General features: G+C 69.3%; 51 protein-coding genes (2 of these 51 cut by a window edge). 12 read left to right on the top strand and 39 right to left on the bottom strand.

Going from position 1 to position 55,238, the window contains the following annotated elements; genetic code table 11:
• A protein-coding gene (locus FMP39_RS09445) for a hypothetical protein (RefSeq protein WP_090489416.1) crosses the window boundary here: on the bottom strand, positions 1-644 show its 5' portion. Its footprint begins 22 nt before the window's first position; 644 of the gene's 666 nt are visible here — the first part of the coding sequence; it begins with the start codon at positions 642-644; its stop codon lies off the left edge, out of view.
• Positions 645-749: 105 nt separating this feature from the next.
• Here FMP39_RS09445 and FMP39_RS09440 point away from each other — a divergent pair, with 105 nt between their 5' ends.
• Positions 750-1,406: an MBL fold metallo-hydrolase gene (locus FMP39_RS09440; protein ID WP_090489414.1), complete on the top strand. Its 657-nt coding sequence runs from the start codon at positions 750-752 to the stop codon at positions 1,404-1,406.
• A 162-nt stretch (positions 1,407-1,568) separates the two neighbouring features.
• Positions 1,569-2,849: a hypothetical protein gene (locus FMP39_RS09435; protein ID WP_141589615.1), complete on the top strand. Its 1,281-nt coding sequence runs from the start codon at positions 1,569-1,571 to the stop codon at positions 2,847-2,849.
• Between the two features lie 101 nt (positions 2,850-2,950).
• Here the strand turns inward: FMP39_RS09435 and FMP39_RS09430 are convergent, their stop codons facing one another.
• From FMP39_RS09430 to FMP39_RS09405, 5 genes are all read right to left on the bottom strand, one after another.
• Positions 2,951-3,256 (bottom strand): hypothetical protein, encoded by a 306-nt coding sequence (locus FMP39_RS09430; RefSeq protein WP_141589614.1) that lies wholly within the window; start codon positions 3,254-3,256, stop codon positions 2,951-2,953.
• 262 nt (positions 3,257-3,518) lie between these two features.
• Positions 3,519-4,451 carry a VOC family protein gene (locus tag FMP39_RS09420; protein ID WP_141589612.1) on the bottom strand — a complete coding sequence of 311 codons (933 nt, stop codon included), beginning with the start codon at positions 4,449-4,451 and terminating at the stop codon, positions 3,519-3,521.
• A gap of 250 nt (positions 4,452-4,701) precedes the next feature.
• Entirely contained in the window at positions 4,702-5,421 is a 720-nt protein-coding gene (locus tag FMP39_RS09415; RefSeq protein ID WP_141589611.1) for a double-CXXCG motif protein, read from the bottom strand.
• Positions 5,422-5,433: 12 nt separating this feature from the next.
• On the bottom strand, positions 5,434-6,105 hold the full coding sequence (locus tag FMP39_RS09410; protein WP_194858316.1) for a TIGR02269 family lipoprotein: 672 nt from the start codon (positions 6,103-6,105) through the stop codon (positions 5,434-5,436).
• 39 nt (positions 6,106-6,144) lie between these two features.
• The gene (locus tag FMP39_RS09405) at positions 6,145-6,882 is read right to left on the bottom strand and encodes a M50 family metallopeptidase (RefSeq protein WP_141589609.1); all 738 of its coding nucleotides are present in this window, start codon (positions 6,880-6,882) and stop codon (positions 6,145-6,147) included.
• A gap of 136 nt (positions 6,883-7,018) precedes the next feature.
• Here FMP39_RS09405 and FMP39_RS09400 point away from each other — a divergent pair, with 136 nt between their 5' ends.
• Together FMP39_RS09400 and FMP39_RS09395 are read left to right on the top strand one after the other, a co-directional pair.
• Entirely contained in the window at positions 7,019-9,196 is a 2,178-nt protein-coding gene (locus tag FMP39_RS09400) for a S46 family peptidase (protein ID WP_141589608.1), read from the top strand.
• Positions 9,196-9,852, top strand: coding sequence for a hypothetical protein (locus tag FMP39_RS09395; RefSeq protein ID WP_090489400.1), 657 nt, complete (start codon positions 9,196-9,198; stop codon positions 9,850-9,852). The genes FMP39_RS09400 and FMP39_RS09395 overlap by 1 nt, the downstream gene beginning before the upstream one ends.
• A gap of 15 nt (positions 9,853-9,867) precedes the next feature.
• Here the strand turns inward: FMP39_RS09395 and FMP39_RS09390 are convergent, their stop codons facing one another.
• The 20 genes from FMP39_RS09390 to FMP39_RS09300 form a co-directional block, all read right to left on the bottom strand.
• Positions 9,868-10,371, bottom strand: coding sequence for an RNA polymerase sigma factor (locus tag FMP39_RS09390; protein WP_011552571.1), 504 nt, complete (start codon positions 10,369-10,371; stop codon positions 9,868-9,870).
• Between the two features lie 161 nt (positions 10,372-10,532).
• Positions 10,533-12,173, bottom strand: a complete 1,641-nt coding sequence (locus tag FMP39_RS09385; RefSeq protein WP_141589607.1) for a sigma 54-interacting transcriptional regulator — start codon at positions 12,171-12,173, stop codon at positions 10,533-10,535.
• A 99-nt stretch (positions 12,174-12,272) separates the two neighbouring features.
• The gene (gene gspN / locus FMP39_RS09380) at positions 12,273-13,241 is read right to left on the bottom strand and encodes a type II secretion system protein GspN (RefSeq protein WP_141589606.1); all 969 of its coding nucleotides are present in this window, start codon (positions 13,239-13,241) and stop codon (positions 12,273-12,275) included.
• Positions 13,242-13,244: 3 nt separating this feature from the next.
• Positions 13,245-13,802 carry a type II secretion system protein GspM gene (gene gspM / locus FMP39_RS09375; RefSeq protein WP_141589605.1) on the bottom strand — a complete coding sequence of 186 codons (558 nt, stop codon included), beginning with the start codon at positions 13,800-13,802 and terminating at the stop codon, positions 13,245-13,247.
• Positions 13,803-13,804: 2 nt separating this feature from the next.
• On the bottom strand, positions 13,805-15,406 hold the full coding sequence (gene pilM, locus FMP39_RS09370) for a pilus assembly protein PilM (RefSeq protein ID WP_140861849.1): 1,602 nt from the start codon (positions 15,404-15,406) through the stop codon (positions 13,805-13,807).
• 1 nt (position 15,407) lies between these two features.
• On the bottom strand, positions 15,408-16,775 hold the full coding sequence (locus tag FMP39_RS09365; RefSeq protein WP_141589604.1) for a general secretion pathway protein GspK: 1,368 nt from the start codon (positions 16,773-16,775) through the stop codon (positions 15,408-15,410).
• A gap of 3 nt (positions 16,776-16,778) precedes the next feature.
• On the bottom strand, positions 16,779-17,450 hold the full coding sequence (locus tag FMP39_RS09360; RefSeq protein WP_090489931.1) for a type II secretion system protein GspJ: 672 nt from the start codon (positions 17,448-17,450) through the stop codon (positions 16,779-16,781).
• The gene (locus tag FMP39_RS09355) at positions 17,450-18,319 is read right to left on the bottom strand and encodes a prepilin-type N-terminal cleavage/methylation domain-containing protein (RefSeq protein ID WP_141589603.1); all 870 of its coding nucleotides are present in this window, start codon (positions 18,317-18,319) and stop codon (positions 17,450-17,452) included. The genes FMP39_RS09360 and FMP39_RS09355 overlap by 1 nt, the downstream gene beginning before the upstream one ends.
• Positions 18,316-19,038: a prepilin-type N-terminal cleavage/methylation domain-containing protein gene (locus FMP39_RS09350; RefSeq protein ID WP_174256948.1), complete on the bottom strand. Its 723-nt coding sequence runs from the start codon at positions 19,036-19,038 to the stop codon at positions 18,316-18,318. The genes FMP39_RS09355 and FMP39_RS09350 overlap by 4 nt, the downstream gene beginning before the upstream one ends.
• Entirely contained in the window at positions 19,035-19,484 is a 450-nt protein-coding gene (locus tag FMP39_RS09345; RefSeq protein ID WP_194858311.1) for a type II secretion system protein GspG, read from the bottom strand. Before FMP39_RS09345 ends, FMP39_RS09350 begins: the two co-directional genes overlap by 4 nt.
• A 40-nt stretch (positions 19,485-19,524) precedes the next feature.
• Positions 19,525-19,950 (bottom strand): type II secretion system major pseudopilin GspG, encoded by a 426-nt coding sequence (gspG, locus tag FMP39_RS09340; protein ID WP_090489382.1) that lies wholly within the window; start codon positions 19,948-19,950, stop codon positions 19,525-19,527.
• Between the two features lie 61 nt (positions 19,951-20,011).
• Positions 20,012-20,167, bottom strand: a complete 156-nt coding sequence (locus FMP39_RS37375) for a hypothetical protein (RefSeq protein WP_162295072.1) — start codon at positions 20,165-20,167, stop codon at positions 20,012-20,014.
• A gap of 11 nt (positions 20,168-20,178) precedes the next feature.
• Positions 20,179-21,435, bottom strand: coding sequence for a type II secretion system inner membrane protein GspF (gspF, locus tag FMP39_RS09335; protein ID WP_141589601.1), 1,257 nt, complete (start codon positions 21,433-21,435; stop codon positions 20,179-20,181).
• A gap of 40 nt (positions 21,436-21,475) precedes the next feature.
• Entirely contained in the window at positions 21,476-23,293 is a 1,818-nt protein-coding gene (gspE, locus tag FMP39_RS09330) for a type II secretion system ATPase GspE (protein ID WP_141589600.1), read from the bottom strand.
• A gap of 5 nt (positions 23,294-23,298) precedes the next feature.
• Positions 23,299-25,896 carry a type II secretion system secretin GspD gene (gene gspD / locus FMP39_RS09325; protein ID WP_141589599.1) on the bottom strand — a complete coding sequence of 866 codons (2,598 nt, stop codon included), beginning with the start codon at positions 25,894-25,896 and terminating at the stop codon, positions 23,299-23,301.
• A 25-nt stretch (positions 25,897-25,921) separates the two neighbouring features.
• Positions 25,922-26,836 carry a type II secretion system protein GspC gene (gene gspC, locus FMP39_RS09320; RefSeq protein WP_026113979.1) on the bottom strand — a complete coding sequence of 305 codons (915 nt, stop codon included), beginning with the start codon at positions 26,834-26,836 and terminating at the stop codon, positions 25,922-25,924.
• A gap of 193 nt (positions 26,837-27,029) precedes the next feature.
• A complete protein-coding gene (locus FMP39_RS09315) occupies positions 27,030-28,436 on the bottom strand; it encodes a sigma-54 dependent transcriptional regulator (RefSeq protein WP_141589598.1) in 1,407 nt (468 codons plus the stop codon).
• Between the two features lie 32 nt (positions 28,437-28,468).
• Complete coding sequence (locus tag FMP39_RS09310; protein ID WP_141589597.1) at positions 28,469-29,476, bottom strand: ParB N-terminal domain-containing protein; 1,008 nt, start codon at positions 29,474-29,476, stop codon at positions 28,469-28,471.
• 95 nt (positions 29,477-29,571) lie between these two features.
• Positions 29,572-30,918: a TldD/PmbA family protein gene (locus FMP39_RS09305; RefSeq protein WP_141589596.1), complete on the bottom strand. Its 1,347-nt coding sequence runs from the start codon at positions 30,916-30,918 to the stop codon at positions 29,572-29,574.
• Positions 30,919-30,933: 15 nt separating this feature from the next.
• Complete coding sequence (locus FMP39_RS09300; RefSeq protein WP_141589595.1) at positions 30,934-32,415, bottom strand: TldD/PmbA family protein; 1,482 nt, start codon at positions 32,413-32,415, stop codon at positions 30,934-30,936.
• 177 nt (positions 32,416-32,592) lie between these two features.
• On the opposite strand from FMP39_RS09300, the gene FMP39_RS09295 reads away from it, so the two are divergent.
• From FMP39_RS09295 to FMP39_RS09285, 3 genes are read left to right on the top strand one after another with little or no spacing between them, the layout of a single operon-like run.
• Entirely contained in the window at positions 32,593-34,707 is a 2,115-nt protein-coding gene (locus FMP39_RS09295; protein WP_141589594.1) for an FHA domain-containing protein, read from the top strand.
• Between the two features lie 40 nt (positions 34,708-34,747).
• Complete coding sequence (locus FMP39_RS09290) at positions 34,748-36,079, top strand: cyclic nucleotide-binding domain-containing protein (protein WP_174256950.1); 1,332 nt, start codon at positions 34,748-34,750, stop codon at positions 36,077-36,079.
• Positions 36,080-36,087: 8 nt separating this feature from the next.
• Positions 36,088-36,588 carry a hypothetical protein gene (locus FMP39_RS09285; protein ID WP_194858310.1) on the top strand — a complete coding sequence of 167 codons (501 nt, stop codon included), beginning with the start codon at positions 36,088-36,090 and terminating at the stop codon, positions 36,586-36,588.
• Here FMP39_RS09285 and FMP39_RS09280 read toward each other — a convergent pair.
• Positions 36,580-38,160: a tetratricopeptide repeat protein gene (locus FMP39_RS09280; protein ID WP_141589592.1), complete on the bottom strand. Its 1,581-nt coding sequence runs from the start codon at positions 38,158-38,160 to the stop codon at positions 36,580-36,582. The two genes, FMP39_RS09285 and FMP39_RS09280, sit on opposite strands and share 9 nt — an antisense overlap.
• Positions 38,161-38,296: 136 nt before the next feature.
• Between FMP39_RS09280 and FMP39_RS09275 the strand changes: the two genes are divergently transcribed.
• Positions 38,297-39,268, top strand: a complete 972-nt coding sequence (locus FMP39_RS09275) for a homoserine kinase (RefSeq protein ID WP_141589591.1) — start codon at positions 38,297-38,299, stop codon at positions 39,266-39,268.
• Between the two features lie 13 nt (positions 39,269-39,281).
• Here FMP39_RS09275 and FMP39_RS09270 read toward each other — a convergent pair whose 3' ends face one another.
• The 3 genes from FMP39_RS09270 to FMP39_RS09260 all read right to left on the bottom strand — a co-directional run bounded on the left by FMP39_RS09270 (position 39,282) and on the right by FMP39_RS09260 (position 42,775).
• On the bottom strand, positions 39,282-39,749 hold the full coding sequence (locus FMP39_RS09270) for a nuclear transport factor 2 family protein (protein WP_011552596.1): 468 nt from the start codon (positions 39,747-39,749) through the stop codon (positions 39,282-39,284).
• Positions 39,750-39,820: 71 nt separating this feature from the next.
• Entirely contained in the window at positions 39,821-40,348 is a 528-nt protein-coding gene (locus FMP39_RS09265; RefSeq protein WP_090489359.1) for a hypothetical protein, read from the bottom strand.
• A gap of 66 nt (positions 40,349-40,414) precedes the next feature.
• On the bottom strand, positions 40,415-42,775 hold the full coding sequence (locus FMP39_RS09260; RefSeq protein WP_194858309.1) for a hypothetical protein: 2,361 nt from the start codon (positions 42,773-42,775) through the stop codon (positions 40,415-40,417).
• 25 nt (positions 42,776-42,800) lie between these two features.
• Here FMP39_RS09260 and plpQ point away from each other — a divergent pair, with 25 nt between their 5' ends.
• Both plpQ and FMP39_RS09250 read left to right on the top strand, forming a co-directional pair.
• A complete protein-coding gene (gene plpQ, locus FMP39_RS09255; RefSeq protein ID WP_002639025.1) occupies positions 42,801-43,199 on the top strand; it encodes a motility regulator PlpA in 399 nt (132 codons plus the stop codon).
• Positions 43,200-43,216: 17 nt separating this feature from the next.
• Positions 43,217-43,753: a DUF192 domain-containing protein gene (locus FMP39_RS09250; protein WP_141589629.1), complete on the top strand. Its 537-nt coding sequence runs from the start codon at positions 43,217-43,219 to the stop codon at positions 43,751-43,753.
• Between the two features lie 86 nt (positions 43,754-43,839).
• Here FMP39_RS09250 and FMP39_RS09245 read toward each other — a convergent pair whose 3' ends face one another.
• From FMP39_RS09245 to FMP39_RS09235, 3 genes are all read right to left on the bottom strand, one after another.
• Entirely contained in the window at positions 43,840-44,100 is a 261-nt protein-coding gene (locus tag FMP39_RS09245) for a hypothetical protein (RefSeq protein ID WP_141589589.1), read from the bottom strand.
• A gap of 108 nt (positions 44,101-44,208) precedes the next feature.
• A complete protein-coding gene (locus FMP39_RS09240; protein ID WP_228557829.1) occupies positions 44,209-45,396 on the bottom strand; it encodes an EAL domain-containing protein in 1,188 nt (395 codons plus the stop codon).
• 107 nt (positions 45,397-45,503) lie between these two features.
• The gene (locus FMP39_RS09235; RefSeq protein ID WP_228557828.1) at positions 45,504-46,730 is read right to left on the bottom strand and encodes a hypothetical protein; all 1,227 of its coding nucleotides are present in this window, start codon (positions 46,728-46,730) and stop codon (positions 45,504-45,506) included.
• 97 nt (positions 46,731-46,827) lie between these two features.
• Between FMP39_RS09235 and FMP39_RS09230 the strand changes: the two genes are divergently transcribed.
• Positions 46,828-47,841 (top strand): zinc-binding dehydrogenase, encoded by a 1,014-nt coding sequence (locus FMP39_RS09230; protein WP_141589628.1) that lies wholly within the window; start codon positions 46,828-46,830, stop codon positions 47,839-47,841.
• A 7-nt stretch (positions 47,842-47,848) separates the two neighbouring features.
• Here the strand turns inward: FMP39_RS09230 and ybaK are convergent, their stop codons facing one another.
• The 6 genes from ybaK to cglC all read right to left on the bottom strand — a co-directional run bounded on the left by ybaK (position 47,849) and on the right by cglC (position 54,171).
• Complete coding sequence (gene ybaK, locus FMP39_RS09225; RefSeq protein ID WP_141589586.1) at positions 47,849-48,325, bottom strand: Cys-tRNA(Pro) deacylase; 477 nt, start codon at positions 48,323-48,325, stop codon at positions 47,849-47,851.
• A gap of 4 nt (positions 48,326-48,329) precedes the next feature.
• A complete protein-coding gene (gene purK, locus FMP39_RS09220) occupies positions 48,330-49,472 on the bottom strand; it encodes a 5-(carboxyamino)imidazole ribonucleotide synthase (protein ID WP_141589585.1) in 1,143 nt (380 codons plus the stop codon).
• Positions 49,469-49,966: a 5-(carboxyamino)imidazole ribonucleotide mutase gene (gene purE / locus FMP39_RS09215; protein WP_141589584.1), complete on the bottom strand. Its 498-nt coding sequence runs from the start codon at positions 49,964-49,966 to the stop codon at positions 49,469-49,471. The genes purK and purE overlap by 4 nt, the downstream gene beginning before the upstream one ends.
• Positions 49,967-50,157: 191 nt before the next feature.
• Positions 50,158-51,972, bottom strand: coding sequence for a long-chain fatty acid--CoA ligase (locus FMP39_RS09210; protein WP_141589583.1), 1,815 nt, complete (start codon positions 51,970-51,972; stop codon positions 50,158-50,160).
• A 160-nt stretch (positions 51,973-52,132) separates the two neighbouring features.
• A complete protein-coding gene (locus tag FMP39_RS09205; RefSeq protein WP_141589582.1) occupies positions 52,133-53,563 on the bottom strand; it encodes a VWA domain-containing protein in 1,431 nt (476 codons plus the stop codon).
• A gap of 95 nt (positions 53,564-53,658) precedes the next feature.
• Positions 53,659-54,171 carry an adventurous gliding motility lipoprotein CglC gene (gene cglC, locus FMP39_RS09200; RefSeq protein ID WP_228557832.1) on the bottom strand — a complete coding sequence of 171 codons (513 nt, stop codon included), beginning with the start codon at positions 54,169-54,171 and terminating at the stop codon, positions 53,659-53,661.
• Between the two features lie 275 nt (positions 54,172-54,446).
• Here cglC and FMP39_RS09195 point away from each other — a divergent pair, with 275 nt between their 5' ends.
• A protein-coding gene (locus FMP39_RS09195; RefSeq protein ID WP_090489337.1) for an outer membrane beta-barrel domain-containing protein crosses the window boundary here: on the top strand, positions 54,447-55,238 show its 5' portion. The gene runs 36 nt beyond the window's last position; the window shows 792 of its 828 coding nt (coding positions 1-792); the start codon lies at positions 54,447-54,449; its stop codon lies beyond the right edge, outside the window.

The following is a 55,238-nucleotide window of genomic DNA, read 5'->3' as shown; positions in this document are numbered from 1 at the left end:
TTCCCCCACGAACCATCCTTGAAGATGCGCACGCCCTTGCCGCTCCCGCTGCCAATCATCCCGGGAATGGTGGCCTGGAGCGGCTTGGCGCCGGGCGGCTGGTAGACGACGCGGGCCTTGCGCGCGGAGGGCAGGGCGGCGCTGGTGGCGTCCACCAGCAGGTAGATGGTTTCTCCGTCCACGTGGAGGCGCTCGGGGTCCTGGCGGTGGTTGAACTCGGCCAGCAGCTCGCCGTCATCCACGGAGGAGGCCTCGCTGCCGAGCAGGCGGACCTTCACCCGCAGCCAGCTCACGGGCGGGGCGCCTTCCTGCTTCGCGTAGTCGCGCACGCCCTGGATGACGACGGCGACGTCGGCGCCGTTGCCGGGCGCGTTCTTCGTCGCCAGGCGCAGGCCCGTCTGCTTGCTGTTGTCGGTGTCGAGCAGCAGCGTGGCGTTGGCGCAGCGGCTCTTGCACTCGTCGCCCCACGGCACCTTGTCGAAGCGCAGGCGCATGGCGAAGTCACTGCCTTGGGGGCCAATGACGGCGTTGACGATGACGGGACGCTCCCCATCCGGAGGCGCGGTATAGCGGAAGGTGGCGCGCTCCTTGGCGGCGAAGGCGGTGCCGGCGAGCAGGGTGCAAAGGAGCAGTGGGCGCTTCACGTGGAGACCTCCCCAGGGGCAAAAAGGGCCTATTCAAGAGGGAAGGGGCCCACCGCATCAAGCCCCGGGCGTTAGAGTCAGGCTTCCCACGAGGAGGATTTCGCGATGCGTGAACCGTACGTGCGGCAGCTCAAGCTCGGGCCCATGGACAACTTCGTCTACCTGGTGGGCCCCCAGCACTCGGATGAAGTGGTGGTGGTGGACCCCGCGTGGGACGTGGAGGCCATCGAGCAGGCGGTGAAGCAGGACGGCAAGCGCGTGGTGGGCGCGTTCGTCTCGCACTGCCACTTCGACCACATCAACGGGCTGCCGGACCTGCTGTCGAAGTGGGACGTGCCGGTGTTCGCGCAGCGGGAAGAGGTCCAGTTCTCCCCGGAGCTGCGCGAGCTGGGTGACGCGCTGCGGCCCCTGGGGCCGGGGGATGACGTGCGCGTCGGGCCTGAGACGTTCCAGGCACTGCACACGCCCGGGCACACGCCGGGCTCGCATTGTCTGCTGGCCGGTGATGCGCTCGTGTCCGGGGACACCGTGTTCATCAACGGCTGTGGCCGGTGTGACATGAGCGGGGGCAACCCGGAGGCGATGTACCGCTCGCTGTCGCAGGTGCTGGCGAAGGTGCCCGATAGCGCGAAGCTGTTTCCGGGCCACGACTACGCGGACGTACCGGTGACCTCCATGGAGACGGTGCGGCGGAAGAACCCGTACTTCGCCTTCGACAACGTGGACGCCTTCGTCGCGTTCCGCATGCGGCCGCGCAAGTAGCGGCCTGCGCCGCGCTGCCGGTGTCTGGCTGCCAACGGGTTCTCACACCGAGGACACGTTTACCCTGAGTGCGTGCCTGTCTATTGAATCGCGCCCGGCAGGAGAGGGGGTTTCTCCTGCCGTGTTTCCTCGCAGTCCAGGCGTCGAGTCAGGAGCGTTCTCATGTTTCAGGAGCAGCTTTCTCCCCAGTCGCAGCAGATGTTCGGTGAGTCGCTGAAGGAGCGGGTCGTCGAAGCCGTTCGCGAGCAGATTGTCTCCGCGATTGAGGACCGGCTCGGCCGCGAGGTGCGTGAGCGAGTGGGGGAGGCCATCCGCCACGCGATGTTCGAGCGCGGCGGCGGGATGCCGCAGGGGTATGGGATGATGCCCCAGGGCTACGGCATGCCGGAACCGGAGCGCATCGCGGACGCGCTTTGTTCCCGCCTGTCGGAGACGCTGCGCGAGCGCATCGCCTCCGTGGTGCACGAGCGCATCCGCGACGGCATCCGCGAGCGGCTGGCCGAGTGCGTGCGCGCGGCGCTGATTGAGCAGTGGCAGATGTCCTCCCACGGCTTCGGCGCCCCGGATGCCGAGCGGATGGCGGAGGCGGTGCGCACCCGGCTGCTGGAGTCCCTGCGCGAGCGCATCAACACCGCCGCGCATGACGGCGTGCGCGAGGCCCTGCGCGAGCGGCTGGCGGACACGCTGCGTTCGGTGATGTCGGAGCGCATGCCCGGCTTCAGCCCCCACGAGGCGGAGCGGCTGGCGGACGCCATCCGCGGGCGCCTGGCCGAGGCCCTCCACGAGGGGCTGGTGTACAGCCTGCGTGAGCGCGTGCGCGAGGCGCTGCGCGAGCGGCTGTCCGACGGGCTCCGCGGCGTCATGACGCGCCAGTGGGGCGGCATGGCTGCCGGCATGTTCGACCCCGAGCGCATCGCGATGACCCTGCAGGACCGGCTGTCCGAGGGCCTCCGTGAGCGCATCAACTCGGCGGTCCGCGAGCGCGTCCGCGAGGTGCTGCGGGAGCGCATGGGCGAGATGCTGCGCGGCGCCATGGCCCGTCACCGGGGCATGATGGGGCAGGGCGGGATGATGCCGCAGGGCATGATGATGGGGCAGGGGATGCAGGACGTGGAGCGCCTGGCGGACGCCATCCGCACGCGGCTGGCGGACTCCCTGCGTGAGCGGCTCGTGAGCAGCATGCGCTCGGAGCTGGAATCGGCGCTCCGCTCGCAGCTCCCCGAGGCTGTCCGGTCCGCGCTCGGTGAGGCGATGCGCGCCGGTCCGTCCATGATGCCGATGCAGCAGGGCGGTGGTTCCGTCGACCCCGAGCGCATCGCGAGCGCGGTGCGTGAGAGCGTGAGCGCCGACGTCCGCGAGCGCGTGGGCGAGATGGTCCGCGAGCGCGTGTCCGAGGTCGTTCGCAACGAGCTGTCCAACGGCGTGCACGCTCCGCAGGCGTGATGCGCCGCTTCCTCGGAGGCGCGGTGGTGAGGTCCGCCGCCCGCCTCCGGGGAGGCATTCTCGTTCGGGCTGGCAGTGAGGGCGAAGGTGCTCGGGGGGACTCAATCCTCCCGGGGGTTGGCCTTTCGCCATCGCTTGTAGACGGCCTTGACCTCCTCGGGCGAGGCCGAGATGTACTGAGGCCATAGTGCCCATTTCCTGTGCGGGTAGCCGAGCAGGTTGTTCAGCGTGCTGTTGATGGCGTACTTCTGTTTCGCCAGGTCGTCGCACGCGGGCCAGGACGCCAGGATGGCGGCGACCTCCGCTCGGTCGAGTCCGAACACGGAGGGGAACGCCCTTTCGGAGAAGAACGGCCCCTTGACTGCGGCACGAAGACACTCCTCGATGATTTTCTCGTCGCGCGTCACGCCCCGCAGTCTATGCGCGCGGCGAGAGGATGGGCGCACTCAGGGCGACCAGTACATCGGCCCTCCGTTCCAAGTGGTCGTGACTTCCATTTGAGGCGTCGCGTTCCAGGGTGACGGCGTGGTGAAGCCGAGTCCGACGCCCGCGGGCTGGTCCGTGCATCCGGACGTCAGGAGGGCACCGGCCATCAGGACGGTCCAGGACAGCGAGCGGGGGGAAGCGTGTTGACGCAGACGCATGCGGGTTCTCCTCGAGGGTGGCGCATCAGGGCGCCGTAGCGGACTTGGACGTTTCGAAGGGGTAGCGCTGGAGCGCGAGCACCGCGCCGCTCGGGTCGGCGATGAGCGCGAGCGAGCCACCCCGTGCGTCCGGGCGCGGGGCCATCAACACGCGGCCACCCAGGGCCTGGGCCCGTGACGCGAGCGCCGCGGGGTCCTTCACGCGGACATAGGTGAGCCAGTTGGGGCGCGCGCCTTTCACCGGGTTGGCCAGCACGCCGCCTCGGGGATGCTGCCCCTGGGCGAGGACATAGTGCGGCCCGCCGCCGAGTGGGCGTTCGCGGACCTCGTAGCCCAGGAGTTCCTTGTAGAAGTCCGCCGCAGCGACGGGGTCCTGGGCCAGGTACTCCATCCACAAGAACTGGCCCTCATCCGGCACGCCCGTGTCAGCCGGGTCTCCGGGCCGGGAGCGCACGAATCCCACCGCCGCGCCCTGCGGGTCGGCGACCACCGCGGCCCGGCCGATGTTCCGCACATCGATGGGGCCGTCGAGCGCCTTGCCGCCGCGCGCGCTTACTTCGGTGACGGCGCGGTCCACGTCGGGCACGGAGAGGTAGCCGAGCCACAGCGCGCCTTCGCGTTTCTCTGCGGCGTTCGCCGGATGGACGATGCCCCCAATCCAGCGCCCCTGGGCGCGGATGAGGGAGTAGGGGCGGAGGCCGCCTCGGATGTCCACGAACTCCCATCCGAACAGGTCGCGATAGAAGCGTTTCGCGGCGGCGGGATTGTCGGTGACGAGGTCGTGCCAGACGAACTTGCCGTAGAGCGGTGTGGGCGACAGGGTGATGCCCTCGCGGGCCGCGCTGTCAGGCGTGGACGCGCACCCGGCCTGGGTGGCGACCGTTCCGCCCACGGCGCACACGCTGGTCAGCAGGAGTCCGCCGCGAAGCCACGCGCGCCACGTGCCAGGAAGTTTCATCGTCTCTCCTCGTGCCGCGTCCGGAGCCGCTCGCGGGCTGGATGGCCGGCGGGCTCGGAGGTGGACGGGACAGGACGGGCCGGGGTCCTCGATATGAGGCGGCAGCCTTCACTCGACAACCCACGGGGTGCGTCCGCGCGACCGTGGGAGGGGCCGCTGTATCCGGCGCGACGCCGTCCGGCCCTCGTGCGCTACACCCGCCGCGCCCGCGCCGTGATGGAGGGCCGCTGAATGGTGGCGGACTCCAGCGTCATCCGCGTGTGGGAATCTCGCGAAAGGCCATTCCTTCCAGACCGAGCTGGCGCACTGTCTCCATGAACCGTTCGGTGCAAACGATGACGGTGGCGTAGTCCCCTACGCGGAAGACATCTCGGTCGATGGGCAGGGATGCTGCGTCGAGAAGGGGCGCTTCCGGCAATCGAAGCGCGACCCGGCCGCAGGCGTCGCATGGCGGAGCGAGGTCGGAGGGAAGGCAGTCCGCATGGAGTCGGCCGCGCGGTTCGATTTGGAGTTCCAGCAACTCCGGCGGCTCCTTCTGGCGAAACCTCAAGTCCGTCTTGCAGCCGAGCAGCCCCCTGACGCCTTCGGCTTGAAGCCGCTCGAGGGCATCCCGCCGCACGACCCACAGAATGTCCCCCTGTGACGTCAGCGGGCCGAATCTCCCAGAGGCCGTGCCTTCAAGAGGCCCCAGATGCGTGCCTGGCGGAAGTGGCACGCCAGGAGGCACCCAGGGGCGAACCAGCTCTCGCAGTTGCGCGAGCTCCGAAACGGGAACAGGCCAGGGGCGCACGAAGCGTGACTGCTCGGGCACGTGAGACAGGTCCACCCCTGGGTACTGGTGCCCAGCCCCACCCCACGTGACTCCACAGGCATCGCACTTCACGCCGGGCAGGCGCCACTTGTGTGTGGCGTCGAAGCTGCCGTTGAAGGACGGAGTCCGCTCCTCGCGTATCCAGAAGAACCGCATCATGCACTCAATCTCTCAAGTACCTGGTTTGGAATGGTAGGCGCGAATGGGCCCGCCCATGAGCTGGAAGCGGTAGATGAGTTCGCCCGCGTGCTTGAAGATCTCCTCGGGGCTTGCGTTCTCGTTGCGGAGTCTGAACTCGCGCCAGGCTCGATTCCATGCCCCGCCACTCTCTCCCCCTTTGTGAATCCGCTGATGAAGGTCCCGAGGAATCGGAAGTGTGTAGTCGTGAATCCTGAGCCCTCTATCCCTGAACCACTCCGCCAGGTCTCTGGCCTGGGGGAAGATGTGGTGCTTCTCCCACCGCCCGGCTGTGAGCCAACGTGAAGGTGGCACCACCCAGCCGGCAGCGCCGTTCCAGTTGGGGAACACCATGACGGCGCCCCGTGGAAGGTTCTGGCCTCCTCCCCAATTCCTTCGGGGACCGCGCCCAGGCGCCGCAGCCGCCGCGGGAGGACGCGCAGGCGGGAATCGCGCCAGTTCCACAGCTCCAGGCACGTCTTCGCAGCGATAGAGTCCGCACGCGTCGCCATGACACAGCAGTGAGCCGCAATGGGCATCATCAGCGGTGGTGCACATCTCCTCAGCGGACTCCCACGCCTCGGGCGCGGGCATCCTCGCGGCGTTGGAGCACCCCGGAAAAGACAGCGCGAGCACCGAGAATGCAGAGACCAGAAATGTCCGCATCATCGGAGAAGTTTATCGCGTGGTGGATAGCCGGCTGCGCTACACCCGCCGCGCCCGCGCCGTGATGGAAGGCATCTGGAGCCCCTTGGGCCTGGCGTGCAGGGACGTATACGCCGCCACCGCCAGCAGTCCGATGGCGAGCAGCGACCACAGCGCCGCCCACACCACCGCGGGCACGTAGGTGAGGTCCGCCAGGAGCGCCGCGTCACTCTGCGAGCGCACCGCGCTGTTCCACAAGTCCGAGCGCAAATCGAACAGCGCATACAGCGCCGTGAAGGCCGCGATGAACAGGTTCAGCGCGTCCACCACCCCATCCGGCAGGAACTTCGCGCCCAGGGCCAGCACCACGGCCGTGCCCAGGCAGAAGAGCAAGGTGAAGCCGTCCCCCGCGTACACCAGGCCCATGACGGTGAGCCACACGCTGGCGGTGCCCAGCACCCAGCGGCGGAGCCGGAAGCGGAAGGTGGCCAGCATCAGCCCCGCGCCCGCCACCGCGCTGCCCAGGTACCCCCCGGAGTAGACGGCCACCTTGGCGAACAGCCCGGGGGGCAGGCGAGACAGGCAGGAGCCCGACTCGTTGGCCGCCAGGTGGATGCGGTCCACGGAGCCGCCCACCAGCAGCGTCGCCAGGGCGTGCCCGCTCTCGTGCATCATCACCACCAGCACCTTCATGGGCCACAGGGCGGGTGAATCCCAGAAATACCAGCCCACCCCCAGCATGAGGGCGAGCAGGGCCAACCGGCCGAAATCGAGCTGTGCACCGCTGGCGGTCCGCATCGGTCGCTCCCCTCCTGGGACACCCCAACACTTAATCCGGGTTCGTCTTCCACGAAAAAGCCCGGCCTCCTGGTCGCGAAGCGTCACGGCGAAGGGATTCGCTTGCGGGCGCCGGACGGAGTAGGGAGGGGAGACCATGAAGAAGACGCTCCTCCTTCTGTCGCTCGTGGCTGCCCCCGCTCTGGCCGGGGAAGGCAAGTGGACTCCCCAGCAGGTCCTGGAGCTGGACCCGGCGTGGCTACGCGCCCAGGGCCTCCAGGTCTCCCCCAAGAAGCTCTGGGACCCGAAGCGTGGCACCGGCCTGCTCGCGGGCGCGGTCAACGTCGGCGGGTGCTCGGGCGCGTTCATCGCCGCCTCGGGTCTGGTCATCACCAACCACCACTGTGCCTTCGGCGTCATCCAGGAGCACAGCACGCCGCAGCGCGACCTCATCACCCAGGGCTTCCTCGCCTCCAAGCGCGAGGACGAGCTGCCCGGCAAGGGCTCGCGCGTCCAGGTCCCGCGCAGCTTCACCGACGTGACGAAGACGGTGCTCGCCGCGGTGCCCGCGGACGCGGACGACATCACGCGCTACAAGGCCATCGAGCGGAAGCAGAAGGAGCTGGTCGCCGAGTGCGAGAAGCGCCCCGCCACCCGCTGCCAGGTCGCCACCTTCGATGGCGGCGTCAACTACACGCTGGTGGACGCGGTGGAGCTCACCGACGTGCGGCTCGTCTACGCGCCGCCGCGCGCGGTGGGTGAGTACGGCGGCGAGGAGGACAACTGGATGTGGCCGCGCCACACCGGTGACTTCGCCATCCTCCGCGCGTACACCGCGCCGGACGGCACCTCCGCGCCGTACAGCGACAAGAACGTCCCCTACAAGGCGGAGTTCTTCTTCCCGCTGGCCACCCAGGGCGTGAAGCCCAACGACTTCGTCATGGTGCTGGGCTACCCGGGCATGACGTACCGCGCGCTGCTCGCGGAGGAGATGGCCGAGCGCCAGTCCCGCCTCTACCCGCGCATGCGCGACGTGTTCGGCGAGGCCATCCGCATCCTCGAAGCGGAAGCGGAGAAGGACCCCGCGGGCAAGATTGCCACCGCCTCGCAGCTCAAGGGCCTGCACAACGTCTACAAGAACTCGGGCGGTCAGCTCGCCGGCCTGAAGCGCGGCCACATCGTGGAGAAGCAGCGCGAGGCGGAAGCCGCCGTCGCGGTGTGGGCCAAGAAGGCCGGCGCGAAGTGGCAGCCGGCGCTGGACGCGCGGGCCGCGCTGCTCGTCGAGCAGTCCGCCATCGCGAAGTCCTTCGAGCGTGAGTTCCTCCTGGCCGCGTCGTCGCGTCTGGCGCGGGGCCCGGCCCTGGCGGTGGTGGTGTCGCGGCTGGCCGCGGAGCGCGCGAAGCCGGACCTGGAGCGCCGCCCGGAGTACATGGAGCGCGAGCACGTCCGCATCAAGGACCGGCTGGAGCGCGAGCAGAAGAACCTGTTCCTCCCCGCCGAGCGCCAGTTGCTGCTGGCCTTCGTGCGCCGCGCGCAGGCGCTGGGCGCCGGTGAGCGCATCGCCGCGGTGGACAAGCACTTCGGCAAGACGTTCTCGGAGAAGGACGCCCTGGCGAAGATTGACGCCATGTACGCGGGCACCAAGGTGCTGACGCTGGACGAGCGCATGAAGATGGCCACCGAGTCGGTGGGCCAGCTCGAGGCGCGCAAGGACCCGTTGCTCGCGTTCGGCCTGGACCTGGCGAAGGAGCAGGCTGCGCTCGACGAGGTGAAGGACAAGCGCCAGGGCGCCGCGCTGCGGCTGCGGCCGGAGTGGCGCAAGGCGGTGCTGGCGCACGCGGGCAAGCCGGTGGCCCCCGACGCCAACAGCACGCTGCGCGTCAGCTTCGCCAAGGTGCAGGGCTACGCGCCGCGGGACGGCGCCATCTACACGCCGCAGACGACGCTGTCGGGCATGCTGGCCAAGCACACCGGCGAGGAGCCCTTCGACGTCCCGGAGAAGGTCGCCAAGGTCGCCGAGGCGAAGCGCTTTGGCGCGTGGCAGGACAAGAAGCTGAAGGACATCCCGGTGAACTTCCTGTCGGACGCGGACACCACCGGCGGCAATTCCGGCAGCCCCACCGTCAACGGCAAGGGCCAGCTCGTGGGCGTCAACTTCGACCGCGTCTGGGAGAACGTGGCCAACGACTTTGGCTACAACCCGGACGTGGCTCGCAACGTCAACGTGGACGTGCGCTACATCCTCTGGATGCTGGACCAGGTGGAGGACGCGGACGCGCTGCTGCGCGAGCTGGGCGTGCGCAAGGGCCCGCCGGTTGCGGGGGAGACGCGCTGATGTCGGACGCGGGGGACGGCTCGCTTCCTTTTCCGGTCTTCAAGCCGGAAGAGCGCGTGTGTGGCAATTGCAAGCTGTTCAGCCCGCAGTCGGTGGATGAGCGCCGGGGCTGGGTGGGCGCGTGCCGGCTGCACTCGTGGCGGGGCAACTTTCCCCCGTCCGCGCCCATTTGCGACAAGTACACGCCTCGGGGAAGCGCGGCCCCCTCGGCGGTTGCACCCGCGCGCGAGCGGACCGCGCGCAGCGTGGCGCCGGTGGTGGTGCGGCGTCGCGCGGACCCCAACGCCGTGGTGGACCTGGAAGGGTTGAGCATGACGCGTGAAGAGCTGATGGACATCTTCCGGGAGGCGTCCGGCTTGCTGGACGCGCCGCCCCTGGCCAACAAGTGGGAGGGCGGCACGATGCGGCTGGTGCCCGCCAACACCGAGCTGCAGCCCAAGGACCTGCCCATCGACAGCCTGTTCCACAAGGTCGTCATGGTGCGCGACAGGCTTCGGGTGCTGGAGCAGAAGCTCAACGCGCACCCGAAGCTGTCGGACGCGGAGAAGGTGGAGATGCAGAGCTACATCACTCGCGTCTACGGCTCGCTCACCAGCTTCAACGTCCTCTTCAAGGAGAAGGCGGACCAGTTCGTCGGCTCGAAGAGCGAGGACTGAGGCCGTCCCGGGCCCTCAGGGCTGCTGGCCGCGCTCTTCCATCAGGGAGAGCGTGCGCTGGCGGGCGCGGTGGAGCGTGCTCTTCACCGTGCCTTCGGGGATGCGCAGCAGCCGGGCGATTTCCGGGTAGCTCAGGCCGCGCACCTCGCGCAGGTAGAGCACCTGGCGCTGCTGCTCGTTGATGTCCTCCATCGCCTCGCCGAAGTGGCGCTCCATCTCCGCGCCCACGGCGAGGGCTTCGGGGGACAGGGGCTCCTGGACGTCGTGGCTCAGCCTGTCTCGGCGCTTGCGCGCCCGTAGCCAGTTGATGCTGCTGTTCACCATGACCCGGTGCAGCCAGGTGCTCCACGCCGCGCGGCCACCGTAGCCGGGGGCGCGGCGGGCGAGCCGGGCGAAGACGTCCTGCACCACGTCTTCAGCGTCGGCGGTATCACCGACGATGCGTCGGGCAATGGCCAACGCGCGAGGGCGGTGCTCGGTATACAACTCGGACAGCGGCGGAAGCGCGCATGCGTGCATGACGGGTGCTCTCCTGACACGCCGGGGTGGACGTACAGGACATGGAACGAATGAGCCGCCAGAAGGGTCTATCGCCCTTCAGGGCCATGCACCGTGGGCCACATTTTCCCGGGGCGGGGGCGTCCATCCGCTGACACCCCCACCTCCCTGGAAGGCGTCCTCTACTCCTGCTCGTCCTGCTTCGTGAGGCCCCAGTCCTTCAGCCGCTTGAAGAGGGTGGAGCGGGCCACGCCCAGCTCGCGGGCCACGCGCTCGCGGTTGTTGTTGTACCGCCGCAGCGCCGCCTCGACGATTTGACGCTCCAGCTTCTCCAGCATCTGCTCCAGCGTCATCCCCGGCGGCAGCTCCGGCACGGCGATGCCCGTCTCGCGGTTCAGCTCCTGGTCGAAGGAGATGTCCCCCGCGTCGATGAGTGGCCCCTTGCGCAGCAGCAGCGCGCGGTGCACCACGTTGCGCAGCTCGCGGATGTTGCCCGGCCACGCGTGGTGCTGGAGCCGCTCCAGGGCCGCGGGCGTGAAGCGCACGGACTGGCCACGCGGGGCGTAGGTGCGCACGAAGTGCTCGGCCAGCGAACCCAGGTCCGCCTTGCGGCTGCGCAGCGGCGGCAGGTGCAGGGGGATGACACAGAGCCGGTAGTACAGGTCCTCGCGGAAGCGGCCCTCGCGCGCCGCCGCCAGCAAGTCCCTGTTGGTGGCCGCCACCACGCGCACGTCCACCGTCTGCGGGCGGCTGGCGCCCACGCGCTTGATTTCGCCGCCTTCCAGCGCGCGCAGCAGCTTGGCCTGCAAGTCGAGCGGCAGCTCGCCAATCTCGTCCAGGAAGAGGGTGCCTCCGTCGGCCTCCTCGAAGGCGCCCTTGCGCGCGCCCATGGCGCCGGTGAAGGAACCCTTCTCATGGCCGAAGAGCTCGCTCTCGATGAGCTCCTTGGAGATGGCCGCGCAGTTGACGGGCACCAGCGGCCGGTTCGCCCGCTGCGAGCAGGCGTGGATGGCGCGGGCCACCAGCTCCTTGCCGGTGCCGGACTCGCCCAGAATCGTCACCGCCGCGGAGGACGGGGCCACCCGCTCAATCAACTCCGAGAGCTGCCGCACCGACGGGTCGCCGCCGATGATGCCGTGGAAGGACGTGGGCTCCTTGCGCGTGGTGGGCGCGGCGGGCTCCAGCACCAGCTCCGTCTCACCCACGCGCAGCACGGTGGGCAGCGGGACTTCCGCCTCGAAGACACGCACCGGGCCCATCCACGTCCCGTTGGTGGAGCGCAGGTCCACGACGTGGAAGGTGTTGTCGCGCCGGGTCACCTTCAGGTGCCGGCTGGAGGCGAAGCGGTCCTGGAGCACCAGGTCGCAGCCGGCGTCCTTGCCCGCGGTGAAGCCTTCACCCGTGAAGCGGTGCACGGACTCGTTGAGGCCCTGCTTCACCCGCACCTGCGCGGGCTGCCAGCGCGGGGCCTGCGTGTCGCGGGACTGGACGGACGTCGTGTGGCCCACCTCGGTGGTGACGTCCGCGCCTTCGCTGCCGCCGCTGATGCGGAACACCGCGCGCCATTGGCCCAGCGCCAGGTCCGCGCCGTCTGGCAGCTCGCCGTGGGTGACGGACTGGCCGGCGACGGTGGTGCCCTTGCCGGACAAATCCTCCACCCGGCAGCGCTCGCCGTCCCACAGCAGGGCGACCTGGAGGCGGCTCACCTCGGGGTCCGGGATGGCGACGTCGCTCTGCTCGCCGCGCCCGAGCACCAGCCGTGCCCGGTCCACCCCCACCCGCAACACCTCCTCGCCACGACGAAAGAACACCAGCTCCGGCATCCCAGCCCTCTCAGCAGTCCAGCGCCTGAGAGCGCTTTACACGCCCTGGTGTTCGGCTTTCAACCCCGCGCCCTGCGGCGGGCGCGGGGGAGCAGGCGCTCAGCGCCGCGGGAGGAACGTCGGCCGGTTGAGGAAGCCGCCGAGCCGGGCGGCGCGGAAGCTGGGGTCCGTCTTGTCCGGCGGGAGGATGGTGACGCCCGCGCCCACCAGACCCAGCCGCTTCTGGAACTCCGGGTCCAGCTTGATGTTCACATCCATGCCGGGCTCGCTGTATTCCAGTCGCTTGCCCAGCTTCAGCGTGCCGGTGGCCACCGCCTCCAGCTCGTTGCTCTTCAGGCGCAGCGACTCCACCGTGCCCAGTCCCTTGACGAACTGGATGCGCCCGGTGAGCGCGCCCAGGTCGATTTGCGGCAGGTCCATGGGTACCGCCGTGCCGCCGCCCATGGGGATGGCCACCTTGCCGCTCTTGATGACCATGTTCCGGGTGTCCAGCGTCAGCTCTCCGTTGGCCTGGGACAGGTCCGGTTGCGCGCCGCTCTTGGGCAGCGTCAGCGACAGGGCCGCGTTCAGCTCGCCGTCAAGGTCCATGCCGGTGAAGGCCGGCAGGTTGCCGCCGGAGGCCTGGAGCCCGTCCGCCGTCACCTTGACGCGCGTGTCGCCCAGCAGGCCCACGGAGGCGCTCAGCGTGCCGCCCATGATGCTGGCGCGCATCGCGATGCCCGGCGGGAAGAGGGCGGGGCGCAGCGCCACGCTGTCCAGCACCAGCGGCTCGCCCAGCTCCGCGGCGCCCAGCATGCCTTCGCCCCGCGCGAGGGCCGCCACCGTGTCCGCGCTCAGCGGCTGGGGCGGCTTGCTCACGCGCACGTTGGTGGCGGTGATGCCCGCCAGGCCAGGCCGCAGCGAACCGATGCGCACCGCGAGCCCCGCCTGGGCCGCTTCGCTGACCAGCCGCTTGCGGATGGCGTCGTACGGGAAGGTGACGAGCAGGCCCACGACGAAGGCCACCACCGCGAACGCGGCGTAGCCGAGGAGAATCTTCCAGCGGGCGGCTTTGGAGTCAGAGGACATGGCTCAGGGCTTCATCCGGTAGGTGGCGACAGTGGTCCACGCCGTCAGCGTGTCCGACGCGGGACGCGGCTCGATGCGCAACAGCTTCACCTTCACCACGCCCGGGCCGCTCTCCACCGTCTGCAGGAAGTCGGTCAGCTTGCGCAGGTCCACGTCCGTGAAGGTCAGCTCCACGGCGCTCTCCACGATTTTCCCGTCGCCGATGCCCACCTCGCCCTTGGGCGTCATGTTGGGCACCTGGAGGCCGGCCAGCGTCGCCTTGTCCTCGATGTAGCTGATGAGCTGCACGTTGCTGGACGTGAGCTGCTGCTCCACCGACTGACGGTTGGCCTGCGCCTCGCGGAAGCTGGCGGCCAGCGTGTTCACTTCCTGCAGCTTGGTCAGCTTCTCCTCGGTGCGCTTGCGGTACCCGGACGCGCTGTTGGTGAACGTCATCACCACGGCGAACAGGATGAACACCAGCACCGCCGCGCCGGCGATGGACACCATGCGGCGCTCGCGGTCGCTGAGCCGCTCGAACCACGTCTGGATGGGGGCGAAGACTTCCTGAAGCTTGGCCATGGTCAGCTCTCTCCTCCCTGCTCACCAGGGCATTGCACCTGCACGTCCAGGCGGAAGGACATCTTGCTGCCGTCCCGCGTCTTCTCCACCTTGCCCTGCCGGACGTCCTTGAAGCAGTCGTGGTTCTTGATGGCGTTGGACAGCGTGTCAATCTGCTTCGAGGAGTCCGTCTCACCCTCGAGGATGACGCGGCTCAGGTCGATCTGGATGCGGGTGAACTTCACCGGCATGTCGTCCGGAACGCGCCCCGTCACCTCCGCCAGGAGGTTGACCGCCGTCAGCCGGGGCAGCGCCGCCGCCGGGCTCTCCACGCCCGCGAGCATGTTGAGCGCGCGGTTGTAGTCCTTCTCGCACCGGCCCAGGATTCGCTGGGTGGTGTCACACAGCACGGCGTCCACCTGCGCCTCGCGCCGCGCCAGCACGGAGTTGCGCACCACGCCGAACGCGATGAGCAGCAGGATGAGCGTGGCCGCGAAGGACGCCAGGAGCCCCAGCTTGTCCTTCATGTAGTCGAAGTCGCCCTTGAAGGCGAACTCGCCCCGGCGCAGGTTGAAGCGCGGCGCGCGCACGCCCGCCGCGTTGCCGCGCAGGGACAGCGAATACGCCTGGGCCGCCACGGGCTGCTCCGCCGCGGGAATCGCCTTCGCGTCCGCGGGCAGCGCCAGCACCCGCACCGGCAGATTCAAGTCCCGGGAGAGCTGCTCGGCGATGCCCGGCAGCTTCGCGGTGCCGCCGCACAGCACCACCGCGCCCACCTGCTGACGGGTGCGGGCCGTGAAGGCCTTGAGGGTGGGGCGCAGCTCGCGCAGCATCGGCTGCAGGCCGCGCACGAAGGCCGCCGCCGCGCGCTCCGCGTCCGGGCCCTGGGCCGCGCTGGCCACCGCGCCGTGCTGCTCCTTCCAGTGGTGCGCCTCCGCCAGGGACGTCTGGAACTCCGTCGCCAGCGCCTTGCTCAAGTCCTTGCCGCCGCCGGAGAAGGTGCGCGCGAACTGGACGCCCTCACCGGGCTTGCCCACCGACACGGAGGTGCGCTCATGGCCGATGTCCACCACCGCCACCGCACCGCCTTCACCCGTGCCCTGGAAGAGGCCCGGGTGCTGCTGGAACAGGTTCTGGTAGGTTAGGCCCGGGTGCGTGACGATGCGCGGGTCCACCTTCAGCTCGGACAGCAGCGCCAGCAGCTCCGCCAACTCTTCCTTGCGCACCACGCCCACCAGCAGGTCGCTGGCCTTCTCCTTGCCTTCGCCGTCCTTCAGGCCCACGACCTGGTAGTCGTAGACGACGTCGGAGATGTCGAAGGGCAGCTGGCTGCCGACCTCGAAGGGCAGCGTCGCCTCGATGCGCTTGGCGTCGGAGAAGGGCAGGCTCAGCGCGTGCGTGGTGAGCGCCGGGCCGGGCAGGGCGATGACAATCTGGTCCACGTTGCCCGGCGGGAGCTGGCCCAGCAGCTCCTGCACCGCGGCTCGCAGCGTGTCGGCACGCTCGCCCTCCTGGGCACGCCGGACCTCGGCGAACCCATGGGTGGTGTGCGTCTTCGTCTTCGCCTCCAGCACCACGCCCTTCACGGCGTGACTGCCGAGGTCCAGGCCAAGGATACGGGCCATGCTATTCCTCTCTCCAGTACAGGAGCCGGCCCAGAGTGTCGTCGAGCCGGATGACGGCGGTCAGCGTCTTCTGCACGCTGCCCGCTTCTCCCACAGATTTGATGGTGAAGGTCTGACTCTTGTCGCCCACGAGCCGGTTGCCCGCGACGTTGGACTTCACGGCCGGGTCGACCAGGATGCCCGCGGCTTCCACCACCGCGACGAAGTCCTGCACGGACATCCCGAAGAAGCTGAACATGCGCGCGGCGCGAACGCGTTCGATGAGCTCGTTGAGGAACACCGGGTCCCTCAGGCGCGGGTCCGGCCGCGTCTGGTCCGCCACCGACATGATGGCCAGCCCCATCATCACCGGGTCGTCGGTGTTGATGTTGGGCCGGCGGTTGATGTCCGGATAGACGGTGAGGCGGTCCCGGAACGCCGCCATGAACTGGTCGTTGACGCCGTGGACCCGGTACAGCTCGTCCACGCTGTCGAAGCGCGCGTTCTTGGGCTGATAGCCGGGTTCATAACGGCTGTAGGCCGCGCCTTCATCCGAGAACCCACCCGGCAGCGGATTCACCGGGTCCACCGGGTTGAACGCCGAGCCTGTCCGGTCGTCGTCCGCCCAGTCCTTGAGCGCCAGGAGGACGTCCTGGGGCGTGCTGCGCACCTTGTTGGCGTCGTCCCGCTCCCAGAGGAACTCGAAGCGCGGGTCCGCCATCATGTCCATGAGCCGCAGCGCCGTGGGCCGCGCGTCACCCGCGCCCGCGATGAGCCGGTGCACGTTGAGCTTCTCTTCCTCGTCGGTGATGGTGGCCAGGAAGCAGCCTTCGAAGCCGCCGAAGGAGCGCATGGTCATCTGCGAGGCGACCTCGCGCGCCGCCGGGTCCGCGTCCTCTTCATCCAGCTTGAAGTTGTCGTCCTGCTTGGGCTCCAGCGCGGAGACCTCTCCACCCGCGCCGTCGCTCTTCACCAGCCCGCGGAGCATGTGACAGTCCACGCGCGCCATCTTGAAGAGCTGGATGTTGAGCGAGGAGGGCTGCACCTGCCCGGCCTGCGGCGTGCCGCCGATGCCCAGCTGCCCCAGGATGGCCGCCGGGTTGGGGATGGGCGTCTGGTCCACCTGTTTCTGGAAGCGCAGCAGCAGCCGCGACAGCGCGATGCCCGAGCGCGCCATGTAGTAGGCGCGCACTTCGTCTCGCTGGTTGGCCGCCAGCTGCAGGTCCACCCGGCTGTTGTAGGCGAAGTCGGTGGCAATCACCGTCAGGAGGGCGATGGAGACAATGGCGATGATGAGCGCCACGCCGCGCGAGCGCCGCTCCCGCCGCGCCGGGCGGGGCAGGGGCTTGCGTCGCCGCCGGGGCGTCTGCTGGAAGAAGGGCAGGGGCATGGCTCAGTACCTCGGCAGCTCCGTGTTCAGCATGATTCGGGCCTGGGTGACGTAACGGGCTTCCTTGCCCGTTTCGTCCACCGCCGTCAGCGTCACGCGCACCCGGGTGGGCAGGATGGACTTGCGCTCGGTCCGCCGCGTGTCCCACTCGTCATCCCACTCCTTCTTCTCCGAATCCCAGTAGGCGAACTCCAGCTCCTTCACGCCTTCGAAGAGCACGTCCACGTGGCCGCCCTGCTCCATGCGCTCGTCGATGTTCGCGTTGACGCGCCGCTTGAGGTCCTGCCGGCCGCGGGCCTCCCGGTCCTCCGACGCCTCCACGAAGTACTCGACGATGGCCTGGTCGGACTCCTTCACGTCCGTGTAGAGGCGCTGGTGCGAGAAGGTGGTGAACAGCAGCTTGCCGCGCTCCCCCACGAAGTTGCTGGGCCGGTCGTTCTGGTCCCGGAAGCGGGTGGAGTCGTAGCGGTCGCTGACGTAGGCGGAGCCAATCTCACGCGCCATGCGGTTCATGGCCACGCGGACCTGCCGGTAGCGGTCCGCGTCCACCTCCACCGTCTCCTTGGCTGTCAGGCCCGTCTGGAAGGCCATGGCCACCACCGTGCCCATGAGGGCGGTGATGGCGACGGCCACCATGACCTCCATCAGCGTGAAGCCTCGCGTGTGACGCCGCATCATTGTGCCCCTCGGAAGCCGCCCGGAAGCCTCGGGTTGCCCAGCAGGCTGCCGCCGCCCATGTTCCCCCGGCGGCCGCCCAGGTCCTGCTGCGCGTCGGACATGCGGCGCAGGGGCTGGCGTGTCGCCGGATCCAACATGACGCCGTTGGGGCCGGGGATGGGGTTGGCCACGGGCCGCCCGTCCTGCGTCACCCACTGGTTGTCGGAGCCTCCGCCCTGGGCCGCGGCGGCGCCGCCGTTGCGGTCCGAGCCCGGCCCGAGCGACACGATGTGCGTCACCAGGTCGATGCTCTCCACCTGCGTGCCTTCCTGCCAGTAGACGGTGAGGTGCACCTCGCGGACCGTCTGGGTGATTTGCTCCACCATCTGCGTGAACATGGGCTGGGCCATGCCCATGGCCGCGCCGCCCATGCCGCCCAGGCCCGCGGCCTGGGGGCCGCCGGAGGACGCGCCATCCTTGCCGCCCGCGCCGCCTCCGAAGAGGCCCGCCAGCCCGGACATCGGGTCATCACCGCTGGCATTGTCGCCAATGGGCAGGTTGAAGATGGCGCCAATGAGCTGGTCCGGCGTCACGCCGTCCGTCTTGGGCGCGATGATGCGCGCGCGCCACTTGAACTGGTTCCAGCCTTCGTCGGAGAAGTCCCCGGACTCCTCCTGGTCGTCCAGGCTGAAGCCGTCGTCGTAGAGGTCCTGCTCCAGGTCCGTCATCTTCGACCGGGCCAGCAGCGACGCCACGGTGAGGCGCTTGGTGTAGACGTGGTTGGACACCGCGCCCGCGTTGAGGTCGAAGATGGCCATCAGCGCCAGCCCGAGGATGGCGAGCGCCACCACCACTTCCAGCAGCGTGAAACCCTGGGCGCGCCTCATCGCGGCACCTCCAGCGCCTCGGCGACAATCTGCACCTTGCCGGTGAGCGGCGACACGTCCAGCGTCCAGACGTTGTCTCCCTGCTGCACGTAGACGTAGGCCTTCTCCGTGTAGCCCTGCGGGAAGAAGTAGAGGTACGCCACGCCGTTCTCCACCGGCTGACGCTGGTTGCGCGTCCACACGGAGACCTTGACGTCCGCCGGCAGCTCACGCGCGGGGACCTCCTCGGACGTGTAGGAAGAGAAGCGGGCCGCGTTCTCCACGCGCAGCTTCTCTCCCTCCAGCAGCTCCTGCGCGCTGGGGGCGTTCGTCCCGCTGCCGCCGGACAGGTAGTTGCGCCGCTCGTCACGGCCGCTGCCGCTGCCCCGGTTGCGCGCGGCGCGCTCGCGCTCGCTGTTCTCCGCGCGCAGCGTCTCGTCGCGGTCTCTCGCGGTGGTGACGGCGCCCTCCGCGCATTCGGCGTGATAGCGCGTGGCCTGCTCGCTCTTGGGGTCGGGAATCTCGAAGACCAGCCGGCACGTCTGCCCGCGCAGCGCCGCCGAGTCGTAGAGCGAGCGGATGAGGCCCGCCAGCTCGCCCGCGCTGCCCTTCGCCTTGGCGCCGGTGATGGAGCCGATGCCCATCACCGCCGCGGAGAACAGCATCGCGACGATGATGATGGCGATGGAGATTTCGATGAGCGTCAGGCCGCGCTGGGCGCGGTGGCTCCGCTTCGTCATGGATCCGCCCAACCGGCGGCCAGCACACCGCCACTGCTCAGGTCCGCGTCAGGCCCGGTGCCGCCCGGCTTGCCGTCCGCGCCATAGGAGACGACGGCGCCCGTGGAGCCGTCCATCCAGTACACGTACGGATGGCCCCAGGGGTCCTCCGGCACGCGGTCCAGGAGCCGGGCCTGGATGAGCGGCGTGAAGCCCTCTGCCTGGGAGGGGAAGCGGCCCATCAGCCGGTGGTGGGACTTGAACATGCCCTCCAGCTGGCGGATGTCCGTGCGCGCCCGGCGCTGGTTGGCGTCCAGCGTCCGGTCCTCCGTCACGTAGACCAGCGTGAAGGCAAGCCCCGTGGCGGCCACGAAGACGAACGCGAGGAGGAACCGCCCCAGCCTCCGGCGGCGGTCCGGCCCCTCGTGCGAGGGCGTCGGGGATGGAATGGCGTCGTGCTCTTTCATGCCCAAGCCCTGTCAACGTGTGTCGCGCGCGACTTGTTCGTCACTTCTTGGCGGAGGCCGCCGCGTCCGCGGAGGAGATGTCCGCGTCGTTGCCCTCACCGCCCGAGGCGCCGTCCGCGCCATAGGAGATGATGACCGGCTTTCCGCCCTCGTTGATGTAGACGTAGTCGTTGTTCCAGGGGTCCTTGGGCATCTGCTCGAGCGCCTGCGCCTCCACCAGCGCTTGCAGGCCGGAGGCCGTGTCCGGGTACTTCCCCTTCTTCGTGTAGTAGAGCTTCATCGCGCCCTGGATGTTCTTGATGTCCAGCGCGGCGCGATCCCTGCGCGCGGCCTCCAACTGCGGGATGACGGCCACGCCCACCGCCGCGGCGATGAGACCGAGGATGGTGATGACCACCATGATTTCGATGAGCGTCATGCCGCGGTTGCGGCGCTGCTTCCTCTGCTGCTTCTGGCTCTGGCGCATGTGTGCTCTCCATCCCGGGTGACTTTCTGGCAGGCCACCCTTGTGTCGTCGTGTCTTCTTGTCAGGGCGTCCGGACGCTGTCCGCCGCCCCGGCGGGCGGGCGCGGTTGCTGGGGACCGTACAACCGGGCCCCCACGGTCAGCAGCGCCGCCGCCATGGCGACCATTGCCGCCAGGGTGACGCGTTGAATCCAACGGTCCGCCATGTCGTTCATCATTCCGCCACACCTCACCGGATGGCCGAGTTCACCTGCAGAATCGGCATCAGGATGGAAAGCGCGACGAATGCAATCACCGCGCCCATCACCACGATGAGGAGGGGCTCCAGCAGCGAGGTGAGGGCGCTGATGCGCACGTTCACCTGCGTCTCGTAGTTGTCCGCCACGCTGGTGAGCATCTCCTCCAACTGGCCGGAGCGCTCACCGATGGCGACCATGTGGTACACCAGCGGAGGGAATTCCCCGGAGCGCTTCAGCGGGTTGGCGATGCTTTCGCCCTCGCGGATGGAGTCGCGGGCCTTCTCGACGACCTCCGCCAGGACGGTGTTGGTCATGATGGCCTTGACGATGTCCATGGCCGCCAGCAGCGGGACGCCGCTCTTGAGCAGCGTGGACAGCGTGCGGGCGAAGCGGGAGATGGACAGCAGGCGCACCAGGTTGCCCACCACGGGGGCCTTGAGCGTGAAGCGGTCCCACTTGGGCTTTCCCGAGGGGCTCTTCGTCCAGCGCATGAAGAGGACCACGCACAGCGCCATGGCTGGCAGCAGGATGAACCACCAGCTCTGGAAGAAGTTGCTGGAGGCGATGAGGAAGCGCGTGCTCAGGGGCAGCGTGGCCTTCATCGTCTCGAAAATCTTCGTCACCTTCGGCACCACGAAGACCATGAGGGCCACGAGGATGCCGCCGCCCACCACCATCATGATGGCGGGGTAGAGCATGGTGCTGAGAATCTTCTGCTGCAGCCGGGCCTGGTTCTCCGTGAAGTCCGCCAGGCGCGTGAGCACCGCATCCAGCGCGCCGGAGGCCTCACCCGCGCGCACCATGTTCACGTAGATGCTGGGGAAGATTTTCGGGTGCTGCCCCATGGCTTCCGCCAGGGACGAGCCTTCGTTGACGCGCTGCTTGATGTCGGAGAGGGCGCGCTTGAAGCGCTCCTTCTCCACCTGGTCCACCAGCGCGCTGAGCGACTCCACCAGCGTGACGCCCGCACCCAGCAGCGTGGAGAGCTGCCGGGTGAAGATGGCCACGTCGTCGGTGTTGACGCGGCCCCGGCCCAGCTTGCGCAGGTCGATGTCGCGCGCCACCAGCGCCGCGTTGGTGCCCTTGGCCACGGCGGCGCGGCTGCCTTCGGCCTGGGCCAGCACATCCGTGAGGAAGATGCCGTCGGCGCGCAGCTTGGACCGCAGCGTCTTGGGGGAGTCCGCCTCGAGCAGGCCCTTGATCTGCTTGCCCGCGGAATTGAGACCTCTGTACTCGAAGACCGGCATGGTTCAGGAACCCCGGCCCCTCCCAGGGAGGAGCTGTCGGCTACATGTCCTCCTGGGTGATGCTGAGCACCTCGGCGATGGTCGTCTCGCCCAGGGCAATCTTCCGCGCGCCGTCATCCAGCAGCGTCGTCATGCCCTTGGACGTGGCGGACCGCTTGATGGTGGAGGCATCCACGTTCTTCAGCACGAGCTGGCGCACGTCGTCATCCACGGGGAGGAACTCGTAGATGCCGGTTCGCCCGCGGTAGCCGTTGCGGTTGCAGGAGGGGCAACCGGCGGCCTTGTAGATGCGGTCCACGCCGTAGCGCTGCTTGAAGGAGGCCACCGAGTGGCCCAGCTCCTTGAGCTCCGCGTCGGTGGGCTCGTAGGGCACGCGGCAGTCCGGGCACACGCGGCGCACCAGTCGCTGGGCCAGGATGCCGGTGAGCGAGGACGCCACGAGGAAGGGCTCCACGCCCATGTCCACCAGACGTGTCACGGCACCGGCGGCGTCGTTGGTGTGGACGGTGGACAGCACCAGGTGGCCCGTCAGCGAGGCCTGGATGGCGATTTCCGCCGTCTCCTTGTCGCGAATCTCGCCGACCATGATGACGTCCGGGTCCTGGCGGAGGAAGGAGCGCAGCCCCTGGGCGAAGGTCAGCCCAATCTTCGGGCTGATGGCCATCTGGCCAATGCCCTTGAGCTGGTATTCGACCGGGTCCTCGACGGTGAGGATGTTGAGGTCGGGCGTATTGATTTTCGACAGGGCGCCGTAGAGCGTCGTCGTCTTGCCGGAGCCCGTGGGGCCCGTCACCAGGATGATGCCGTGCGAGCGCTTGATGACGGCTTCCATCGACTCGAGCGTCTTCTGGCTCATGCCGATTTCCGCCAGGTCCAGCAGCGTCGCCGTCTTGTCCAGCAGACGCATGACGATGCGCTCGCCGAAGGACGTGGGGATGGTGGACAGACGGATGTCGATGTCGCGGCCGGCCAGCTTGATGCGGATGCGGCCGTCCTGCGGCAGGCGCTTCTCCGCGATGTTGAGCTGCCCCATGACCTTCACGCGGCTGACGATGGCGTTCTGGTAGCGCTTGGGCGGCTTGATGACCTCCTGCAGCACACCGTCCACGCGGAAGCGCACCAGCAGCTCGCGCTCCATCGGCTCGATGTGGATATCGCTGGCGCGCTCCTTGGCGGCGCGGAACAGCACGGAGTTCACCAGCCGGATGACGGGCGCCTCGTCGTCCTCGTCGAGCAGGTCCTTGGGCTCGTCCAGCTCGTGGGCGATGGCATCCAGGTCCTGCGTTTCCATCTCGTCCACGAGCTGTTCCGTCTCGTTGACGGAGCGGTCGTAGACGCTGTTGATGGCGTCGGTGATGGTGGAGCCCAGCGCGATGCGCTGGCTGACGCTCTGGCCCAGCAGCACGCGCACGTGGTCCAGCGCGGCGGTGTCCAGCGGGTCCGCCACCGCCACCGCCACCGTGTCACCCTCCAGGGACAGCGGGAGGATGCGCGACTGCTTGGCGAAGTTGATGGGGATGCGCTTGACGAGCTCCGCGTCCACCTCTTCGGCGAAGATGCGCGCCAGGTAGGGCAGGTCCAGCTGGTGCCCCAGGGCCTTGGCCACGTCCTCCTCGGAGACCGCCTTCATCCCCACGAGGGCCTCGCCAATGCGCTGACCCTTCTCGTCCTGGATGGCGAGCGCCTCCTGGAGCTTCTCCTCGGTGAGCGAGGGGACGATGGCGCGCAGGATCTCCCCCAGCGGGCGGCCACACAGGTAGGCCTGCCCGTGTGCCACGAGCTGCGTGGCGTCGTTGCGCGGGGAAACCGTGCCGCCGGTGGCGGCGCTGGTGAGGGCGGGGTCGGCGGTCAGGTTCATGGCGTCTACTCCCTCGGCCCCGGCTCGATGTGCTGGATGCGCAGGCGTTCGGCGTCTCCTGCCTCGGGGACCTGGATGGCCTCGGGCGGGGGCTGCTCGAAGTTCTGCGGGGCGGGCGCGGGCACTGGTTCTTCCGAACCATCCGGAGGCGGCATGCCTTCCCGCACCGCCGGTCCACCTTCATCCTCCGGGGAGGCGGGCGCCTGCCGCTGCGTGGAGGGCACGGCTCCCGGGCTGCTGGCCGGGGGAGGGGCCGGGGTGATGACGCGCTCGCCGGACAGGCCCGGACCGCCGTTCTCCGCGCGCTGCTCCTCCTGCGTCACCTTCTGGCCCATGCGCGACAGCGGACCGGGCTTGCGGCTGAAGTCCACCGCCACGTCGTAGCCGGGCACCTGGCCGTAGAACTGCTCCACGAACTGCTGCCGCTCCTTCATCTTGCGCTCGAAGATGACGCGGAAGTCCTCTGGCCCCCGGATGATGTAGGGCGTCAGGAAGAGGAGCAGGTTCGTCTTCGTCTTGCGGCGCGTGGTGTCGCGGAACAGGTGGCCCAGCAGCGGGATGTCACCCAGCAGCGGCACCTTGGACACGCTCTCCAGCGTGCGGTCCTGCATGATGCCGCCAATCACCAGCGTCTCCTGGTCCCGCGCGATGACCGTCGTCTTCGCGCTGCGGCGGGACGTGGTGGGGCCGAGCACCGGGTCGGTGGAGGCGATCTCCTCCGTCTGCTGGTTGATGACCAGGCGGATGTAGTCGCTCTCGTTGATCTGCGGCTTCACCGTCAGCTTCAACTCCACGTTCTGACGGGTGATGGGGGCGTAGAGCGAACCCAGGCCACCCAGGCCGCCCAGCAGGCCGCCGCCCAGTCCTCCCGCGACGCCGCCGGCGCCCACGCCGGCCCCGAGCGAGCCCAGCGAGGTCGGGTTGAAGCCGGACTGGAAGGGCACGTTCTGGCCCACCGTGATTTCCGCCTCCTCGTTGTCGCTGGTGAGGATGTGCGGCGTGGAGAGCACGTTCACATCCGAGCTCTGCTGCATGGCGTGCAGCACCACGCCAAAGGCCGGGATGCCCAGCTTCTCCAGCGCGGGGATGACGGGGCCCTGGATGCCGGCGAGGAAGCCGCCGTAGGACGCCAGGCTGGTGAGCGACAGGGACGGCGGCAGGCCCTGGCCGGAGGTGTTGGTGCCGATGAGGCCGGGCACCTGATCGCCGCTCGACGTGCTCAGGCTGAAGCCGCTGTGGAGGTTCATGCCAAGCCGCGCGTTGCGGTCCAGGTTGACCTCCATGATGACGGCCTCCACGAACACCTGGCGGCGCGGCTTGTCGAGCTGCTGGATGACCTGGACGATGTTCTTGTAGTCCGCCGAGCTGGCGACGATGACCAGCGAGTTGCTGCCCTTGTCAGCCGAAATCTTCACCTCGCCGCTGAACAGCTCCGCCGCCTGCGTCGTGGTGGGGCCGCCAGGGGCGCCCGGCGGACGGGCCGGCACCGGGGTGCGGCCGCGGGGCGCGTTGCCGGTGCCCTGGGCCAGCGACTGGAGCGTGCTGGCCAGCTCCTCCGCGTTGGCGTTCTCCAGGTAGTAGACGTTGATGCGTCCGCCGCCGCTGGTGGGGATGTCAATCTGCCCGACGATGTCCTGGATGCGCTCGAAGGCCGCGGGGCTGGCGACGATGATGAGCTTGTTGGTGCGCTCGTCCGGGATGATCTGCGACAGCGTCACCGGACCGCCGGTGGCGCCCTCCTGGCCCTGGCCGGCCTGGGGCGTGGCCTGCGTCGCGGCGGGGGGCACATTGCGCCCGGTGGCGGCGGGCTGGCCGGGGCGGGCGCCCTTGGCCTCGAAGAGGCGCTGCACCGTGTTGGCCACGTCCTGCGCGGAGGCGTACTGCACCTGGATGATGCGCATCTCATCGCTGGCGGCGCGCGTGTCCAGCTGGTGGATGATGCGCTCCAGGCGGTGGATGTTGGAGCCCACGTCGTTGATGATGATGGTGTCGGGCGGGTACGGAATCGTGTCGCCGTCCTTGGACACCAGCTGCTGGAGCACGCCGCGCAGCGGCTCCACTTCCACGTTCTGCACGCGGAACAGCTTGGTCACCATCTGCTCGTTGGTGGTGTACGGCTCACCGTCCTCGACGATGGTCGGGATGGGGTTCTGCTTCGCCGAGCGCTTGTCGACGATCTTCATGAACCGACCGTACTGGTAGACGGCGAGCCCGTTGGCGTCGAGCGAGGCGAGGAAGGCGGAGTAGAAGGCGTCCGCATTGACCTCCACCCGGCCATTCTCCGGGCCGATGATGGAGATCTTCCCGCGCACGTTCTCCGGCAGGATGAAGGTGCGGCAGGTGGCGTCCGCGACCGTCTGGACCAGCTTCTCGATCTCCACCTTGTCGAAGTAGATGCCGTAACGGGCATTGCGGCGGGCCTCCTCGCACGTCGGCGTGCGGCGGGGACCCGCGTTGGCGTCACCAGCGCCGGTAGCGCCAGTGCCTTGCGGGGAAATCGTCCGCTCTCCGGCGGAACCAGTGGGCGGTGAGCGGCGCTGGGCCTGCGCGGGAACGGCGAGCGCGAGGCACAGGCAGAGCATCCAGGACGGGAGCGTCTTCATGGAGGAGCGGGCGCTGCGGAGGTGATTAACGGACGTTGTACGACTTGCGGATCGGCGCACCGTTGCGCTCGATCTCGATCTCGATGCGGGCTGCGTCCTTCATCTTCGAATAGACCTCCAGCGCTTTTTCCGGGCTGTTGAGGTCGAATCCGTTGATGCGACGGATGACGTCGCCATTCTGGACGCCAATCTTGGAGTAGATGGAGTCCGGACGGATGGAGAAGAGCTTGAAGCCCACCGCCTGACCGTCCTTGAACGCGGGCACGATGCGCGCCTGCATGGCGACGTTGTTGAGGTTGTTGAGCGTCTTGTCGATTTCCGCGCGAGGGACTTCGTACTCGTTCTCGCTGGTGGCGCGGATGCCACTGCCGTCGCTGGGCGGCGCGGTGTTGGCCTGGGCCACCGGGGGCGAGGGCGGCACGAAGGCGCCGTCACCCGGATTGCCGTCGATGTACTCGCGGCGGCCACCGTTGATGATGATGACGCGCTCGCGCTCGATGTTCTCCACGGTGGCTCCCTGCAGGGAGTTGCCCACCATGTAGGTCTGCGAACGCTGCGTCGTCATGTCCTGGATGGAGGCGAAGGACCAGTCGGGGTTGCTCGCCACCAGCGTGCCGAGCAGCTTGACCCGCAGACCGCTCTTCACGGGCGCGGCGTTGGGGTCCACCTCCGCCGAAGCGCCGCCGGGCTCCTGAACCTCGGGCTCGGGTTCGGGGAGCTTGATGCCCGTCAGCCGTGACAGACGATCCAGGTCGAGCATCGCCATCGCCGTCTCGATGCGGCGCGGCTGTGAAGGCGCGCGGGCGGACGACCCCCCGGTGGGAACCGGGGAGATGGCGGACTCGACGAACAGGTTCACCGTGCTCGCCGCCAGCAATCCGACGAGCAGGATGAACACCAGGTTCACCGTCCAAAAGTATTTTCGAAAGAAGAGTTCCATCACGCTTCCGGGAGAAAGCCGGGCCCTCATTGAGCAAGCCAGGTGCCATCGCGGGCCAGGCGGGCAAGACAGGACCTACGGCCAACCACTTGGAATTATTCCGGAATAGCAGGCGCCCCTGACGCGTGACGGGCCTTCCGAAACCCCGCCAGACAAATTGTCAAAAGCAGGCGGGGGGCCGTGTGACGCCCTGTCAGTCGTCGGTGTCGGGGCCGGGAGGCGCGGCGGAGGGGCCGTCCCCGGTGGACTGCTCGCGCTCCAGCTTGCGGTAGATGGTCCGCGCGGCGATGCCCAGCAGCCGTGCGGCCAGCGTCTTGTCTCCGCGGGTGTGACGGAGCGTCTCGTGGATCACCCGGCGCTCGATTTCCTCCATGGGCGTCCCGATGGGAATGACGAGCTGTCCGGCTGAGCCCAGCGGGCCCTTGCGCACGGATTCAGGCAGGTCACTGGCCTCCAGCACCTCGCCGCGCGCCAGCACCACCGCGCGCTCCACCGCGTGCTCCAGCTCGCGCACGTTGCCGGGCCAGGCGTAGTTCTCCAGCACGCCCATCGCCTCCTGGGAGAAGCCGCGCAGCACCTTGCCGTTCTTGGCGGCGAAGCGGCGCAGGAAGGCGTCCGCCAGCAGGGGAATGTCCTCGCGGCGCGAGGCGAGCGCGGGCACGCGAATCTCCACCACGTTGAGCCGGTAGTAGAGGTCCTCGCGGAAGCGGCCTTCGGCCACTTCCTTCTGCAGGTCCTTGTTGGTGGCGGCGACGAGGCGCACGTCCACCTTCACCGTCTGCGTGCCACCCAGCCGCTCGATTTCGCCCTCGGCCAGCGCGCGGAGCAGCTTCACCTGGGCGGGCAGCGGCATCTCACCGACTTCGTCCAGGAAGAGGGTGCCACCGTGGGCACGCTCGAAGCGGCCCTCTCGCCGGGCCACCGCGCCGGTGAAGGCGCCGCGCTCCACGCCGAAGAGTTCCGCCTCCAGGATGTTCTCCGGCAGCGCGCCGCAGTTGACGGCGACGAAGGGCCCGCGGACCCGCTGGGAGAACTCGTGCACGGAGCGCGCGGCCAGCTCCTTTCCCGTACCGGACTCACCCAGCAGCAGCACTGTGGCGGTGGAGGGAGCCGCCTGGCGGATGGTGTCCAGCATGGCGCGGAAAGCGGGGGACTGGCCCACCATGGAGCGCCCCCCCGCTGCGTTCATCTCCGCCAGCTTCGCCTTGAGCGACTGGTTCTCCGCCACCAGCGCTCGCTTCTCCAGCGCCTTCTGGATGGCCTTCACCAGTGCGTGGCGCTTGAGGGGCTTGGTGATGAAGTCGTAGGCGCCGTCCTTCATGGCCGCCACGGCCGTCTCCACCGTGCCGTAGGCCGTCATCAGCACCACTTCCACGTCCGGGCGGATGGCACGCGCGGCGCGCAGCAGCTCCTGGCCGTCCATGTTGGGCATCATCAGGTCGGTCACCATGGCGGCGACCTCCGGCCGGCGCAGCAGCTCCAGCGCCTCCGTGCCGTTGGCGGCGGCCAGCGTGGCCATGCCCTCACGCTGGAAGATGCGGATGACCGAGTCGAGGTTCGCGCGGTCGTCGTCGACGACCAGGACCGTGGGGGATGTCATGTTGGGCGCAACCTCCTGCAAATCGTGTTCCCTTAAGCGGATTCCTCGTCCGGCTCCAGCGGCCCGCCGCCCATCCGGCCAATGTCCTCGCGCCGCACCTTGTCGACGTTGAACTTCCGGGCGCTGGCCTGCATCCGGTCCACAGTGGCGTCGAAGTCCGGCTTCCCGCCATCCTTGCGGAAGCGCAGGAAGTTGATGCGGGCGACGACGAAGTTCTTGAGGTACGGGCTCTGGAGGCCCCGCGCCTTGAGGGCATCCACCACGGACACCACGGCGTCGTCCAGCTCCAGCAGCCGCCGGGCCCGGGCCTCGCGCAGGGGCAGGGCGTCCTCCAGGGGCGTGTCGAGGAAGTCCTCCACCACCTTCACGAAGGGGTGGTAGGCGCCCGCGGAGAAGCGGGGGCGCTGCTCGTAGGCGGCGCCCAGGGTGATGAAGGAGGGCTCCTCGAAGAGGTGGGCGAAGGCCGTCTCCGGCCCCTTGCGCTCCGCGCCCACCAGTCCGCGGTACATGCGGATGACCTCCAGCGAGCGCTCCTTGAGGTTGTGGGCCTTCTCCGTGTTGAGGGCCAGAATCTGGTAGGCCACGTCCTCCTCGGGCAGCACCAGGGCGACAATGGCCTTGGCGCCCAGAAGGCGGCTGGCGTTGAGGCGGTGGTTTCCGTTGGGCGTCCAGTACCGGCCGTCCTTGCGCACGGCGATGACGGGGTCCAGGAAGCGATCCAACCGCTCCATGGCGCTGGCCAGCCGCTTCACGTGCGGCTCGGACACGTCGCGCTGGTAGGGCGTGGGCTCCACCTTGTCGATGGGCAGCACGGAGAACACCACCGGGTGGCCACCCAGCGGGTCGCGGTACACGCCGAGCACCTCGCCGCCGTCCTCGCGCACCGCCTCCAGCAGCTCCGTGGGGTACTCCACCGAGTCGCTGGCCACCTCCGCGGGGGACAGGCCCCGGGACTTCGGCGCCGCCTTCTTGCGGCGGGGCTTGCGCGGCGTGGCCGCCTTCTTCGCGGTGGGGGACTTGCGTGCGGACTTCGCTGCCATGGGCTGCACCCTCCTCGTGCTGCTTGAAGCGTTCTACGAGGAGGCCCTGACACGTCCCCCCGCCGGCGCACGGTAGGGGGACGTGGAAGGGTGGGCTACTCGCCTGAAACGGTGAGCTGCCGGAAGCGGACAGTGGGCGCGCCCACCGTGCCGCTGCGGAACTGGAGGTCGCTGCCGACGCCGTCCAGGTCCTTGAGCATCTGCAGCAGGTTGCCCGCCACCGTCACCTCCTGCACGGGGTGCGTCAGCTCGCCCTTCTCAATCCACAGGCCGTTGGCCCCCGCGGACAGCTCGCCTGTCACCGGGTCGGTGCCGTGGCCGAGCAGGGCGGTGACATAGAAGCCGCTGTCCACCTCGCGCAGCAGCTCCTCCGGCGACTTCGTGCCCGCCTCCAGGTACAGGTTGCTGGTTCCGATGGCGGGCAGCCCGTTGTAGCTGCGTGACGCGTTGCCGGTGGTGCGCGCCTTCGCCTTGCGAGCGGTGAACGCGTCGTAGAGGAAGGACTTGAGCACGCCCTGCTCGATGATGGGGGTGCGCCGCGTGGGCACGCCCTCGCCGTCGAAGGGCGCGGTGGCCAGTCCGCGCGGCATGAGGCCGTCATCCACCAGCGTGACGTGCGCGCCCGCCAGCCGCTTGCCCAGCAGCGGGGCCAGGAGGCTGGCCTTCTGGTACACGGCGTTGCCGTCCGCCGCGCCCGCCACGTCCGACACGAAGGACGCGGCCACCTGCGGGTCGAACAACACGGGCACCTGCTGCGTCTTCACCCGCTTCGCGCCCAGCATCCGCACCGCGCGGCGCGTGGCCTCCCGGCCGATGGACTCCGGCCCGTCCAGGTCATCCAGGAAGCGGCGGTAGTCCATCCAATAACCTGTCTGGAGCCCGTTGCCGTCGGAGGCCACCGGCGCGGCGTACAGGTACACGTAGGTGCCGGAGTACGCGCCCGTCACGCCCTCGGTGGAGGCCATGTACACCTCGGACACGTAGTCCCCGGCGCCCACGCCGTTGAAGGCGATGATGCGCGAGTCCTCCGCCCGGGCCGCCTTCTCCACCTCCAGCGCCGTCTTGATCTTCCAGTCCCCGGGAAGCTCGGCCACCTTCGTGTCGAAAAGCAGGCCGGTGTCCCCGAAGCGGCCCAAGTCCTTGCCGGAGGGCAGGCCGTTGAGCTTGCTGGGGGCGGAGAACTCGGCCAGCTTCAGTGCCTGGTCCACGATGTGGTCCACGGCGGAGGGCTCGAAGTCGGACGTATAGGCGAAGCCCAGGCGGTCCTTGAGCACCACGCGCACGCCCACGCCCTTGCTGGTGGACTGGGTGAGGTCTTCAATCTGCCCCTGGTGCACGCGCACTTTGCTCTGGCGGCCTACCTCCAGGAAGGCCTCCGCCTGACGAGCACCCTTGCGCTTGGCGCGCTGGACGATTCTCTTCGCGAGCTGCTGGTAGTCCATGGTTGGTGCTCTCTCTCAGGCGACCTTGGTTCCGCCAACGGTGATGTTGTCGATGCGCACGGTGGGCAGCCCCACGCCCACGGGCATGGACTGGCCATTCTTTCCGCATACGCCCATGCCCGGGTCCGGCATGGGGTCGCAGCCCACGCGTGACACGTTCTTCAGCGCCTCCGGCCCCACGCCGATGAGCGTCGCGTTCTTCACGGGACGGCCCAGCTTGCCGTCCTCGATTTGATAGGCCTCGCTGACCTCGAAGACGAAGTTGCCGTTGGTGATGTCCACCTGCCCACCGCCGAAGGTGGCGCAGTACAGGCCGCGCTTCACCTCCTTGAGGATGTCCTCGGGGGCGTGGTCACCCGGGGCCAGGAAGGTGTTCGTCATGCGGGGCATGGGCAGGTGCTTGAAGGACTCGCGCCGCCCGCTGCCGGTGCTGCGCTGGCCCATGAGCTGCGCGTTGAGGCTGTCGTAGAGGTAGCCCTTGAGGACGCCGTTCTCGATGAGGACCTTGCGCTCGCCGGGGTTGCCCTCGTCGTCGATGTTGATGGAGCCGCGCCCGCTGGACACGGTGCCGTCGTCGATGATGGTGACCAGGTCGGACGCCACCTTCTCACCCAGTTTCCCAGCGAACAGCGAGGTGCCCTTGCGGATGAAGTCCGCCTCCAGGCCGTGGCCCACCGCCTCGTGCAGGAGGATGCCGCTCCAGCCCGGCGCCAGCACCACCGTCTGCGGGCCGGCCACGCAGTCCACCGCGCCCAGCGTGGCCACCGCCTGACGCGCCGCTTCCCGGGCCACGTCCTCCGGGGAGAAGGTGTCCCAGTGGCTGAAGGGCACGCGTCCGCCGCCGCCGTACATGCCGGTGCGCTGCTCGCCGCCCTTGCCCTGGGCCACCACCATCACCGAAATCCGGCACAGGTCCTGGGTGTCCTCGGTGTAGCGCCCGTGGGTGTTGGCCACGGCGATGCGCCGGGTCTGGTCCACGTAGCCGCCGTTGACCTGCTTCACCCGCGCGTCGAAGGCGCGGGCGGCCTTGTCGGCGCGCATGAGCAGGCCCGTCTTCAGCGACACCTCCACGTCCATCAGCGGGGTGCTGACGTGGTAGTGGCTGGGGACCGCGGCGCGGCGCACGGGGAAGCTGCGCTCGGCGCCGCCGCCCTGGGCAATCATGGCCGCCGTGGAGGCCGCGCGCAGCAGCGCGGCCTCATCCCAGTCGTCGGAGAAGGCGTAGCCCACCTTGCCGCCGGAGATGACGCGCACGCCCACGCCCTGGACCAGGCCCGTCTGCGCGCTCTTGATGCGGGATTCTTCCAGCCGCACCGCCGTGGTGAGCGTGCGCTCGACGTACACCTCCGCGAAGTCGCCCCCACGCTCCATGGCCACGGCGAGCAGGCGCTCGACCAGCGGCTGGGGCAGCAGGGCGGCGGGCGTGGGCCGCCGGGCCACTGGTGGGGCCAGCTTCAAGGAGGGGGCGCGCTTCGAGGGCGCAGACGCTCGGGGCATATTTCGGGACTCCCGCAGTGAAGACGATGGGGTATGTGACAGCCTACATAGGAGGGGGCGCCGCCAGGAGCAACGCTCAAGGGCCCCTGTTCTTTCCCTGATCCGCGGCCTGTCCGCATTCCCACCATGGAGACGGCGCTCTAAGATGCCGGGCGCTTCGAGACTGGAACCCACCCCATGCCTCCTCGTCCTCCTCCCTCTTCCCGTTCTGGTGCCGGCCGTTCCGGTGGTGCTGCGGGTGAGGACCCAGACTCCCTGAAGTCCCCCTCCCGGCGCAGTCCCGCGTCCGAGGACGAGGACTTCGCCGCCCCCGCATTCGGGGAGGACGGCTACCCAGACGATGGGCCGCCCAACCCGGACCTCTATGGTGAGGAGTCACCGGGCCGCTCCCGCACGGGTGAGACGCGCGTGGCCTCCATCGAGTCCGTGGAGGAGGAGCGGCGCTCCCGCGACGAGGACGAAGACGACAACGCGGACGCCACGCGCGCCGGCCCGCCGGTGCAGATGATGGTGCTGGACGGCCCGGACAAGGGCCGCAAGAAGCGCTTCCAGAGCGTGCGCATGGTGGTGGGCCGCAACAAGGACTGCGACTTCGTGCTGGAGGACCAGTCCGTGTCCCGCCGGCACCTGGAGCTGGTGTACGGCCAGGCCGGCGTGGTGATGCGGGATCTGGGCAGCGTCAGTGGCACCCAGGTCAATGACCAGCGCGTGGACGAGTGTCTGCTGAAGCATGGAGACGAAATCTCCATGGGCAAGACGCGCCTGCGCTTCGTGGACGAATCGGAGCAGATCAAGGAGCTGCGCGCCCAGGCGGAGGCCCGCGAGGCGGAGGAGAAGCGCGAGCGCGAGGCGGCCGCCCGCGAGGCGGAGGAGAAGCGGAAGAACCAGGCCGCCGCGCGTGGCAGCGAGGTGGATCCGAACGACCCACGCTTCAACGAGGCCACCAACGCCAACTACAAGCTGCCTGACTCGCTCAAGGAGAACTCCGGCGCCAAGGGCGGGGTGGCCGTGCCCCGGCCCCGTCCACCCATCCGCAGCACGCCGACGCGGTCGAACAGCGGTGGACTGACGGGCAAGCAGAAGGCGCTCATCGGCGGTGGTGGCGCGTTGGTGGTGGTGCTGGTCGTCGGGCTGATGCTGATTCCGTCCGGACCTCCGCCTCCGCCTCCGCCGGACCCGAAGGTGGAGAAGGCGAAGGTGTTGATGCAGCAGGCGCGCGAGTCCGTGCGCGCGGATGACTTCGCCAACGCCGTCCGCCTCGTCGGCGAGGCGGAGAAGCTGGTGCCGGGCATCGACGCGGACAACCTGGCCCGGGGCGCGCGCACGCAGTTGGAGGTGATGACCTCGCTCGATGCCGTCCGCACCCTCATCGAGGAGAAGCAGTTCGACGAGGCGCGCTCGAAGCTGGAGGCGACGCCGCAGGGCACGGCGAAGACGGATGACATCCGCCGCAAGCTGGCGACGGAGCTGGAGGAGAAGGACATCGCCTGGCGGCTCCAGCAGGTGGAGGAGTCCTTCGCCTCGCGCGACCCGGAGACGATTCGCCCGCTCATCGCGCAGCTGCCCCCGCTGAACCGGCCGGCCTACGAGGTGAAGCTGACGGACCTGGAGGCCGAGCTGGCGAAGGAGGCCCAGGATGCGTCGCGCCGCACCCGCAACGCCAACGCCCGCGCGGCGGAGGTGGCCAAGGAGAAGCGCAAGGAGTTCATCGCCGAGGCCTTCTCCGACGTGGAGCGCCGCTTCAACGGCGGTGACTACCAGCGCGCCGTCCTGGAGTGCGACCGGGTGACGGACAAGTACCGGGCGGACAAGGACGTGAAGGACCGGGCCCTGGCCCTCAAGCGTCTGATTCCCCAGTTCCGGCGCGCGCTGGAGGATGGGCAGAAAAAGCTGGACGCCAACTCGCTGGAGGCGGCGGCGAAGCCCCTGCGGCGCGCGGCGGAGCTGTACCGCCAGATTGGCTTCCGGGGCTCGTTGGGGAACACCATCGACGAACAGCTCGCGTCGTCATCGCTGGCGGCGGGGCAGAGCGCGCTGAAGAAGGGCGACCTGGGCGCGGCCGGCTCGCACTTCCGCGAGGCGCTGCGGCTCAACCCGGGTGACGGGCGGGCGCGTGAAGGACTGGAGAACCTGCAGAAGAAGGCGGAGGAGCTCTTCCTCCGGGCCTACATCCAGCGGGACAGGGATCCGAAGGCTGCGGCGGAGATGTTCAAGGTCGTCATCGAGACGGCCTCCGAAGGCTCCGACGTCAAGCGCAAGGCGGAGATGTATCTGAGCGAGCTCCAGCCGTGAGTGGCGGCGGGCCGAACATGATTTGCCGGGGAGAAAAGGGATGAACGAGTCGTCGCTGCGTGAGCTCGGGATGGACCTCATCGAGGAGCGCCAGTTCGAGCGAGCCCTGGCCGTGTTCGCCGAGGCGGTTCGCCGCGTCCCCGCGGACCACCGCTCGCGGATGCTGGCCGCGCGCTGCCTGGCGGAGCTGGGCGAGCGTGAGCGCGCCGTCACCGCCTACCACGCCTGCGCGGAGGGCCTGCTGCGCCGGGACTACCTGTTGTCGGCCATGGCCGCGTGCAAGCTGGCGCTGGACCTGGCGCCCAACGAGCGGCGCCTGAAGGAGACGCTGTTTCGCGTGCACTCGCGCGCGGTGCGCAACGCGCCGGGCCGCGCGGTGGTGCCTCCGCCGCTGCCGCCTGAAACTCTCTACGACGGCAAGGTGGAGACGGACCTGATGGGGCTGCAGGGCGAGGAATTGTCCAGCCGCGCCATCGAAGTGCTGGCCGCGACGGACCCGGGCGGCGCCGCGGACCCCAACAGCCGTCCGCCGTTGCCGCTGTTCGCGGAGCTGGACCGGGATGCCTTCGTGGACCTGGTGCGGCTGATGGCGTGGCGCCGGGTGAAGCCGGAGGAGGCGGTGAGCCGCGAGGGCGAGCCCGCCGACTCCCTCTACGTCCTGGTCGCCGGCAAGGCGGAGGTGACGCGACAGATGGAGGGCGAGGCGCGCACGCTGGGCTTCCTCGGCGGTGGCTCCATCTTCGGTGAAATCGCGCTGCTGACGGGCGCTCCGCCCACGGCGACGGTGTCCGCGGTGTCGGACACGGAAGTCTTCGAGATTCGCCGCGAGCACCTCAACGCGGTCGCCAAGAGCCACCCCGCGGTGCCGCAGGTGCTGGCGGACTTCGCGCAGCAGCGCATGGCGCGCAACCTGATGGCCACCTCGCCCATGTTCCAGACGATGCCGGAGTCGGAGCGGGGCGCGCTGCTGCGGCGCTTCGCCTTCCGGGCGCTCCAGGCCCGGGAGAAGGTGCTGGTGGAGGGCGAGCACTCGCCGGGGCTGTTCCTGGTGCTCGCCGGTGAGCTGGTGGTGCAGAAGGAGGACCCGGCGGGCGGCGTGGTGACGCTGGGCATGCTGCGCGAGGGCGAGGTCGCGGGCGAAATCTCCCTGCTGACGGGCCTGCGCGCGACGGCCACGGTGGCGGCGGCGCGCAAGACGGCGGCGGCCTTCCTGGAGCGCGCGGCCTTCCACGAGCTGGTGACGGCCGTTCCGGACATCCGCACGTACCTGGAGCAGCTGTCGGACCGCCGGCTGAAGCAGATTGGCGAGGCGCTGCGGCCCGCGGAAATCATCGACGCGGACGAACTGGTGCTCGAGCCCGAGGCCGCGTGAGAGGGGCCATGGTGAACGTGACGCGCTCTCAGGTGGTGGGCGGTGTGCTGGCGCTGCTGGCGGCCGGCGCGGTGCTGTACTTCTGGCCGCGGCAGCAGCTCACCGTGGAGGAGGCCATCCGCCGCCAGGTGGTGGTGATGACGCGCGCCGCGGAGGCGAAGGACGTGGGCGGGGTGATGGAGCACGTCTCCGAGCGCTTCCGCTCCAACGGGCAGGGCGGCTGGTCGAAGAAGGACGTGCGCGGCATCCTCACCGCGCAGGTGCTGCGGGGCCAGTGGGTGCGCGTCTTCGTGACGAACCTGGAGGTGCGCGAGGTGTCGCCCTCGGAAGGGGAGTTCCAGGCGCGCTTCATCTTCGGCCGCTCCCAGGCGGAGAAGGTGGAGGACCTGGCCGCCGACAGCGTGCTGAACGCCTACCTCATCGAAGGCGCCTTCGAGAAGGAAGAGGACGGCGAGTGGCGCGTGGTGCGCGCCCGCCCGGAGTCCATCAGCCCCACCGACCTACTCTAGGAGCGAGCTCGACTCCGCCTTCCAGGCCTTGGCCATGCTGGCCTGGCCGGCGGACTCCAGCCGCTTGCGGATGTCCTCCACGCGCTCGGCCAGCGCCTCGCGGGGCGCGCCCTGTGCCTGGGCTCGCGCGAGGCCGAAGAAGTAGTGCTGGCAGCCGGCGGCGTGCTCGCCCTGCGCGAAGAGCAGGTCCCCCATGGCGGTGTAGGCCTCCGCCATCGTGCCCGCGCCGCTGTCGGGTGCCACGGCGGCCAGCAGCGGGCGGGCTCCCTCGTAGTCCTTGCGCGCCAGCAGCAGCGCGCCCTTGGCGTACTGCGCCCGGGCCAGGTCCACGCCGCGCGCCGCCAGGGCCTTGTCGTAGGCGACCAGGGCATCGTCCTGACGGGAGGCGGCCTCCAGCACGCCGCCGCGCGCCAGCCAGTAGCGGCTGTCCTTCTCCAAGAGGCCGGCCTTCTTGCCGTCCGGGGTGGTGGTCTGCACCGGACCGAAGGTGGCCTCGTACGCGTCCAGCAGGGCCACCGCGCCGTCGGTGTCACCGGCGGTCTGCAGCGCCCGCGCGCCGTCCAGGTAGAGCAGGGGGGCATTGCGGCGCCGGGCCACGGCCGCCTCGAAGGCCGCGCGCGCCTGGGCGTCACGCTTCACCGCCAGGGCCCGGGCCCGGGCGAAGAGGGCGTAGTGCTCATCGGGAACGGCCTTCAGCGCTTCGTCCGCGGCGGAGAGGGCCTCGTCGGGCGCGCCGCGGGCCAGCGCCAGTTCCGCCTTCAGCGCGCCCGCGCGGGCCTTCAGTCCGGGCGTCAGCTCCGCGCCGCGGGCCTCCACGCCGGAGAGCACCTGCTGCGCTTCCTCCAGCTTGCGCCCCTGGTAGGTGTGGGCCAGCGCGGTGGACACGCGGGCCAGCAGGTGGTCCGGGTTGACACTGGTGGCCTTGGCGAAGGCCTCCACCGCCTGCGGGTACTGGCCTTCGTCCATCAGGGCCTCGCCGTACGCGGTGGTGAAGCGTGGATCGCGCCAGGACGCTTCCGCCGCGCGAGCGAAGGCCTGCCTCGCGCCGGGAAGGTCGCCGCGCGCCTGGAGCGCCAGGGCCCGGGCCAGCGTCAGCCGGGCGTTGTTGGCGCCGCGGGCCTCGAGCCCGGCCAGGTACTGCTCCGCCTCGGCGGACTTGCCCGCGGCCAGCAGATGCAGGGCGTGGGCGCCGTAGCGCTCGCCGGACTGGGACTCCAACTGCGCGGCGCGGGCGAGGTGCTCGCGGGCCTTGGCGTCCGCGCCGGGCTGCCGGTGCTCCAGCCACAGCACCGTCTGGATATCGGCGGCCAGGGCCTGGGCGTCACGGGCCTCGGCGTCGAGCTGGAACAGGGCCTCCAGCTCCGTCATCGCGCGGGCGAAGTCAGCGGGGTTGCCACGCATGGCGGCCGTGCGGGCCGCGCGCAGGTGTTCCTCCGTCTGCTTGCGGACGGTGCCTCGGTGGACGAAGAAGACCACCGCGCCCGCGAGCAGCACCGCCACCACGCCCACCTGAACCAGCGCGCTGGTGAGGCTTTCGCGCCGCTGCCAGTCCTTGCGCCCTTCGGTGCCCATGGACCTGTCCCCCGCGCTGGAGTTGGATGTGCGCCGGCCGTAGTGCCGGGTATAGAAGCCGCGCTCAGATAGGAACGGTCCCCTCGACTGTCAACGGGGGGCGGCGGCGTGAACACGGACGTGGGAGGTCAGAGGTATGGCGGTACACACGGCGCTACCCCGCGAGGCATTCGAGCGGGTCGCGGAGGCATTCGGGCTCGGGGCTTTGCGTGAGGTGACGCCCATTCCCCAGGGCTCCATCAACACCAACCACCGCGTGGAGACGCAGAGCGGGCGCTACTTCGTGCGCCACACCACGGTGCGCTCCGCGGACGATTTGCGCTTCGAATCCGCGCTGCTCGCGCACCTGGCCGCGTATCACTTCCCCGGGCCCGTGCAGGTGACGACGCGTGACGGCGCGACCTTCCTGGAGCTGGAGGGCGGCCGTGTCAGCGTCTTCCGCTGGCTGCCGGGCGAGGAGCTGCGCCACCCGGCCCTCACCACCGACCACCTGGAGCGGCTGGGCGCGGAGCTGGGCAAGCTGCACCGCGACACGCAGTCCTTCTCCGGCTCGCGGGAGAATCCCTACGGACCGGAGACGGTGAGCGGCTGGCTGGAGGCGCTGGTGGCGCACCCGGACGCGGAGCTGGCGGCCGTGGCGCGTGAGCTGCAACGCGACATGGAGACGTCGCGCACGGCGCGGCAGGGGCTGGAGCCTCGCGGCGTCATCCACGCGGACCTCTTCATGGACAACGTGAAGTGGCTGGGGGACCGCGTGGGAGCCTTCTTCGACTTCGAGATGGCGTGCCGGGAGGACTACGGCCTGGACGTGGCCATCACCCTCAATGCCTGGTGCTTCGACGGCGGGCACTACCTGCCGGAGCTGTGCCGGGCCTTCATCCGCGGCTACATGGACGTCCGGCCGCTATCCGCCGTGGAGCGCACGAACCTCTTCGGCCATGCGCTCTACGGGGCGGTGCGCTTCACGGCGAGCCGCATCCGCGACTACCACCTGTCCCCGCTGCCGGCGGACAAGCTGGTCCGCAAGGACTACCGCACCTACCTCAACCGGGCCCGGGCATTGAATGCCATGGGGCCCGAGGGCTTCGCCGCGCTGCTGGGCCTGTGAGGGCCCGACGGCGTCAGATGCCGGTGAGAATCTTCCAGGTGCCGTCTTCCTTGCGCAGCACCATCTGCTCCAGCTCGGACTCCTTCATCGGGCGCGAGTGGAGCGACGGCATCCGCCAGGAGGCGTTCCAGTAGTAGATGGCGGCGGCCACGCCGTCACCGACCTGGATGCGGCGGATGTTCAGCTCGATGCGAGGGCCCTGGATGCGGGGGAACACCCGCTCCAGGTAGGGCACTAGGTTCTGCGCCGTCAGGTCGTCGCTGGGGTCGTTCGGCGTGCCGCCGTCGTCCTGGAACGAAGGCGAGACGAGCTTCTGGATGGCCTGGGCGTCCCGGGCCTCCAGCGCGGTGCGGTACTCCTCCATGACCGCGAGAATGGCGCGCGTGTCGGAGTTGTCGACGATGTCCGTGCCGGGGATGCGCTTCGGGGCGCAGGCGGCCAGCAGGGACAGGACGCTGAAGGCGAGGAAGCGTTTGAGCATGGCGGGGCCTTATTGGGACAACCCAACGGAAGTCAACCCATTCCCAGGCCCCGCCGGAGGCGGGAAGACGACTAACCGGGGCGGATGACCTCGGCGATGAACCGGTTGAGCACCGGCACCTCGTTGTCGAGAATCTTCAGGCCCTCCGACTGGATGACCTTCTCCGCGATGAGCCCCAACGGCTTGAGGAGGAAGGGCAGCTTGAGGGCGATTTCACCGTCCATCACCCGCTCCGTCTGGCCGCCGCCCACGTCGCGGAAGCGCATGGTGCCGGTGTTCACCAGCATCTTGGAGATCTTGTTCGAGGTGGGGACGTTCTCGAACGTCAACTCCTTGCGGCGCTTGTCATAGGTGGACGTCTCGATGAACGCGAACCACTCCGGGGGCACCGTCTTGGGGCCAATCTTCTCGATGACGGGCTTGGGGCGGTAGCGCACGCGGCGGCGCACGACGTCTCCGTCCGGCTTCACCTCCAGGGGCTGCAGCTCCAGCAGCACGCCGTGGTGCTTGAGGAGGAACTCGAAGTACCGCTCGTCGAGGAGCGCGCGCTCCACCTCATCCACCGTCCCCTGAATCCGATGCCGCGACTCGAAACGCATCCACGTCCTCCTTGCCAGGCTGGCACGTCACCGCTGTCTGGCTGCCTGCCTAGCCGAAAAGCGTGGCTAGCGGAAAGCCTGTCGTGGCACCAGCAGTCCACGGAAGGTCTTCTCCTCGAAGTCGCAGCGCTCCCGCCACTCGTCGGCGGAGGCCCGGAAGGCGGCGCCAAAGTCCGGTAGTGCACCGACCTCGTGCCGCACCGCGCCGCAGTCTCCTGACAGGTAGGCGGACTCCACCCGCATGCGCAGGGCTTCGCGGCGGAGCGCTTCCGGCAGGCCTTCCGCTGCCAGGGCTTGTTGCAGGTAGCCCGTGGCCAGCACGGGCGAGCCCACCTGCTGCAACCGGCGCCCCATGAGGTAGTTGAGGAACGGGTCCGTGGGCACCGTGGCCAGGGCGCGCGCAAGGATCAGCAGACGCACCTCGTCCTGGCCGGCCCGGAAGTACGCGTCGATGGGGGCCTGGCGCACGGCGTCCTCCATGGCGGCGAGCTTCACCTGGGCGGTGCGCGTCAGCTCCGGCCCGGCGTCCTTCGACAGCACGGTGTCGAGGAAGCGGCGGGCCTCGCCGGGCTGATCGCGGCGCAGCGCGACGTCCGCCCGCGCCATGGCCACCTCCGCCTCCAGCACGGCCTGGCCCTTCATGCGTTCGCCGACCTCGGCAAGCACGGCGTCCGCGTCCGCGTAGCGCTCCAACTGGGACAGGGCGACGGCCTCACCGATGCGGAAGCCAGGCTCTTCGGGCTGGAGCTCGCCGGCGCGGCGGTAGCGCTCCAGTGCGTCCTCGGGGTCACTCGCCAGCGCCTGCCGGGCGGAGTCCGACAGTCGCGCCACCTCGCGAGCGCAGGCGCGGGTGAAGAGGCTGCCGGTGCGGAAGCGCGCGAAGGCTCTCGCCACGGAGGCTTCGTCCAGGGGGAGCGCGTCCACGTACTGCTCCCACTCGGTGACGAGCTCTCCCAGGGGACGGCCGTATGCGGCGTCGAAGTCCGCATGGGCATACACGGCCCGCAGCCGGTCCGCGCCATAGGTGTCCGCCAGGTAGCGAAGGAACGAGCCCGCCACCGTGTACGCGCGCGCGGGGGCCGACTGGTAGAAGCCCTGCGGCCCCATCAGCTTGCGCATGTCCGGCGCCAGCTTCTGCCTGCGCATGCCCGCTGCCCACTGGTGCAGCGTGAGGTCGCCCTGCACCGGGCCGTCCGCGGCGACGGCGAACCCCTCGATGACGCCCATGAGCGGCCAGACGCCCAGCCGGGTGGTGACGCGGAAGGGGCCGCTGCCCGCGGGGGCCGCCATGACGTGCGCCAGCTCATGGTGGAGCACGGAGTGGGGGAAGGGCCGGTCCTGGATGTGCAACTCGTGGCGCCAGGGCTTGGCGAACTGGGTGCGGCCGGCGCCCACCAGGCGCTGCTTTTCGTGCTCGTCGCGGTAGAGCCAGACGTGGATGGGCTCGGTGGGGGCCACGCCCAGGAAGTGCCGCGTCTGGGCCCAGCGGAACTCCAAGTCCCGAGCGAAGCGGTCCACGTCCTCGCGCGGCTTGCCTTGCCAGTAGTGGAAGACGAAGTGTTCCGTCTCCCGCAGGCCGCCGAGCTCCCGCGTGAGCCACGCATCCGTCATCCGCAGGCCCAGGGCGGGGCCGCGCGCCTCCATGAAGGCGATGGCGGCCAGGGGCAGCACCAGGGCGGCCAGGGTGGCGCGGCGCAGGCCGGCGCGGCGAAGGCGCCCGGTGCCCAGGTCCAGCAGGGCGCAGGTGAGCCCCGCGAGCACGGTGACCCACAGCAGCGTCTCCAAGCGGAACCAGCCGAGCGCGGCGGAGACGCCCAGGGCCTCGTCGTAGAGGGGCCCGGGCATGTGACCCAGGAAGTGGTTGAAGGCGAACACCTGGGGCCCGGCGACGATGGGCCACGCGGTGGGGATGGCGGAGACGAGGATGAGGAGGGCGTACAGGCCCACGGCCCGGCGGGGGCGCTCGGCGGTGAAGCCGCACAGCACGCCCGCGGAGGCGGCCAGCGCGGCCGAGGGGAGGGTGAGCATCGGATAGAAGCCCACCAGTGCGAACGGGTCACACGCGGTGCGCAGCCAGGCGAACAGGGTGGCCACCAGGAAGGGGGGCACCAGGACGCCGACGTTGAGGAGCAGGGCGGTGCCCAGGGCCCGGCCCACCGCGCCGCTGGGCGTCTGGGGCCGGAGGGCGCCTGGTGGCGTCGGAGCGGTGCCCAGCAGGATGCGACGCTCCTGGGCGGCCGCGGCGATGCCCATCCCCCCACCGAGCAGGCCGACGGCGATGGAGAGGGCCAGGCTCAGCTCGAAGCCGGGGACGCCAAAGAGGGGGACCAGGACGAGCGCCGAGCCCCCGCCCGCGAGCAGGAGGACGGTGGCCAGGACGGCAGGGCGACGCAACAGGCCAGAGGCGCGGGTGAGGACTTGCCGCATGGCCTCTCCTATACTCCCGGCCAGCATGTCCGAACAGAAGACAGGTCCAGAGCACCGCCAGAACGGGCGCGCGCCCATCGAGCTGAAGGTCGACTACAAGAAGCTCAACTCGTTCTTCGCGGACTACACGAAGAACATCAGCAAGGGTGGCACGTTCATCAAGACGAAGAAGCCGCTGCCCATCGGCACGCGCTTCCTCTTCAAGCTGACGGTGCCACATCGGGAGGCCCCCTTCGAGTTGCTGGGCGAGGTCGTCTGGTCCAAGGCGGACGCGGACGAGCCCGGCATGGGCATCCGTTTCATCTACAGCAGTGAAGCGCAGCGGGTGGAGTTCGAGACGGTGGTGGAAGGGCTGATGTCCGACAGTCTCGGTGGCGAGCTGACGGAGAAGCTGCTCAACAAGCCGTTGCACTCGCACTCATGAAGCACGGCCTTCGGTGGATGGTGGTGGCGGTGCCGTTGCTGGCATCGGCCTGCCAGCAGGAGGCGCAGGGCAGCGCGCCTCGTGCCACGCCGAAGGCGGCCGAGCCCCGGCCACGCGTCACCGACGTCACCGCCGAGGACTACGTCATGCAGCCGCTTCCGCGTGGGCATGTGCGGCTGGAGGACGCTTTCGGTGGCGTCCACCGGGTGGAGGTGGAGATCGCCGCGACGGCGGGCACACGTGCCCGGGGCATGATGTGGCGCAAGGAGCTGGCGGAGGGGAAGGGCATGCTCTTCCTCTTCCCCCACGAAGAGGTCCAGGGGTTCTGGATGCGCAACACGCTCATCCCGCTGGACATGATTTTCATCACGTCCGACTTGCGCGTGGCGGGCATCGTGTCGCGCGCGGTGCCTCGCTCACTGGAGTCCCGCTCCGTGGGCGTACCCAGCCAGTACGTGCTGGAGGTGCCCGGCGGCTGGACGGAGAAGGTGGGCATCCGCAAGGGCAGTACCGTCCGCTTCGAGGGCGTGGCGGGTATGGCCATCGAGCCCTGAGGAACGTCCATGACCTGGCGTCGCGCGTCGATGCCTATGGGAACGCCCTACAAAAGGCCAGGCTCCGGAGCTGAGTGAGCCCTGCCTCATTTCGGTGGGGTGCGTTTCATGGCTTCCTGCCAAGCGCGTTCGAATTCCTCCGATGGGATTTCGTACTCCTCACCCAGGTCGAGAACCTCGAACGGTTGATCCGCAAGGTGTTCGAGGTGTTTCTCGTCGCCCCAGCGCCACGTTTCTCCGTAGATTTCAATCTGCCGGCTCGGCCAGTCCCCCGTGATTTCCATGTAGCAGATGCCTTCTCCGTACTCGGATTCTGCATCTCGCTTGAAGTATCGCTTCGTGCTCAAGGGGGCTCCTGTTCGCAGGCAGAGGGACGGAGCGGCGGTGCCCGCGTGAAGTGGGGCAACAAGTCGGACGACCGCGTCGTGCGCATCGTGCCGCAGCCGTGTCCGTCATCAGGCCGGTGTGCGCCGTTCCAGCAACTCCGTGATGCGGCGAATGAGCTGCTGCATGGTGACGGTACCCAGGAATCGCTTCTGGGCATCCGTGACGACCACCGGGTCATAGAGCGCTTCGGGCGCGCGCTCCATGGCGAGCCGCGCCAGGGTGGTGAGCGCCATCCGGTCCTCGACGATGAGCGGAGCCACCTGCGCCGCGCCCTTCGTGGCCGTCGCGCGCCGCAACACCAGCGCCTCCAGCCGTTCGCCATGCAGCACGGCGACGTGGTCCACGTCGGCCTTCTGCTGGAACAGCCGCTCCAGCTCCTCGGGCGTCACGGGCCGCTCCACGCAGTTGCGGCGGATGACGATGCTGCCCACCGTCTCGCCGTCCTCGTCCTCGCGGAAGTCGAGCGCGCGCATGGCTTCATGGCGTCGCGCCTCGAACTCGACGCTGGGAAGCACGGGTACGGGCGCGGGGCGAGCCACCAGGTAGCCCTGCGCGTGCCGGATGCCCAGGCGGAGCAGCACGGCCAGCTCGTTCCACGTCTCCACGCCTTCCGCAATCAGCGTCGCGTTGACGCTGGCCGCGAAGGACACCAGCGACTTCACCAGGTGCTGCTGGTAGCTGTGCCGGTGGATGTCCCGTACCAGTGCCTGGTCCAGCTTGATGAACTGCGGCGCGCTGTTCACCAGCGTCACCAGTCCGGAGTGCCCCGCGCCGAAGTCATCCAGCGCGATGCCGAAGCCCAGCGCCGAACACTGTCGCGTCAGCCGTTGCAGCAGCGCGTTGTCCTCGAACGCCGCCTTCTCCGTGATTTCGAGCACCAGGTTCTTCGGGTTCAGCCCGTAGCGCGCGAGCAGCTCCTCCGTGGAGCCATCCCCGAAGCGCGGGTCGCTCAGCACGTCCGGGCTGACGTTGAAGAAGAAGGGCGCGCTGCGTTGCGCCTCCGGCAGCGTGGAGATGCAGCGCAGCGCGGACGTCCAGCACGCGCGCTCCAGCTCCCACGTGTAGCCTTCCAATCGCGCCTGCGTGAAGAGCACGTGCGGCTCGCGGAACTCGCCCGGTCCGCGCGAAAGCACTTCGTGCCCGATGACCTCACCGCGCAGCAAGTCCACGATGGGCTGAAACACCGAGGTGACGCTCGGCTCGTCACCTTTCCACAGCCAGGCGGGCGCTGGTGCGGAGGAGAGGGGCAGGCTCATGTGTGGAAATTGTAGCCGAACACACCGCAGGCTCCATGCCCTCCCCGAAAGAAGCTGCAAGGCCGCATGTCACGGGGGGCAACGCACCAGGGCCGGAACCCCGGCGCTCAAGACGCGCCGCCCCTCGGCTGCTCGCTTACCGGGCCAGGCGTCGGGCTTTCCTCGCCCTCGGCCTGTCTGACTTCCAGCGGGGACGAGTGCATGGAAGCCCCTTGAATCATTGAAGATACGTCCTCCAGGGACTGGGCTTCCTCCCGCTGGAGGGAGGAGAGTGCCCGGAAGCGGCGCGCCAGGGCGGACAGCTCCGCGGCCTTGAGTTGGGCCTGGCCGCTGCGCAGTGACAGCAGGGCCACGCGGGCCCGTTCCAGTTGGGCCACCTCTGCCCTCAGCCGGGCGAGGATGCGCTCGCGCCGTTGTTTCAGACCGCCCAGCCGCTCCACCTCCTCACCCAGGGAGGCCGCGGCCAGCTCGAGTTGGCGTCTCGCGATGGCATCCGTGCTGGCGCGGGCGCTGCGCTCCAGGTCTTCGCGCTCGACCTGGAGGTCCGCTTGCGCGCGCTCCTCGATTTGGGCCTCCACCCCCGCCCATTCAGACGCGAGCTCCGCCGCGTCGCGCGTCATCTTCCCCAGGGTGCGCGCCAGTTCCTCGCGCGCGGGCTCGCGAGGGAGCATCGCCAGGGACTGACCGCATTGCCGGTACAGGTTCAACGCCCGCTCGGTCAGCGCACGGAAGTCACCGGCGAGCTGCGGCAACAGCGCCTCCACGCGCGCCTCCACCGGGTCCGCTGACAGCGCCAGGTGCGCGGCCACCGCGCTCAATCCTACGAAGAGGCCCAGGATGCCGCCCGCCACCCCCGCGCCCAGGAGCGCCGGCGTGGCCAGGTCCGCCAGTCGCGCCGAGAAGACGCGGGACACCTCCATGCCGCCCAGCGTCAATCCCGCGCACAACGCGGCGCCCAGTCCGAAGTGGAAGAGGGTGGGGCGGGCTTCTGCCACCTGGCCATTCTCTCCGCGCTCACTGAGTCGCGAGCGCACCAGCAGCGCCCCCGCCGCCGCCGCGCTGAACGCCACCGTCCATCCAGGGGCCATGCCCAGGGCATAGGGCAGCGCGGTGAGGAGTACTCCCAGACCCCCGAGCAGCACGCGGTCCCACTTGTCGCCTCGTGCACACCCGAGCACGACGGCGGCGGGGACGAGCCACGCCAACGGCAGGGGCACCCCGACGCGCGTCATGGCCAGATGCAACACGCCGGCCCCGGCCCCGGCCGTGAGCGCGCGCGTCACGGTCTGCTCGAAGGCCTCGCGATGATGGAGCTGCAATAGAGTGGCGTTCATCGACTCCCCACGGATGTAGGCCGGGCAGGAACTGTTCCTTTCACGCATGGGTGGCGAAAAAGGTCTGCTGATGAAGAGCCCCGTCGTTCCCGAGACGATGCGCGCGCTGGTCCTCACCGCCTATGACGGACGGCCGGAGTCCCTGCGCGTGGAATCACGGCCGGTGCCTCGGCCCACCACGGGCCAGGTCCTGGTGCGCGTGGCGGCGGCCCCCATCAACCCGGCGGACCTGATGTTCATGCGTGGGCAGTACGGCATTCGCAAGCCGCTGCCCGTGGTGCCGGGCCTGGAGGCCAGCGGGACGGTGGTGGCCTCGGGCGGCGTCGCGGGCCGGCTCCTGGTGGGGCGCCGCGTGGCGTGTGTGGCGCCCGGCGAGGGGGACGGCTTATGGGCGGAGTACGCGGCGGTGCCCCTGGGGCAGTGCCTGCCGCTGCGGGGCCAGGTCTCCGACGAGCAGGGCGCCAGCCTCTTCATCAATCCCTTCACCGCGTGGGTGTTGATGGAACGTGCGAAGGAGGGGGGGCACGCCGCGCTGGCGCAGACGGCCGCCGCGGGCACCATGGGACGGATGCTGCTGGCGCTCGCGAAGCGCCGGGGCGTGGCCATGGTGAACGTGGTGCGGCGCCCGGAGCAGGTGGCCCTGCTTCAGGACCTGGGCGCGGAGTACGTGCTGAGCACCCACGAGCCCGAATTCGAGGAGCGGCTGCTCCGCGTATGTCACGAGCTGAAGGTGTCGCTCGCCTTCGACCCGGTGGGCGGACGGCTCACCGGGCAGCTGCTCCACGCGCTGCCGGAGGGCGGCACCGTCATCGTGTATGGCTCGCTCTCCGAACAGGAGTGCCGCATCGCGCCCAGCGACCTCATCTTCGGGCGCAAGCGGGTGGAGGGCTTCTGGCTGTCGGAGTGGCACCGCCAGGGCTTTGGCGCCGCGCAAATCAAGGCGCTGATGGGCGTGCCGTCGCTGGTGGGGCAGACGCTGGAGACGCCCGTGCGCGCCCGGCTCCCGCTGGAGTCAGCGGGCGAGGCGGTGCGAATCGCCTCCGCGGACATGACGTCCGGCAAGGTGCTCTTCGTTCCCGCGCAGGGACAGGCACCGGGCGAATCACCGTGAGCCGGGCTCAGGCCTTGTCGCGGGAGATGGGGCCCATCTTCGCCTTCGTCACGCGCAGGTAGTCCGCGGGGGCGAGCACGAGCTGCGTGCCACGCACGCCCGCGGACACGGCGATGGCGTCGAACAGCTCCATCGTCTCGTCGACGTACACGGGATAGTCCTTCTTGCCGCCGATGGCCGTGCAGCCGCCCCGGATGAATCCAGTGAGCGGCTGGAGCTCCTTGAGCGGCACGGTGTCCACCTTGCGGTCTCCGCTGAGCCGGGCCAGCGCCTTCAGGTCCAGCTCCGCGTTGCCGGGCACCACCGCCATCAACACGCCGGTGCGGTCGCCGCGCGCGACCAGCGTCTTGAAGACCTGCTCGGCGGGCATGCCCACCTTGGCCGCCACCGACTCCGCGGACAAATCCTCCAGGTCCACGTCGTAGTCGCGCAGCGCGTACTTCACGCCGAGCGAGTCCAGGAGTCGGGCGGAGTTCGTCTTCACGGCCTCACATCCCCAGCGCGGTGGCGGCGGCCTGCACGCGGGCGAGCGCGTCCTCGGGCGAGCTGCCCACCGCGGACAGGTGCCCCATCTTCCGGCCCTTGCGCGCCTCCCGCTTGCCGTACAGGTGCAGGCGGACGCCGGGCATGGCCAGCACCTCCTGGAAGCGAGGGCCGCCGTCCTTCAGCCACAAGTCGCCCAGCAGGTTGACGATGGCCGCAGGACGCACCACCTCCACGGATCCCAGCGGCAGGTTGCACACCGCGCGCACCGCCTGCTCGAACTGCGAGGTGAGGCACGCCACCTCGGTGGAGTGGAAGCTGTTGTGCGGGCGCGGCGCCAGCTCGTTGACGAGCAAGCTGCCGTCCTTCAGCAGGAACAGCTCGATGACGAGCAGGCCTTCGACCTGGAGCGACTCGGTGATGCCGCGCGCCAGCTCCGTGGCCTTGTTCAGCACCGCGGGCGGCAGCGGCCCCGGCAGCAGCGACCACGCGAGGATGCGCTCCTCGTGGTGATTGAAGGCCGGCGGATACACCGCCACTTCTCCATTGGGGCTGCGGGCCACCAGCACGGACAGCTCGGACTGGAGCGCCAGCGCGGCCTCCACCACCACGGAGCGCTCACCCAGCTCGCGCCACGCCTGGGTGGCCTCGTCCGCGGAGGTCACCTCCACCTGCCCGCGTCCGTCGTAGCCGCCCTCGCTGGACTTCACGAAGCAGCGTCCACCCAGCGCCTGGATGGCCTCGGCCAGCTCCGCGGCGGAGTGCGCCTCGCGCCACGGGCCCAGGGGAAAGCCGCCCTTGGCGAGCCACCCCTTCTGCCGACCCCGGTGCTGAATCACGCGGAGCACGTCCGCACCCGGACGCATGGGGGTGTGCCGCGCCACCGCTTCCAGCGTGGCGAGGGGAATCTTCTCGATTTCGAGCGTCACGGCGTCGCACGCGCGCGCCAGCGTCTCCGCGGCCGCCGTGTCACCGAAGGACGCGGTGACACACCGGTCCACCACGGAGTGGGCCGGGCAGTCCGCGTCCGGGTCCAACGCCTGGACCTGGAAGCCGAGCGTGCGCGCGGCCAGGGCCATCATCCGCCCCAATTGGCCGCCGCCGAGCATGCCAATCGTGCCGCCGGGCAGCACCACGCGGGGGCTCATGACAGCTCCCGGTGCGCCAGCACTTCGTCCGTACGCGCCTTGCGCCAGGCCGCGAGCCGCTCGCGCAGCTCCGGGTACTTGAGGCAGAGGATGGCCGCGGCGTGCAGGGCGGCGTTGGCGGCGCCCGGCTTGCCAATGGCCTGCGTTCCCACCGGCACGCCCTTGGGCATCTGGACGATGGACAGCAGCGCGTCCAGGCCGCTGAGCAGCGTGGTGGGCATGGGCACGCCGATGACGGGCAGCAGCGTCTTGCTCGACACCATGCCCGGCAGGTGCGCCGCGCCGCCCGCCGCGGCGATGATGACGGACAGCCCCCGCGACTCCGCGGTGGACGCGTACTCCATCATCCAGTCCGGGGTGCGGTGGGCGGACACCACGCGCACCTCGTGTGGGATGCCCAGTTCCTCGAGGATGTCGACCGCGGGCTGCAGGTGCTCCAGGTCGCTCTTACCGCCCATGATGACCCCGACCCACGGGGTGACCGTGCTCGCCATTGGTGTGCGCGCCTCCGTGCGCTGTCCCGCCGAAACCAGGAGGAACGCGGAGATAGGGCGGGGGGATTCCGCGGGTCAACACGGAAAGGCGCGGGTGACGAGGATGACACGCCGGCCTTCCCGCATTCCCTGCGTGCGCCCACACGCAGGGTGGGGCAGGGGGATGAGCCCCTGCCCGCCACCCAGGACGGCTAGGCCGCGGAGACGCTGCGGTCGCTGCCCTCGCGGTAGAGGGCTTCGATGGCGTCGTTGTAGCGGGCCACGACGTTGCGGCGCTTCACGCTCATCTTGGGGGTGAGCATGTCGTTGGCGACGGTGAAGTCCTCGCTGATGAGCAGGAAGCGCTGCGGGCGCTCGTAGCCCTTCACGTCGCGGGTGAACTCGTTCAACTGCTCACGGTAGAGCTGGAGCACCTCGGGACGCTTGAGCAGCTCCGGCATGGACGTCGTGTCCAGGCCCTTCTCCGCGGCCCACTTCTTCAGCGTGTCCACGTCCACGACGATGATGGCCACGTTGTACGGCTTGTTCATGCCGTGGACCAACGCGTTGGCGATGTAGGTGGAGAGCGTCAGCGACTGCTCGATGGGGCTGGGCACCACGTACTTGCCGTTCTCCAGCTTGTACTGCTCCTTGATGCGGCCGGTGATGTAGAGGTAGCCGTCCGGATCCAGGTAGCCCATGTCACCGGTGCGGAAGCCGCCGTTCCCGGTGAACACCTTCTCGTTCTCCTCGGGCTTGTTGTAGTAGCCCATCATCACGTTGTGCCCGTGGACGACGATTTCGCCCTGCGTCGCCTCGCCGGTGGCCGCCGTGTCGATCTCCACGCGAACCCCGGGCAGCGCCTTGCCCACCGAGCCGATCTTCCGGTTGTTGGGGAAGTTGGCCGTGGCGATGGGCGACGTCTCCGTGAGGCCGTAGCCCTCGTAGACGGTGATGCCGAGGTTGTCGATGAACTCCGCCACCTCCTTGGAGATGGCCGACCCACCGGAGAAGGCGTACTTCAGCCGCCCGCCGAAGCGCGCGCGGACCTTGGAGAAGACCACCTTGTCGAAGAAGGCGTGCTGCAGGTCCAGCAGGCCGCTCGACTTGCCCGCCTCCGCGAGCGCGCGCCGCTGGGCCGCCACCGCGAGGCCGCGGTGGAACATGAACCGCGTCACCGCCTTCTCGCCGGCCATGCGCTTCTGCAGGCCGTCGTAGATGCGGTTGAAGATGCGCGGCACGCTGAACAGCAGCGTGGGCTTCACCTCGGAGAGGTTGTCGATGATCTTCTCCACCGCCTCCGCGATGGCCATGGACGCGCCCATGGACAGCAGCGCGTGCAGCTCCACCGTCTGGCCGAAGACGTGCGCCCAGGGCAGGAAGGCCAGGGAGCGGTCCTCCGTCCCCATGGGAAACACTTCGTGCATCGCCGACACGTTGCGGGCGATGTTCGAGTGGCTGAGCATCACGCCCTTGGGCTGTCCCGTGGTACCCGACGTGTAGATGAGGCCGGCCAGGTCCGTCGGCTTGGGGCTCACCAGGGGCGTGGGCGTCTCGGCGCCCCGCCGCAGCAGCGTCGCGAAGCTGTCCGTGTCGCTGGTGGTGCCGCTGAAGCGGATGATGTGCTCCAGGTGCGGCAGCTCCGCGCGTACGGCCTGGATGCGCTGCGCGATGTCATCCGTGGCACAGAAAACGACCTTGGAGCCGCTGTCGTTGATGATGAACTGCAGTTCCTTCACCTGCTGCGACTCGTACATCGGGACGTAAGCGCCGCCGAGCGTGTACGTGGCGTACGCGCCCACCGCCCACTCCAGGCGGTTGTTGGAGATGACGGCCACGCGGTCGCCCGCGCCCACGCCCAGCTGAGCGAGCCCACCACGCAGGTCGTCGACCATCTCTCCGAAGCGAGAGTAGGTCGTCCAGACCCACTGGCCGTTCTTCTTCTCTCCGAAGAGGTCACGGCTGCCGAAGGTGGAGGTGCTGCGCTTGAAGATGTCGATGAGGGTCTGGAACTGCGGGAGCTGCATGAGGGGGGCTCCACTCGGAAACAGGTTGGTTTGAGGTGCCGCAGCTTAAGGCTGAACGCCTCCTGTGTGGGCCCATTCCTGAAACTTCACGCCCCACCTGCACACAATCGTGAACACGACGCAGTGCGGCGGGGCGTATGGGTGATGTACGGGACGACTCTCAGTACGTGGAGCCGAGCTTGCCGAAGCTCTTGAGCGCCTTCACCTTGCTCTTCTTCACGAGCGAGCGCCGGGCCTCTTCGCCCTCCGCGCTGTCGTACTCGTCCATCACCGCCCGCTGTTCGGCCTGGTCCGCCGCCACCGCGGCGCTGCCGGACACCGCGCTGGCTTCGTCGAAGAGCGCCTGGTTGCGCTGCAGGTAGAGCTTCGCCTCGTCCTTGCGGCCCTCACTCAGTGCCTCGGCCGCCTTCTGCATGTTGACGGCGCTGCGCGCCCGGGCGGCGTAGACCGTGGCCTCGCGGTCCTGGCGGGCGAGCACCTCCTCGCGCCGGTTGGTCACTACCGCGGACAGCGAGGCTTCGTTGGCCACCTCCGCGTCGCGGATGAGGTCCGTGTACGCCAGCTTCAGGTCCAGCACGCGCGCCGTCCGCCCCACCGAATCCCCGGTGACGTTGAGCCGCACCACCACGCGCTCCAACTGGCCCGCGGAGAAGTCGGGCAGCGACACGTGCACCTGATTGCCGGACTGGCTGGCGCGGTAGCCCAGCACCTCGCCCAGTGACGTGCCGGGGGGCAGGGTGAAGGTCATCGTCACGCCGCGCGCCACCGTCGTCCCGGCCTGCTGCAGGTCCTTCTGAAAGAGGGTGGAGAGCTGGGCGGCGTCCTCCAGGAAGCCGTAGGCACCGGCGCCGTACTCGGCGAAGGCCTGCATCAGGTCCTCGTTGAAGTCGGTGCCCACGCCAATGGCGCTCAGGGTGATGCCGGTGGCGCGCAGCTCCCGCGCCATCCGCGTCAGCTCCTCGTCGGCGGTGAGGCCCTCGGTGGGCTGTCCGTCGCTCATGAGGATGAGGCGGTTGACGCCGTAGGTCTGCTGCGCGGTGGACAGCTGATAGCGCCCGGCGGACAGGCCCGCGCCGATGTTGGTGCCGCCTTCGTCCCAGATGCCGTCCACGTACTGGAACATCCGCTCGCGGTTGGCGGCCGTGGCCTCCAGGGACGGCAGGCTCTTCACGTCCGAGCCGTAGTGGATGATGGCCAGCCGGTCCTGATCATTCAGCAGCCCGATGAGGTGCCGCGCCGCCTGCTTGGCCTGGGCCAGCTTGTAGCCGCTCATGGAGCCCGAACGGTCGATGACGAGCGCCAGATTGACAGGGCTTCGCTGTGCCCCCGGCACCTGCGCGCCCGACAGGTCGAAGGTGGCGAACACCTCGGAGGTGCCCGCGGGGACGTACGGATGGGACAGCCGGCTCGTCAGCGTCAGCGAGCCCACCGTGGCGGGCACGACGGGCGGCGGTGGCGGGACGGGCGGCGGTGGCGTGGGGTGGACGAGGACGATCGGCTCCGGCGGGGTGCCCATCTGGGGCAGTCCCAGCACCAATGCGGTGAGCGCGAGACCGCCAGCCAGACTGAGGAAGACGACCGTACGGTTCATGAGGCAGGGCTCCTTGCGGAAACAGCGCGGGCCCTCCCTTTACGAACCAGTCGCGCGGAAAGGTCTACCCCTCCGCGCGAAAAGTGTCGGGTGGGTCAATCCGGGATGAGCGCGCCGGCGCAGAAGAAGGGCGAGTTGTTCTCGCCGAACGTCCGCCGGTAGAAGGCCTCGTCCGCGGAGCGGAGTGCATCCAGCGTGTCCTGATCCAGCAGCATCGGGCGGCACGACATCCGGCCGGGCAGGTCCGGATTGACGTCGTCGGTGTCCGTCAACTCGCAGGACGAGCCGCCCTCGACGCAGGGCTTGCTGCAGTAGCCCATCGCCGGAGCATCCCCGTTTACCGTTCCATCCGCATTGAGTTCGCGCGGGTAGTCCTGATCCCGCACGCAGATCAGGTCCTCGCAGTTCACGGACCCGAACGAGATGAAGTCCTGCTGGTCAGCGATCTCCCGCTCCAGGATCGGCATGGTGGGGGAGTTGTTGTTGGCCGCCGACTCCTCGGGGGTCGCCTTGCGCACCAGCGCGCACGGCTTGCCAATCTCGCTGGCCACCTCACAGCCACCCAGCAGCAGCGCGGTGGACATCATGAGGGCGGTTCGCACGAACATCTTCATGGGACCTCTGACCTCTACAAAGGGGGGATGGGGCACGGGACCTCAGGCCCGCGAGCCTGGGAAGGGTAGCACAGCCCCCTGGAACACCAACGTCCCCGTACGGCGGTACAGCGGGTGGAATTGTGAAGGAATACCGGAGGGATAGACGGTAACCACGCTTGCTCAGCGCGGTTGATGGTTGGGAATACGACCGATAGGATGTGGAAGCCGAGAGTCGCGCTGAACCCCCGGTGGCAGTTACGCCCCCCTCCCTCACGGAGCCTCCGGATTTGAACCGCCCCAAGTTGCTGCTCGCCCTGTGTCTGGTGCCCGCACTGGCATCCGCCCAGAGCCAGGAAGGCATGGGACTCGACCTCACCGACGAGTCGCAGGCCGAGTCATCGCAGGATGCAGAATCACCCGCGCCTCCTCCGGTGGAGGAGGCCACACCGGCCGCGGCGTCCCGCCCCGCGGACGAGCCATTGGAAGCGGATCCGCAGTTGCCGCTGACGGACATCACCCAGGAAGACCGGGTGAAGAGCGTCCAGCGGAAGGTCTACCTCAAGAAGGGCCGCTTCGAGCTGACGCCGCTGGTGAGCTTCTCGGTCAACGACCCCTTCTATTCGAAGGTGGGGTTGTCGGTCCGGGGCGCGTACTACCTGGCGGACACGCTGGCCATCTCCGCCCGGGCCTCGCTGATGCAGGTGTTGCCGTCGGATGACGTGCGCACCGCGAAGCGGACCTTCAACAGCAAGATCTACTACTCGGTGCCCCAGTGGTCCGCGATGGGCGACGTGGAGTGGAGCCCCATCTATGGAAAGGTGGCGTTCCTCAACTCCATCCTCCACTTCGACGGCTACCTGCTTGCGGGTGCGGGCGTGGTGAATACGGAGACCTCGGCGCTGCCGGGGCGAGGCCTCAACCCGGCCGCTGACCTGGGCCTGGGCATGCGCTTCGTGGCTCAGGACTACATCGCCGTCAACGTGGCCCTCATCAACACCTCTTATGTGGATCAGCCCCTGGGTAGCAGCAAGGGCGCCATCCAGAACGTCATGACGCTCAACGCAGGCATCTCGCTGTTC

Source organism: Myxococcus sp. AB056, assembly GCF_006547365.1.
GTDB lineage: Bacteria > Myxococcota > Myxococcia > Myxococcales > Myxococcaceae > Myxococcus > Myxococcus virescens.
This window is presented reverse-complemented; position numbering and strand designations above follow the sequence as displayed.

Excerpts from the sequence above, each read along its gene's own strand:
- FMP39_RS09395 (WP_090489400.1), top strand. The coding sequence starts at position 9,196 with ATGTCGGACGCGGGGGACGGCTCGCTTCCTTTTCCGGTCTTCAAGCCG.
- gspN (WP_141589606.1), bottom strand. The coding sequence starts at position 13,241 with ATGTCCTCTGACTCCAAAGCCGCCCGCTGGAAGATTCTCCTCGGCTAC.
- FMP39_RS09405 (WP_141589609.1), bottom strand. The coding sequence starts at position 6,882 with ATGCGGACCGCCAGCGGTGCACAGCTCGATTTCGGCCGGTTGGCCCTG.
- FMP39_RS09365 (WP_141589604.1), bottom strand. The coding sequence starts at position 16,775 with ATGCCCCTGCCCTTCTTCCAGCAGACGCCCCGGCGGCGACGCAAGCCC.
- FMP39_RS09205 (WP_141589582.1), bottom strand. The coding sequence starts at position 53,563 with ATGAACCGTACGGTCGTCTTCCTCAGTCTGGCTGGCGGTCTCGCGCTC.
- FMP39_RS09435 (WP_141589615.1), top strand. The coding sequence starts at position 1,569 with ATGTTTCAGGAGCAGCTTTCTCCCCAGTCGCAGCAGATGTTCGGTGAG.
- FMP39_RS09280 (WP_141589592.1), bottom strand. The coding sequence starts at position 38,160 with ATGGGCACCGAAGGGCGCAAGGACTGGCAGCGGCGCGAAAGCCTCACC.
- purK (WP_141589585.1), bottom strand. The coding sequence starts at position 49,472 with ATGAGCCCCCGCGTGGTGCTGCCCGGCGGCACGATTGGCATGCTCGGC.
- FMP39_RS09265 (WP_090489359.1), bottom strand. The coding sequence starts at position 40,348 with ATGCGTTTCGAGTCGCGGCATCGGATTCAGGGGACGGTGGATGAGGTG.
- FMP39_RS09360 (WP_090489931.1), bottom strand. The coding sequence starts at position 17,450 with ATGCGGCGTCACACGCGAGGCTTCACGCTGATGGAGGTCATGGTGGCC.
- FMP39_RS09230 (WP_141589628.1), top strand. The coding sequence starts at position 46,828 with ATGCGCGCGCTGGTCCTCACCGCCTATGACGGACGGCCGGAGTCCCTG.
- FMP39_RS09290 (WP_174256950.1), top strand. The coding sequence starts at position 34,748 with ATGAACGAGTCGTCGCTGCGTGAGCTCGGGATGGACCTCATCGAGGAG.
- gspD (WP_141589599.1), bottom strand. The coding sequence starts at position 25,896 with ATGAAGACGCTCCCGTCCTGGATGCTCTGCCTGTGCCTCGCGCTCGCC.
- pilM (WP_140861849.1), bottom strand. The coding sequence starts at position 15,406 with ATGGCCCGTATCCTTGGCCTGGACCTCGGCAGTCACGCCGTGAAGGGC.
- FMP39_RS09400 (WP_141589608.1), top strand. The coding sequence starts at position 7,019 with ATGAAGAAGACGCTCCTCCTTCTGTCGCTCGTGGCTGCCCCCGCTCTG.
- FMP39_RS09415 (WP_141589611.1), bottom strand. The coding sequence starts at position 5,421 with ATGATGCGGTTCTTCTGGATACGCGAGGAGCGGACTCCGTCCTTCAAC.
- FMP39_RS09250 (WP_141589629.1), top strand. The coding sequence starts at position 43,217 with ATGGTGGTGGCGGTGCCGTTGCTGGCATCGGCCTGCCAGCAGGAGGCG.
- FMP39_RS09210 (WP_141589583.1), bottom strand. The coding sequence starts at position 51,972 with ATGCAGCTCCCGCAGTTCCAGACCCTCATCGACATCTTCAAGCGCAGC.
- purE (WP_141589584.1), bottom strand. The coding sequence starts at position 49,966 with ATGGCGAGCACGGTCACCCCGTGGGTCGGGGTCATCATGGGCGGTAAG.
- plpQ (WP_002639025.1), top strand. The coding sequence starts at position 42,801 with ATGTCCGAACAGAAGACAGGTCCAGAGCACCGCCAGAACGGGCGCGCG.
- FMP39_RS09440 (WP_090489414.1), top strand. The coding sequence starts at position 750 with ATGCGTGAACCGTACGTGCGGCAGCTCAAGCTCGGGCCCATGGACAAC.
- FMP39_RS09420 (WP_141589612.1), bottom strand. The coding sequence starts at position 4,451 with ATGAAACTTCCTGGCACGTGGCGCGCGTGGCTTCGCGGCGGACTCCTG.
- gspF (WP_141589601.1), bottom strand. The coding sequence starts at position 21,435 with ATGCCGGTCTTCGAGTACAGAGGTCTCAATTCCGCGGGCAAGCAGATC.
- cglC (WP_228557832.1), bottom strand. The coding sequence starts at position 54,171 with ATGTTCGTGCGAACCGCCCTCATGATGTCCACCGCGCTGCTGCTGGGT.
- FMP39_RS09385 (WP_141589607.1), bottom strand. The coding sequence starts at position 12,173 with ATGCCGGAGCTGGTGTTCTTTCGTCGTGGCGAGGAGGTGTTGCGGGTG.
- FMP39_RS09410 (WP_194858316.1), bottom strand. The coding sequence starts at position 6,105 with ATGCGGACATTTCTGGTCTCTGCATTCTCGGTGCTCGCGCTGTCTTTT.
- FMP39_RS09355 (WP_141589603.1), bottom strand. The coding sequence starts at position 18,319 with ATGAGGCGCGCCCAGGGTTTCACGCTGCTGGAAGTGGTGGTGGCGCTC.
- FMP39_RS09240 (WP_228557829.1), bottom strand. The coding sequence starts at position 45,396 with ATGAGCCTGCCCCTCTCCTCCGCACCAGCGCCCGCCTGGCTGTGGAAA.
- FMP39_RS09270 (WP_011552596.1), bottom strand. The coding sequence starts at position 39,749 with ATGCTCAAACGCTTCCTCGCCTTCAGCGTCCTGTCCCTGCTGGCCGCC.
- FMP39_RS09315 (WP_141589598.1), bottom strand. The coding sequence starts at position 28,436 with ATGACATCCCCCACGGTCCTGGTCGTCGACGACGACCGCGCGAACCTC.
- FMP39_RS09260 (WP_194858309.1), bottom strand. The coding sequence starts at position 42,775 with ATGCGGCAAGTCCTCACCCGCGCCTCTGGCCTGTTGCGTCGCCCTGCC.
- FMP39_RS09390 (WP_011552571.1), bottom strand. The coding sequence starts at position 10,371 with ATGCACGCATGCGCGCTTCCGCCGCTGTCCGAGTTGTATACCGAGCAC.
- gspE (WP_141589600.1), bottom strand. The coding sequence starts at position 23,293 with ATGAACCTGACCGCCGACCCCGCCCTCACCAGCGCCGCCACCGGCGGC.
- FMP39_RS09345 (WP_194858311.1), bottom strand. The coding sequence starts at position 19,484 with ATGAAAGAGCACGACGCCATTCCATCCCCGACGCCCTCGCACGAGGGG.
- FMP39_RS09300 (WP_141589595.1), bottom strand. The coding sequence starts at position 32,415 with ATGCCCCGAGCGTCTGCGCCCTCGAAGCGCGCCCCCTCCTTGAAGCTG.
- FMP39_RS09285 (WP_194858310.1), top strand. The coding sequence starts at position 36,088 with ATGGTGAACGTGACGCGCTCTCAGGTGGTGGGCGGTGTGCTGGCGCTG.
- FMP39_RS09235 (WP_228557828.1), bottom strand. The coding sequence starts at position 46,730 with ATGAACGCCACTCTATTGCAGCTCCATCATCGCGAGGCCTTCGAGCAG.
- gspG (WP_090489382.1), bottom strand. The coding sequence starts at position 19,950 with ATGCGCCAGAGCCAGAAGCAGCAGAGGAAGCAGCGCCGCAACCGCGGC.
- FMP39_RS37375 (WP_162295072.1), bottom strand. The coding sequence starts at position 20,167 with ATGATGAACGACATGGCGGACCGTTGGATTCAACGCGTCACCCTGGCG.
- gspC (WP_026113979.1), bottom strand. The coding sequence starts at position 26,836 with ATGGAACTCTTCTTTCGAAAATACTTTTGGACGGTGAACCTGGTGTTC.
- FMP39_RS09295 (WP_141589594.1), top strand. The coding sequence starts at position 32,593 with ATGCCTCCTCGTCCTCCTCCCTCTTCCCGTTCTGGTGCCGGCCGTTCC.
- gspM (WP_141589605.1), bottom strand. The coding sequence starts at position 13,802 with ATGGCCAAGCTTCAGGAAGTCTTCGCCCCCATCCAGACGTGGTTCGAG.
- FMP39_RS09305 (WP_141589596.1), bottom strand. The coding sequence starts at position 30,918 with ATGGACTACCAGCAGCTCGCGAAGAGAATCGTCCAGCGCGCCAAGCGC.
- FMP39_RS09350 (WP_174256948.1), bottom strand. The coding sequence starts at position 19,038 with ATGACGAAGCGGAGCCACCGCGCCCAGCGCGGCCTGACGCTCATCGAA.
- FMP39_RS09310 (WP_141589597.1), bottom strand. The coding sequence starts at position 29,476 with ATGGCAGCGAAGTCCGCACGCAAGTCCCCCACCGCGAAGAAGGCGGCC.
- FMP39_RS09275 (WP_141589591.1), top strand. The coding sequence starts at position 38,297 with ATGGCGGTACACACGGCGCTACCCCGCGAGGCATTCGAGCGGGTCGCG.